The organism is Nocardioides sp. CFH 31398, from assembly GCF_022436705.1.
In the GTDB taxonomy this organism is placed as follows: Bacteria; Actinomycetota; Actinomycetes; order Propionibacteriales; family Nocardioidaceae; genus Nocardioides.
This window is the reverse complement of the sequence record NZ_JAKUHT010000013.1, coordinates 1-57128: the sequence shown is the minus strand read 5'-3', so window position 1 is coordinate 57128 and position 57128 is coordinate 1. Positions and strand designations below refer to the sequence as shown.

54 protein-coding genes and 1 pseudogene (1 of these 55 running past the window's edge) are annotated in these 57128 nt (G+C 73.3%); 10 read left to right on the top strand and 45 right to left on the bottom strand.

Annotation, left to right across the window (positions count from 1 at the left end):
- Positions 1-249 carry the end of a hypothetical protein gene (locus MJ876_RS12890; RefSeq protein WP_240236704.1) on the top strand. 558 nt of this gene lie to the left of the window's left edge, so only the last 249 of its 807 coding nucleotides appear in the window; its start codon lies beyond the left edge, outside the window; it ends in the stop codon at positions 247-249.
- Between the two features lie 180 nt (positions 250-429).
- Here the strand turns inward: MJ876_RS12890 and MJ876_RS12885 are convergent, their stop codons facing one another.
- The 5 genes and pseudogenes from MJ876_RS12885 to MJ876_RS12870 all read right to left on the bottom strand — a co-directional run.
- The gene (locus MJ876_RS12885) at positions 430-981 is read right to left on the bottom strand and encodes a hypothetical protein (protein ID WP_240236703.1); all 552 of its coding nucleotides are present in this window, start codon (positions 979-981) and stop codon (positions 430-432) included.
- Positions 982-1224: 243 nt separating this feature from the next.
- The gene (locus MJ876_RS22430; protein ID WP_374202476.1) at positions 1225-1650 is read right to left on the bottom strand and encodes a winged helix-turn-helix domain-containing protein; all 426 of its coding nucleotides are present in this window, start codon (positions 1648-1650) and stop codon (positions 1225-1227) included.
- Positions 1651-1720: 70 nt separating this feature from the next.
- On the bottom strand, positions 1721-3364 hold the full coding sequence (gene pgm / locus MJ876_RS12880; RefSeq protein WP_240236702.1) for a phosphoglucomutase (alpha-D-glucose-1,6-bisphosphate-dependent): 1644 nt from the start codon (positions 3362-3364) through the stop codon (positions 1721-1723).
- A gap of 148 nt (positions 3365-3512) precedes the next feature.
- On the bottom strand, positions 3513-4769 hold the full coding sequence (gene glgC / locus MJ876_RS12875) for a glucose-1-phosphate adenylyltransferase (protein ID WP_240236701.1): 1257 nt from the start codon (positions 4767-4769) through the stop codon (positions 3513-3515).
- Between the two features lie 162 nt (positions 4770-4931).
- A pseudogene (locus tag MJ876_RS12870) lies at positions 4932-5420 on the bottom strand (carbamoyl-phosphate synthase domain-containing protein); the annotation flags it as partial.
- Positions 5421-5531: 111 nt separating this feature from the next.
- Between MJ876_RS12870 and MJ876_RS12865 the strand changes: the two are divergent.
- A complete protein-coding gene (locus MJ876_RS12865; RefSeq protein WP_240236700.1) occupies positions 5532-6443 on the top strand; it encodes a hypothetical protein in 912 nt (303 codons plus the stop codon).
- 30 nt (positions 6444-6473) lie between these two features.
- Here MJ876_RS12865 and MJ876_RS12860 read toward each other — a convergent pair whose 3' ends face one another.
- Positions 6474-7463 carry a sulfotransferase gene (locus MJ876_RS12860; RefSeq protein WP_240236699.1) on the bottom strand — a complete coding sequence of 330 codons (990 nt, stop codon included), beginning with the start codon at positions 7461-7463 and terminating at the stop codon, positions 6474-6476.
- Between the two features lie 107 nt (positions 7464-7570).
- On the opposite strand from MJ876_RS12860, the gene MJ876_RS12855 reads away from it, so the two are divergent.
- Positions 7571-8593 (top strand): metallophosphoesterase, encoded by a 1023-nt coding sequence (locus MJ876_RS12855; protein WP_240236698.1) that lies wholly within the window; start codon positions 7571-7573, stop codon positions 8591-8593.
- Positions 8594-8628: 35 nt separating this feature from the next.
- Here MJ876_RS12855 and MJ876_RS12850 read toward each other — a convergent pair whose 3' ends face one another.
- From MJ876_RS12850 to MJ876_RS12830, 5 genes are all read right to left on the bottom strand, one after another.
- Positions 8629-9939, bottom strand: a complete 1311-nt coding sequence (locus tag MJ876_RS12850) for a dihydroorotase (RefSeq protein ID WP_240236697.1) — start codon at positions 9937-9939, stop codon at positions 8629-8631.
- On the bottom strand, positions 9936-10868 hold the full coding sequence (locus MJ876_RS12845) for an aspartate carbamoyltransferase catalytic subunit (protein ID WP_240236696.1): 933 nt from the start codon (positions 10866-10868) through the stop codon (positions 9936-9938). The genes MJ876_RS12850 and MJ876_RS12845 overlap by 4 nt, the downstream gene beginning before the upstream one ends.
- A complete protein-coding gene (gene pyrR / locus MJ876_RS12840) occupies positions 10865-11419 on the bottom strand; it encodes a bifunctional pyr operon transcriptional regulator/uracil phosphoribosyltransferase PyrR (RefSeq protein ID WP_374202475.1) in 555 nt (184 codons plus the stop codon). The genes MJ876_RS12845 and pyrR overlap by 4 nt, the downstream gene beginning before the upstream one ends.
- A gap of 76 nt (positions 11420-11495) precedes the next feature.
- Positions 11496-12323, bottom strand: a complete 828-nt coding sequence (locus MJ876_RS12835; RefSeq protein ID WP_240236695.1) for a DUF1206 domain-containing protein — start codon at positions 12321-12323, stop codon at positions 11496-11498.
- A 7-nt stretch (positions 12324-12330) separates the two neighbouring features.
- The gene (locus MJ876_RS12830; protein ID WP_240236694.1) at positions 12331-13740 is read right to left on the bottom strand and encodes an NAD(P)/FAD-dependent oxidoreductase; all 1410 of its coding nucleotides are present in this window, start codon (positions 13738-13740) and stop codon (positions 12331-12333) included.
- 53 nt (positions 13741-13793) lie between these two features.
- Between MJ876_RS12830 and MJ876_RS12825 the strand changes: the two genes are divergently transcribed.
- Positions 13794-14594: a tryptophan 2,3-dioxygenase gene (locus MJ876_RS12825; RefSeq protein WP_240236693.1), complete on the top strand. Its 801-nt coding sequence runs from the start codon at positions 13794-13796 to the stop codon at positions 14592-14594.
- A gap of 105 nt (positions 14595-14699) precedes the next feature.
- On the opposite strand, the gene MJ876_RS12820 is transcribed toward MJ876_RS12825, so the two are convergent.
- From MJ876_RS12820 to MJ876_RS12700, 25 genes are all read right to left on the bottom strand, one after another.
- Complete coding sequence (locus MJ876_RS12820; protein WP_240236692.1) at positions 14700-16217, bottom strand: hypothetical protein; 1518 nt, start codon at positions 16215-16217, stop codon at positions 14700-14702.
- Positions 16218-16272: 55 nt separating this feature from the next.
- Positions 16273-16761: a transcription antitermination factor NusB gene (gene nusB, locus MJ876_RS12815; protein WP_240236691.1), complete on the bottom strand. Its 489-nt coding sequence runs from the start codon at positions 16759-16761 to the stop codon at positions 16273-16275.
- Positions 16762-16764: 3 nt separating this feature from the next.
- A complete protein-coding gene (gene efp, locus MJ876_RS12810) occupies positions 16765-17328 on the bottom strand; it encodes an elongation factor P (RefSeq protein WP_240236690.1) in 564 nt (187 codons plus the stop codon).
- Between the two features lie 44 nt (positions 17329-17372).
- The gene (locus MJ876_RS12805) at positions 17373-17546 is read right to left on the bottom strand and encodes a CsbD family protein (protein ID WP_240236689.1); all 174 of its coding nucleotides are present in this window, start codon (positions 17544-17546) and stop codon (positions 17373-17375) included.
- Positions 17547-17625: 79 nt separating this feature from the next.
- Positions 17626-18051, bottom strand: a complete 426-nt coding sequence (locus MJ876_RS12800) for a type II 3-dehydroquinate dehydratase (protein ID WP_240236688.1) — start codon at positions 18049-18051, stop codon at positions 17626-17628.
- Complete coding sequence (gene aroB, locus MJ876_RS12795; protein WP_240236687.1) at positions 18048-19199, bottom strand: 3-dehydroquinate synthase; 1152 nt, start codon at positions 19197-19199, stop codon at positions 18048-18050. The genes MJ876_RS12800 and aroB overlap by 4 nt, the downstream gene beginning before the upstream one ends.
- Positions 19196-19708, bottom strand: a complete 513-nt coding sequence (locus MJ876_RS12790; protein WP_374202472.1) for a shikimate kinase — start codon at positions 19706-19708, stop codon at positions 19196-19198. The genes aroB and MJ876_RS12790 overlap by 4 nt, the downstream gene beginning before the upstream one ends.
- Positions 19705-20901 (bottom strand): chorismate synthase, encoded by a 1197-nt coding sequence (gene aroC / locus MJ876_RS12785; RefSeq protein WP_240236686.1) that lies wholly within the window; start codon positions 20899-20901, stop codon positions 19705-19707. Before aroC ends, MJ876_RS12790 begins: the two co-directional genes overlap by 4 nt.
- A 13-nt stretch (positions 20902-20914) precedes the next feature.
- Complete coding sequence (locus MJ876_RS22260) at positions 20915-21643, bottom strand: A24 family peptidase (protein ID WP_240236685.1); 729 nt, start codon at positions 21641-21643, stop codon at positions 20915-20917.
- 1 nt (position 21644) lies between these two features.
- A complete protein-coding gene (locus tag MJ876_RS12775; protein WP_240236684.1) occupies positions 21645-22514 on the bottom strand; it encodes a shikimate dehydrogenase in 870 nt (289 codons plus the stop codon).
- A 7-nt stretch (positions 22515-22521) separates the two neighbouring features.
- A complete protein-coding gene (gene mltG / locus MJ876_RS12770; protein ID WP_240236683.1) occupies positions 22522-23901 on the bottom strand; it encodes an endolytic transglycosylase MltG in 1380 nt (459 codons plus the stop codon).
- Positions 23898-24431 carry a Holliday junction resolvase RuvX gene (gene ruvX, locus MJ876_RS12765; protein ID WP_240236682.1) on the bottom strand — a complete coding sequence of 178 codons (534 nt, stop codon included), beginning with the start codon at positions 24429-24431 and terminating at the stop codon, positions 23898-23900. The genes mltG and ruvX overlap by 4 nt, the downstream gene beginning before the upstream one ends.
- Positions 24432-24433: 2 nt before the next feature.
- A complete protein-coding gene (alaS, locus tag MJ876_RS12760; protein ID WP_240236681.1) occupies positions 24434-27148 on the bottom strand; it encodes an alanine--tRNA ligase in 2715 nt (904 codons plus the stop codon).
- A complete protein-coding gene (locus tag MJ876_RS12755; protein WP_240236680.1) occupies positions 27148-27423 on the bottom strand; it encodes a DUF6167 family protein in 276 nt (91 codons plus the stop codon). The genes alaS and MJ876_RS12755 overlap by 1 nt, the downstream gene beginning before the upstream one ends.
- The gene (locus MJ876_RS12750; protein ID WP_240236679.1) at positions 27423-27935 is read right to left on the bottom strand and encodes a hypothetical protein; all 513 of its coding nucleotides are present in this window, start codon (positions 27933-27935) and stop codon (positions 27423-27425) included. Before MJ876_RS12750 ends, MJ876_RS12755 begins: the two co-directional genes overlap by 1 nt.
- Before the next feature lie 232 nt (positions 27936-28167).
- Positions 28168-29148 (bottom strand): hypothetical protein, encoded by a 981-nt coding sequence (locus MJ876_RS12745; RefSeq protein ID WP_240236678.1) that lies wholly within the window; start codon positions 29146-29148, stop codon positions 28168-28170.
- Between the two features lie 446 nt (positions 29149-29594).
- On the bottom strand, positions 29595-30881 hold the full coding sequence (locus tag MJ876_RS12740) for a replication-associated recombination protein A (RefSeq protein ID WP_308192601.1): 1287 nt from the start codon (positions 30879-30881) through the stop codon (positions 29595-29597).
- Between the two features lie 116 nt (positions 30882-30997).
- A complete protein-coding gene (locus MJ876_RS12735; protein WP_240236677.1) occupies positions 30998-32218 on the bottom strand; it encodes a dipeptide ABC transporter ATP-binding protein in 1221 nt (406 codons plus the stop codon).
- Positions 32218-33357 carry an ABC transporter ATP-binding protein gene (locus tag MJ876_RS12730; RefSeq protein ID WP_374202471.1) on the bottom strand — a complete coding sequence of 380 codons (1140 nt, stop codon included), beginning with the start codon at positions 33355-33357 and terminating at the stop codon, positions 32218-32220. Before MJ876_RS12730 ends, MJ876_RS12735 begins: the two co-directional genes overlap by 1 nt.
- On the bottom strand, positions 33354-34364 hold the full coding sequence (locus tag MJ876_RS22255) for an ABC transporter permease (RefSeq protein WP_240236676.1): 1011 nt from the start codon (positions 34362-34364) through the stop codon (positions 33354-33356). The genes MJ876_RS12730 and MJ876_RS22255 overlap by 4 nt, the downstream gene beginning before the upstream one ends.
- A gap of 137 nt (positions 34365-34501) precedes the next feature.
- The gene (locus MJ876_RS12720) at positions 34502-36277 is read right to left on the bottom strand and encodes an ABC transporter substrate-binding protein (RefSeq protein WP_240236675.1); all 1776 of its coding nucleotides are present in this window, start codon (positions 36275-36277) and stop codon (positions 34502-34504) included.
- A 95-nt stretch (positions 36278-36372) separates the two neighbouring features.
- Positions 36373-37380: an ABC transporter permease gene (locus MJ876_RS12715; protein ID WP_240236674.1), complete on the bottom strand. Its 1008-nt coding sequence runs from the start codon at positions 37378-37380 to the stop codon at positions 36373-36375.
- A 121-nt stretch (positions 37381-37501) separates the two neighbouring features.
- Entirely contained in the window at positions 37502-39310 is a 1809-nt protein-coding gene (gene aspS, locus MJ876_RS12710) for an aspartate--tRNA ligase (protein WP_240236673.1), read from the bottom strand.
- The gene (hisS, locus tag MJ876_RS12705; protein WP_240236672.1) at positions 39307-40680 is read right to left on the bottom strand and encodes a histidine--tRNA ligase; all 1374 of its coding nucleotides are present in this window, start codon (positions 40678-40680) and stop codon (positions 39307-39309) included. Before hisS ends, aspS begins: the two co-directional genes overlap by 4 nt.
- Positions 40681-40684: 4 nt before the next feature.
- A complete protein-coding gene (locus MJ876_RS12700; protein WP_240236671.1) occupies positions 40685-41407 on the bottom strand; it encodes an MBL fold metallo-hydrolase in 723 nt (240 codons plus the stop codon).
- Between the two features lie 73 nt (positions 41408-41480).
- On the opposite strand from MJ876_RS12700, the gene MJ876_RS12695 reads away from it, so the two are divergent.
- The 6 genes from MJ876_RS12695 to opgC are packed head-to-tail and all read left to right on the top strand — an operon-like array spanning position 41481 to position 49173.
- Entirely contained in the window at positions 41481-42707 is a 1227-nt protein-coding gene (locus MJ876_RS12695) for a DUF349 domain-containing protein (RefSeq protein WP_240236670.1), read from the top strand.
- Complete coding sequence (locus tag MJ876_RS12690) at positions 42704-43921, top strand: PP2C family protein-serine/threonine phosphatase (protein WP_240236669.1); 1218 nt, start codon at positions 42704-42706, stop codon at positions 43919-43921. The genes MJ876_RS12695 and MJ876_RS12690 overlap by 4 nt, the downstream gene beginning before the upstream one ends.
- 17 nt (positions 43922-43938) lie before the next feature.
- A complete protein-coding gene (locus tag MJ876_RS12685) occupies positions 43939-45939 on the top strand; it encodes a glycosyltransferase family 2 protein (protein WP_240236668.1) in 2001 nt (666 codons plus the stop codon).
- Positions 45936-46265 (top strand): STAS domain-containing protein, encoded by a 330-nt coding sequence (locus MJ876_RS12680; RefSeq protein ID WP_240236667.1) that lies wholly within the window; start codon positions 45936-45938, stop codon positions 46263-46265. The genes MJ876_RS12685 and MJ876_RS12680 overlap by 4 nt, the downstream gene beginning before the upstream one ends.
- A complete protein-coding gene (locus tag MJ876_RS12675; protein ID WP_240236666.1) occupies positions 46265-46687 on the top strand; it encodes an ATP-binding protein in 423 nt (140 codons plus the stop codon). The genes MJ876_RS12680 and MJ876_RS12675 overlap by 1 nt, the downstream gene beginning before the upstream one ends.
- Positions 46684-49173, top strand: a complete 2490-nt coding sequence (gene opgC, locus MJ876_RS22250; RefSeq protein ID WP_240236665.1) for an OpgC domain-containing protein — start codon at positions 46684-46686, stop codon at positions 49171-49173. The genes MJ876_RS12675 and opgC overlap by 4 nt, the downstream gene beginning before the upstream one ends.
- Before the next feature lie 89 nt (positions 49174-49262).
- On the opposite strand, the gene MJ876_RS12665 is transcribed toward opgC, so the two are convergent.
- From MJ876_RS12665 to MJ876_RS12625, 9 genes are all read right to left on the bottom strand, one after another.
- The gene (locus tag MJ876_RS12665; protein WP_374202470.1) at positions 49263-51620 is read right to left on the bottom strand and encodes a bifunctional (p)ppGpp synthetase/guanosine-3',5'-bis(diphosphate) 3'-pyrophosphohydrolase; all 2358 of its coding nucleotides are present in this window, start codon (positions 51618-51620) and stop codon (positions 49263-49265) included.
- A 31-nt stretch (positions 51621-51651) separates the two neighbouring features.
- Entirely contained in the window at positions 51652-52191 is a 540-nt protein-coding gene (locus MJ876_RS12660) for an adenine phosphoribosyltransferase (RefSeq protein WP_374202474.1), read from the bottom strand.
- A gap of 12 nt (positions 52192-52203) precedes the next feature.
- A complete protein-coding gene (yajC, locus tag MJ876_RS12655; RefSeq protein WP_240236664.1) occupies positions 52204-52536 on the bottom strand; it encodes a preprotein translocase subunit YajC in 333 nt (110 codons plus the stop codon).
- A gap of 205 nt (positions 52537-52741) precedes the next feature.
- The gene (gene ruvB, locus MJ876_RS12650; protein WP_374202473.1) at positions 52742-53770 is read right to left on the bottom strand and encodes a Holliday junction branch migration DNA helicase RuvB; all 1029 of its coding nucleotides are present in this window, start codon (positions 53768-53770) and stop codon (positions 52742-52744) included.
- A gap of 61 nt (positions 53771-53831) precedes the next feature.
- Positions 53832-54440, bottom strand: coding sequence for a Holliday junction branch migration protein RuvA (gene ruvA / locus MJ876_RS12645; protein WP_240236663.1), 609 nt, complete (start codon positions 54438-54440; stop codon positions 53832-53834).
- The gene (gene ruvC, locus MJ876_RS12640) at positions 54437-54958 is read right to left on the bottom strand and encodes a crossover junction endodeoxyribonuclease RuvC (protein ID WP_240236662.1); all 522 of its coding nucleotides are present in this window, start codon (positions 54956-54958) and stop codon (positions 54437-54439) included. Before ruvC ends, ruvA begins: the two co-directional genes overlap by 4 nt.
- A 95-nt stretch (positions 54959-55053) precedes the next feature.
- On the bottom strand, positions 55054-55818 hold the full coding sequence (locus MJ876_RS12635; protein ID WP_240236661.1) for a YebC/PmpR family DNA-binding transcriptional regulator: 765 nt from the start codon (positions 55816-55818) through the stop codon (positions 55054-55056).
- Between the two features lie 106 nt (positions 55819-55924).
- A complete protein-coding gene (locus MJ876_RS12630) occupies positions 55925-56443 on the bottom strand; it encodes a hypothetical protein (protein WP_240236660.1) in 519 nt (172 codons plus the stop codon).
- A partial coding sequence (locus MJ876_RS12625) for a TasA family protein (RefSeq protein WP_240236659.1) occupies positions 56443-57128 on the bottom strand: 686 nt, incomplete at its 5' end. The genes MJ876_RS12630 and MJ876_RS12625, both read right to left, overlap by 1 nt.

Here is a 57128-nt window from a genome sequence, read left to right as displayed (position 1 = left end):
AACCTGGTGATGCGGTCGCTCGCGGGCGATGAGACGTGGCCGTGGATGGGCATCCAAGGAGGGCTGAAGGGTCAGCGACTCGCCCATGCTGTCTCGGACGGATCGTGGGGCACCCGTGTCTTCCAGTGTCGGCACGACCCGTTGCCCAACAATCCAAACTGGTTCCCCGTGACCGACTTTATCGGCAAGCTGCGGGACGCGGGCGAGGACGTCCAGTCGCTTGGTCCCACGCCCGCGGACGAGGGCTGAGCACTCTGGACGGCGGCCAGCGCGGTCGAATGGGAGGTCCCGTCGGGTTGTCGGAGCTCCTGCAGAACAGGGTCCTCGCCGCACTCGCTGCCGAGTCGCCCGCCGGCCAAATCACCGAGCAGAGCAGGCGACTGGCCCAGAGGGCCCGTGCGGGCGGATGCGGGGCCCCACCGCGGCCCCTCAGCCAAATAGAAGACTCGTGAGCTCTGACATCGTCGCAACACGGGAGAACTTGCCAAGGGCGATCTCGCGGTGCAACGGCTTCTCTTTCTTCAATCCGGTCGAGTCCCCCTTTGTATGCTTTGCCAACCTCTCTCCTAAGTCGGGAATCCTCTGGTGAGCCCCACCGCCGAACCATCGGTATTCGAGGTCGAGACGGGTCGCACCAACCGGTTGCTTCCACTCCAGAACAATGACGCATGCTGCTGGCTGGTTGTAGAGCAGAGTGCTGAGCTTGTACTTCGCAGTCTTGCTGTCCGCTCGCTTCGTCTTGAGCTGGACGTGTCGAGTCACTCCGCCCGATTGAAGTACCAGGTCATAACCGAAAGCGTCGACGGGCGAATGCAAAACATCAACGACCTGGGCCCGTGCGAACCACATCTCTTGAAGGAGTTCGCTCAGGAAAAGACTCTCGAGCATCAGCTCGAAGGCCACGGAGTTGGCGATGTTGCTCAGCTCGGGAGCGACAACGGGGCTTGAATCGTCGGGGTTGATCTGCGACAGATTGCTCATGACCCACAAGATGAAGTCTTCGCGCCTACGTGCTGGCAGTCTGACCGGCGGATCACGCTTATGAGCCCGGTAAGAGCTGGGTCTAGCGAGCGTTCAGGCGGTCGGACGCGACGACCGGCCTGGCTGAGAAGGTCGGCATCTTGCGCCGCCCGACGGCGGCGTGACCGCGGGACATCTTGCGGCCCCAACGAACGCGCCGCGGGCCATCGCATGCGGCAGTCGACGTTGATGGGACTAGGCGAGTCAACTCCTGCCCTTCGCGGAAAGCTCCCAGACTCCTCTCTCGCGACTCGGCATGATGAGCCCCTCGTCCACCATCTTTTTACGCTCCCACCTCACCGCATTTCTCCATCTGACCTCATTGTTGTCAACGAGTCCGTAGTCCCCATCGGTGAATGCATCTTGCATCCGTGATTCGAGCTCAGAAGTGAGCTCTTCCACGCTGAGTCGACCGCCACGCTCCCTGAGGATGTCAAGGATGACTGGACGAAACTCGCTTTGCGGGGTGAGTCGGCTAGTCCTGACCCCCTGAGGTCGTCGCCCAGATCGACGATTCGCAGAGCTGTTGCTCTTCGCCCTTGCCACAACGGCCGGAGATGCAGGAACAGACCGTCCGTGCCCGCACTGAGCCAGGGGAAGATCACAATGGTCGCAATGGCTTCCGCTCATGGTCTCCAAAATCCTTGATCCTAGACCGGCACTGCCATCGTCTAATCCTCAGAACCATGTCGAGGCAGAATCAGCCGCTGAGGGCCGCCGAGACGACCTCGCGCGCCTCGGCCTGGACCTCGGCGAGGTGGTCGGGCCCGCGGAAGGACTCGGCGTAAATCTTGTAGACGTCCTCGGTGCCGCTGGGGCGGGCGGCGAACCACGCCGACTCGGTGGTCACCTTGAGTCCGCCGATCGCCGCGCCGTTGCCGGGGGCTTCGGTCAGCTTGCCGGTGATCTCCTCCCCCGCCAGCGACGTCGCGGCCACGTCGTCCGGGGAGAGCGCGGCGAGCTTCGCCTTCTGCGCCCGGTCGGCGGGCGCGTCGACCCGGGCGTACGCCGGCTCGCCGTGCTGGGCGACCAGCTCGGCGTAGTGCTCGCTTGGCGACTTGCCGGTCGCGGCCTGGATCTCCGAGGCCAGCAGGCACAGCAGCAGGCCGTCCTTATCGGTGGTCCACGTCGAGCCGTCGCGGCGGAGGAACGACGCACCGGCCGACTCCTCGCCGCCGAACCCGAACGAGCCGTCGATCAGCCCCGGCACGAACCACTTGAACCCCACCGGGGTCTCCACCAGCGGCGCCCCCACCTGCGCGGCGACCCGGTCGATCATCGACGACGACACCAGCGTCTTGCCGATCTGCGCGCCGGCGGGCCAGTCGGGGCGGGCGCCGCCGAACAGGTAGCCGATCGCGACCGCCAGGAAGTGATTCGGGTTCAGCAGCCCCGCGTCGGGGGTGACGATGCCGTGGCGGTCGGCGTCCGCGTCGTTGCCGGTCGCGATGTCGAAGTCGTGGCGCCGCTCGATCAGCGAGGCCATCGCCGACGGCGAGGAGCAGTCCATGCGGATCTTCTCGTCCCAGTCCAGCGTCATGAACCGCCACGTCGGGTCCACCAGCGGGTTCACCACCGTCAGGTCCAGGCCGTGCCGCTCGGCGATCTCGCCCCAGTAGTGCACGCTCGCGCCGCCGAGCGGGTCCGCACCGATGCGCACGCCCGCGTCGCGGACCTTCGCCAGGTCGACCACCGACGGCAGCGCGTCGACGTACGCGCCGAGGAAGTCGTAGCGGTGCACCTGGCCGCGGGCCTTCTCCAGCGGCGTACGACGGACCTCGGCGAGCCCGCCGCGGATCAGCTCGTTCGCGCGGGCGGCGATGGTCTTGGTGGCGTCGGAGTCCGCGGGGCCGCCGTGGGGCGGGTTGTACTTGAACCCGCCGTCCGCGGGCGGGTTGTGCGACGGCGTCACCACGATGCCGTCGGCCAGCCCGGAGCCCGTCGTCCGGCCGCCGTTGGCGTCGATGATCGCCAGCGACACCGACGGGGTCGGGGTGTAGCCGTCGCGGTCGTCGACCATCACCGTCACGTCGTTGGCGACCAGCACCTCGACCGCGCTCACCCACGCCGGCGTCGACAGCGCGTGAGTGTCCGCGCCGAGGAACAACGGGCCGTCGTACCCCTGGCTGCGTCGGTAGTCCACGATCGCTTGGGTGGTGGCGAGGATGTGCGCCTCGTTGAACGACGTCCTCAGCGACGACCCGCGGTGGCCGCTCGTGCCGAACGCGACCTGCTCGTCCGGGTTCTCCGGGTCGGGCTGGCGGGTGTAGTACGCCGTGACCAGCGCCGGGACGTCGACGAGGTCCTGCGGCTGGGCGACGGTGCCGGCGCGGGATGCGGTCATGGGGGGTCTCCTGGTCCTGGGTCCGTCAGGTCGTCGTGCGGGGTCACCGGGTTTCGAGGCGCCTCGCTGGCGCTCGGCACACCTCAACCGGCGGTGACAGGGATGGCGCTCGGGGTCTCGACAAGCTTGACCGTCGGTGGTGGCGGGGTCACTCGATGACCTGGTCCTTGGCGAGGACGGTGAGGCCGTCCTCGACGGTGAAGCCGCGGGCGCGGTCGGCCTCGGGGTCGACGCCGATCTGGGCGCCGGGAGGGACGACGACGTTCTTGTCGAGGATCGCGTTCTTGATCACCGCGCCCTCCCCCACGTGGACGCCGTTGAGCAGGACGGCGCCGTCGATCTTCGCCTCGGAGTCGACGCGCACCGACGGCGAGAGCACCGAGTCGCGCACGGAGCCGCCGGTGACGAGCACGCCCGGGGAGAGGATCGAGTTGAACGTCGTGGTCGGCGCCATCCCCGGGCCCTCGGTCAGCTTCGCCGGGGGCAGCGGGCCGTAGTCGGTGTAGATCGGCCACTCGTGGTTGTAGAGGTTGAACACCGGCAGGTGGGCGACGAGGTCCATGTGGGCGGCGTAGTAGGAGCCCATCGTCCCCACGTCGCGCCAGTAGCCGCGGTCGCGGTCGTTCGCACCGGGGACGTCGTTGTCCTTGAAGTCGTAGACGCCGGCGGCGTTCTGCTCGACGAACGCCGGGATGATGTCGCCGCCCATGTCGTGCTTGGAGTCGTCGTCGGCGTCCCGGACGACGGCCTCCCGCAGCGCGTCGGCGTCGAAGACGTAGTTGCCCATCGACGCCAGCACCTCGTGGGGGGCGTCGGGCAGGCCGACCGGGTCCGTCGGCTTCTCGAGGAACGCACGGATGCGGGACGGCGAGGACGGGTCGACGTCGATGACGCCGAACTGGTCGGCGATGCCGATCGGCTGGCGGATCGCGGCGACCGTCGCGGCGGCCCCGGACTCGATGTGCGCGTCGACCATCTGCGAGAAGTCCATGCGGTAGACGTGGTCGGCGCCGACCACGACGACGATGTCGGGCTTCTCGTCGTTCAGCAGGTTCAGGGACTGGTAGATCGCGTCGGCGGAGCCGAGGTACCAGCGCTTGCCCACGCGCTGCTGGGCCGGCACGGGCGTGACGTAGTTGCCGAGCAGCGTCGACATCCGCCAGGTCGTGGTGACGTGGCGGTCGAGGCTGTGGGACTTGTACTGCGTCAGCACGACGACCTGCAGGTAGCCGGAGTTCACGACGTTGCTGAGCGCGAAGTCGATGAGGCGGTAGATGCCGCCGAACGGCACCGCCGGCTTCGCTCTGTCGGCGGTGAGCGGCATCAGCCGCTTGCCCTCTCCCCCGGCCAGGACGATCGCCAGGACCTTCTTGCGGCTGCGGCTGCGTACCGGGGCGGTGGTCATGGCTTCACGCTAGTGGTGAGCGTCGTCACGGGCGAGAGAAGCCTCTTCGGGCTCGACCCCCGCTGGGGGGGGGGGGGGGGGGGCCCGGGGGGGGGGGGGGGGGGCCCACAGCGGGCCGCCGGGGGGGGGGGGGCCCTCGGGGGGGTCGCCTTAGTGGGCGGGGGTGGACCCCCCCCCCGCCAGCTCGGCGCCGGCCATCGGCGCCGACGCCTGCACGCGCTCCAGGAGCGCGGCGGCGTCGGTGGTCGTCGAGGAGATGCCCACGCGCATGGCGCCGCGCTCGCGCAGGTGGCGGGTGAGCGCCCGGGTGTCGACCCCGGAGATGCCCACCACCCCCTGCTCGCGCAGGGCGTCGTCGAGCGAGGCGTTCGCACGCCAGGACGACGGGCGGCGCGCGGGATCGCGGACGACGTACCCCGCGACCCAGATGCGACGCGACTCCGGGTCCTCGTCGTTGACGCCGGTGTTGCCCACGTGCGGGGCCGTCATGACGACGACCTGCCGGTGGTAGCTCGGGTCGGTGAGCGTCTCCTGGTAGCCGGTCATGCCGGTCGAGAACACGGCCTCGCCGAAGGTCTCCCCCTCGGCGCCGTAGGACTCCCCGGTGAACGTGCGTCCGTCCTCGAGCACGAGGATCGCAGGCGAGACCACGCCGTACCTCCTTCTCCGCCTCACGGGACGGCCAGTTAAAGGATGTCGGTCGGCGCGACCCTACCAGCGCGGCGACCCACCCATTCCTGACCGTTTCACTACACTTCGGCCATGACCGTCCTCGACCTGGGCCTGCCCTTCCTCGACGAGCCGCGCGTGGTCGTCCCCGCGCCCGACGCGGGCCCCGGCAACTGGAGCGGGGCCGCGTCCGCCGTCCTCGTCGACGGCGTGACCTACCTCACCTACCGCGTCCGCCGCCCGCTCACGGAGGGCCGCGGGGTCGCGGTCGTCGTCGCGGCGTCGCCGGACGGCGTCGCCTTCGAGACCGTGTGCGAGGTCGAGCGGGACGAGTTCGGGGCGGAGTCCTTCGAGCGTCCCGTCGTGCTGCGGCGTCCGGACGGCGGCTGGCGCCTCTACCTGTCGTGCGCCACCCCCGGCTCGAAGCACTGGTGGGTGGAGGCCCTCGACGCCGACACCGTCGAGGAGCTGCCCCGGGGGCGCCGCACCGTGACCCTGCCCGGTGACGAGACCGTCGGCGTCAAGGACCCCGTCGTCGCGGTGGACGACGCCGGCGGCTGGCACCTCTGGTCGTGCGACCACCCCCTCACCGACACCGGGGAGGAGGACCGCATGTCGACGTCGTACCACTCGAGCTCCGACGGCCTGGCCTGGACGCGGCACGGCACCGTCCTCTCCCCGCGGTCCGGCATGTGGGACGCGCGGGGTGCCCGGGTCACCGCGGTGGTGTCGCTCGACCCCCTCGTCGTCCTGTACGACGGGCGCCCCCGCAAGGAGGACAACTGGCACGAGCGCTGCGGGGTCGCGACCGGGGAGCCCGGTGCCGGCCCGGCCTCGGCGCTGACGAGCCGGACGACGCAGCCGCTGGCCTCCCAGGACTCCGACGGCGCCTGGCGGTACGCGGCGACGGTCCGGCTGCCCGACGGCCGCCTGCGCTGCTACGCGGAGATCGCACGCCCGGACGGCGCGCACGACCTGGTGACGGGGATCCTCACCGGCTGGTGAGGCCCCGGCGCGGGGCGGACCCGGCCGGGCTCAGCCGGCCTGGCCGACCCGCTGCTGCTCCTCCGCCTGGCGGGTGGCGAACGACCCGCCGTCGCGGTGCAGCAGCCACTCGGAGAAGTCCTGCCCGGTCAGCTCGGTCAGCAGCGCGATGTCCTCGCGGTGCGGCTCGAGGAGGAGCGAGCGCTGCTCGGGCGTGAGGCTGGGGCGACCGCCCTCGCCGCTGCGCTGGAGCTGACGGACCAGCGGGCTGCTGGCCCTGCGCCACGCCTGCGGCGGTGCGAACTGGCCCGCCCACGCCCCGGCGCGGATGACGGGGCCCAGGAGCCTCGTGCGCAGACCGTCCTCGACGAAGGGTCGCGAGTTGTCGGCAGGGATGGTCTCGATCTCGACGGGCGGGACGCCGAGGAAGTCGAAGACCCGTCGCAGGGTCGGTCCGGGCGAGGCGACCAGCTCCTTGTAGCGGAGCAGGAGCACCTGGTCCGCGGGGACGTGGTCGTACAGGTCCGCCAGCTGCCGGCCGTACATGCCCAGCGACGAGTAGTGCCAGAACGGCGCCCAGCCCTGGTCGATGCGCCACTGCTCGCGCTTCACGGCCTCGACGACGTCGCACCGGGGCTCGAGCCCGTCCATCCACAGGTGCATCCAGTTGGAGTACGCCCGGTCGACCGGGTCCCGGAGCACGGCGACGAGCTTCGCGTCGGGGTTGTCCGCGGCGATGCGGCGCCGCGCGTCGCGGTTGTACAGGTAGAACGGCGTGCTCTCACCGCGCAGCGCGCCCTCGGGGGCGCCGTCGAACAGGGCGAGGTAGCGCTCGCGCTGCCAGACCCACTCCTGGTTGCTGTGGGCGTCGCCCGGGCCCTTGTACGCCGGCGGCGGCGAGTCGCCGCACATGTAGTACTTCGGCTCCTTCGGGCGGGACAGGAACAGCCCGGGGTGCTGCTCCAGCGCCTTGTGCAGCGCGCTCGTGCCCGCCTTCGGGGCGCCGATCAGGAAGAAGTCAGGGCCGCGGCGTCGTGCCATGACCAAAGTGTAGTCATCTGATCGACTTGGTGGCCATGGCTGCACCGGACCGCGCCGGCGCCGAGACCCCCTCCCGCGGCGTCGATGGCCGCTGAGACAGTGGGGTCATGGCCCTCCCCCGCCTCGCGGCCGTCCTGGCCGTCCCCACCCTCGCCCTCGGCCTCCTGCTCGGCTCCGCCACGCCCGGAGTCGCCGCCGACCCCGAGGACGACCCGCGCTTCACCCTCGCCGTCATCCCCGACACCCAGGACGAGGTGGTCCGCGCCGACGACGGCCGCTTCGCCCAGCGCACCCGCTGGCTGGCCGACCGTGCCGCCGCCGACGACCTGCGCTTCGTGCTGCACACCGGTGACGTGGCGAACTGGGGCTGGGCGGCGCCCGAGCAGCTGTCGCGGGCCAAGGCGGCCATGCAGGTGCTGGGCGCCGCGGGCGTCCCGTGGCAGCTCGCGCTCGGCAACCACGACAGCCGCCGGCACGGGTGGGACGGGCAGGGTGGCTACGGCCGGTTGCCCTACGTGCAGAACCCCGAGTGCACGCAGCGGTTCGCCGCCGCGTGCACCGACGCCGCGCTGCTCCGACGGACCGACGAGACCGACGAGGCGTTCGCGCGGGGCTTCGCCGGGCGCTTCGAGGCGGACTCGATCGCCAACGCCTACCGGCGCTTCGACGCCGGCGGGCTGCGGTGGATGGTGCTGAGCCTCGAGCCGTGGCCCCGCGCCGAGGTGGTGGCCTGGGCCAACCGCGTCGTCGCCCAGCACCCGCGACGCAACGTCGTCATCGCCACCCACAGCTACCTCGCGGACGACGGCTCCATCGCCACGTCCGCCGAGTACGGCGACACCAGCCCGCAGCAGCTGTGGCAGCAGCTGGTCTCGCAGCACGCCAACATCAAACTCGTCTTCTCGGGCCACACCGGCGCCGCGGCGTACCGCACGGACACCGGGGTGCACGGCAACCGGGTCGCGTCGTTCCTCGGCGCCTTCCACTCCCCCGACGCCAACCCGGTCCGGCTCGTCACCGTCGACCCGGAGGCCGGTGCCGTCTTCTCCCGCTTCCGCGTCCCGTCCACCGGCGGGCACCTGTCGCAGTACGACGCCTACGTCAACGGGCTGGACTTCGTGCGCCCCTGACCCGACCGGGGTCGTCCCCGACCGTCGGGCCGCGGTCAGACCGCGTGGGTGACCCGGCCCCGCAGCACGGTCGCCCGCACCCGACCGACGAGCTCGCGCCCGTGCCAGGGGTTGTTGCGCGACAGCGAGTACGTCGCGTCCCGGTCGACCCTGACCCGCGCCGACGGGTCGACGAGCACGACGTTCGCCGGCTCCCCCACGGCCAGCGGACGGCCCTGGCCGGCCAGGCCGGCGATGCGGGCCGGGTTGGCGGACATCACCCGGGCGACGTCGTCCCACCCGAACGGGCCTCCCTCGGCACCGGCCACCATCACGGTCGACACGACCGCCAGGGCCGTCTCGAGCCCGACCATGCCGAACGCGGCGTCGGTGAACGCGTGCTCCTTGTCGTGCCGCGCGTGGGGGGCATGGTCGGTGGCGACGGCGTCGATGGTCCCGTCGGCCAGGGCGGCCCGCAGGGCGGCGACGTCCTCGGCGGGGCGCAGCGGCGGGTTGACCTTGTACGTCGGGTCGTAGCCGGCGAGCTCGTCGGTGGTGAGCAGCAGGTGGTGGGGGGTGACCTCGGCGGTGACCGGCAGCCCCTGCGCCTTGGCCCAGCGGAGCACCTCGACCGTGCCGGCGGTCGAGACGTGGCACACGTGCACCCGCGAGCCGGTGTGGCGGGCGAGCATGACGTCCCGGGCGACGATCGTCTCCTCGGCGACGCCGGGCCAGCCGGGCAGCCCGAGCCGCCCCGAGGTCTCGCCCTCGTGGCAGCAGGCGTCGGGCCCGGCGAGGGTGGGGTCCTGGGCGTGCTGGGCGACCACGCCGCCGAACGCCTTGACGTACTCCAGGGCCCGTCGCATCACCCGGGCGTCGGCGACGCAGCGCCCGTCGTCCGAGAACACCCGGACGGCGGCCCGCGACCGCGCCATCAGCCCCAGCTCGGCGAGCTGCTGGCCCTCCAGGCCATGGGTCACGGCCCCGACCGGCTGGACGTCGACGAGCCCCGCGGCGCGCCCGAGGTCGAGCACGCGCTCCGCGGCCTCGGCGGTGTCGGTGACCGGCGAGGTGTTGGCCATCGCCAGGACGGCGGTGTAGCCCCCCGCCGCCGCGGCCCGCGAGCCGGTGGCGACCGTCTCGGCGTCCTCGCGGCCGGGCTCGCGCAGGTGGGTGTGGAGGTCCACCAGCCCGGGCAGGGCGACCAGGCCGTCGGCGTCGAGCACCTCGGCGTCCCCGGGCGCACCGGCGTCGACGCCGGACCCGGTCGCACGCACGAGCCGCTCGGCCAGCAGCAGGTCGCCGCGGGTGCCGTCCGGCAGCGTCGCACCGCGCACCAGGAGCGGCCGGTCGGTCGTCTCACTCACGCGGGTTCCTCCCCAGCGAGCAGGTGGTAGAGCACGGACATGCGGACGGCGACGCCGGCCGAGACCTGGTCGAGGACCATTGACTGGGCGGCGTCCGCGGCGTCCGCGGCGATCTCGAGGCCCCGGTTCATGGGGCCGGGGTGCAGCACGGGCACCTCGTCGCCGAGCAGGGCGAGGCGGTCACGGGTCAGGCCGTAGCCGACGGTGTACTCCCGCGCGGTCGGGAAGAACCCGCCGCTCATGCGCTCGCGCTGGACCCGCAGCATCATCACCGCGTCCGCGTGGGGCAGCGCGGCGTCCAGGTCCCAGGAGGTGGCGAACCCGTCCTGCTTCGCCCAGGCCTCGACGCCCGACGGCATCAGGGTGGGCGGCGCGACGACGGTGACGCGGGCGCCGAGCCGGGTCAGCAACCGGACGTTGCTGCGGAACACCCGGCTGTGGGTGAGGTCGCCGACCAGGACGACGTGCCGGTCCGCCAGGTCACCGAGGCGGCGGGTCAGCGTGTAGGCGTCGAGCAGCGCCTGGGTCGGGTGCTCGTGGGTGCCGTCGCCGGCGTTCACGACCGACGCGTCCACCCACTCGCTGATCCGCTGCGCGGCGCCGCTCGCCCCGTGGCGGACGACGAGCGCGTCGACCCCCATCGCCGCGATCGTGAGCACGGTGTCGCGCAGGCTCTCGCCCTTCGACGCGGAGGACCCCTTGCCCGTGATGTTGATGGTGTCCGCCGAGAGCCACTTGCCCGCGATCTCGAAGCTGGATCGCGTCCGGGTGGAGTCCTCGAAGAACAGGTTGATGACGGTGCGGCCCCGCAGGGCGGGCAGCTTCTTCACCGCCCGCCGCTGGACGTCGTGCATCTCCGCGGCGGTGGCGAACAGCACGGCGACGTCGTCGGTGGTCAGGTCGTCCACGCTCAGCAGGTGTCGCCTCATCCGATCAGCACCTCGTCGCGGCCGTCGGTCTCCTCGAGCCGGCAGCCGACCCGCTCGGCGAGGGCGCTCGGGAGGTTCTTGCCGACGTGGTCGGCGCGGATCGGCAGCTCGCGGTGGCCGCGGTCGACGAGCACCGCGAGCCGGACGGCGGCCGGCCGGCCGAGGTCGGCGAGCGCGTCGAGGGCCGCGCGGACCGTGCGCCCCGAGAACAGGACGTCGTCCACGAGCACGACGACCTTGCCGTCGACGCCGCCGGGGGGCACCTCGGTGTGGTGCACGCCGCGGGTGGGCTGGCGGCGCAGGTCGTCGCGGTAGAGGGTCACGTCGAGGGACCCGGTGGCGACCGGGGCGCCCTCCACCGCCTCGATCCGCTGCGCGATGCGACGCGCGAGCGGGACGCCGCGCGTGGGCAGCCCGAGCAGCACCAGGTCGGTGGCGCCGCGGTTGCGCTCGAGGATCTCGTGCGCGATCCGGGTCAGCGCCCGGGACACGTCGCGGGCGTCCATGACGGCGCGGCCGTGCTCGTCGAGCTCGGTGGGGACTCCGACCACTCCGGCCACCCCGACCTCCTTCCCCGCCTCACGGGACGGTGACTTAAAGGACGTCTGTGCGCGGGTGACCCTACCCCTACCGCGAGAGGTGCCGGGCCCGCGCGAAGCAGAACAGGCCGAAGCACCCGATGCCGAGCGCCACCGCGAGGAGCAGCCACGGGCCGTACGGCAGGTCCAGGAGGCTGGCCAGGCCGTCGTCCAGGCCGCCCGACTGCCCGGACTCGTGGGTCGCGGCGGCGACCGCGAACAGGACCCCGACCAGGCCGATCGCGATGCCCTTGCCGATGTAGCCGACCTTGCCGACCAGCAGGTACGCGCGGCCGGCGTCCCCGGTGCGTCCCTCGGTCGCCAGCTTCTCGGCGTGCTTGCCGGAGACGCCCTTGCGCACGTGGTCCGCCGCGACCGCCAGGATCACCAGCGCGACCAGGCCGACCAGGAGCTGACCGCCGGGCAGGTTCATGATCCGGGCGGTGAGGGCCTCCTCGCCGCCCCCGCCGCCGTTGCTGCGCAGCGGCCCCGTCGCCGTGGTCGCCGCGGTGATGCCGAGGACGACCCAGCCGGACGCCTTGCCCACGTCCGTCGCCCGGTGCCGCCACAGCTCGGCGCCGTCCTCGCCGCGGTGGCCGGCGACGAGCTCGATGGCGCTCCACACGACCAGCAGCAGCATCCCGAACGCGATGAGCCACAGCGCCGCGCGGCCGAAGAGCTGCTCGGCCACCGCCTCCATGGCGCCCGAGCCGCTGGGCGCCTCGGAGCGGTCACCGAGGGCGAGCTGCACCGCGAGGGCGGCGATCACGAGGTGGACGACGCCGTACAGCACGAGCCCGAGGCGGGCGGCGCGGTCGACCCAGTCGGAGTTCCGCGCCTGCCGGGCCGTGGCCCGGGCGTCGGCGGCGGCGGTCACGGGCGCCTCACCCGAGCTCGTCGAGGGCGGACTCGACGGCCCGGTGGAAGGTCGGGTAGGCGTAGATCATCGAGCGCAGCGTCGCGGTCGGGACCCGGGCGTGGACGGCGAGCGCCAGCAGGCCCAGGATCTCCCCGCCGGACGGCCCGGCGGCCGTGGCCCCGACGAGGACCCCGGCGTCGGCGTCCTCGACGACCTTGATCACTCCCCTGGCCCCCGGGCCGTGGGTGAACCCGCGGGACGACGCCTCCAGCGGCGTCACCCCGACCCGGACGGTGAGCCCGGCGTCACGGGCGGCCTGCTCGGTCATCCCGACGCCGCCGACCTCGGGGTCGGTGAAGGTCGCGTGCGGCACGGCGTGGTACTCGGCCGGGTGGTGCTCCGCGCCGGTGACGTCGGCCAGGGCGACCGCGGCCTGGTACATCGACACGTGCGTGTACGCACCCTTGCCGGTGATGTCGCCGATGGCCCACAGCCGCTCCCCGGCCCGCATCCGCTCGTCCGTCTCCAGGGTGCGCGCGGACGGGTCGAGGCCGATGGTCTCGAGGCCCAGGTCGTCGAGGTTGGGGGTGCGCCCGGCGGCGACGAGCAGCTGGTCGGCGACGAGCTCCTCGCCGTCGTCCAGGGACAGGGTGAAGGTGCCGTCGGCGTAGGACGCCCGCGTCACCTCGGCGCCGGTCATCACGCGGATGCCCTCGGCGACGAAGACCTCCTCCAGCAGCCGGCCGGCCTCGGGCTCGTCGCCGGCGAGCAGGCGGTCGCCGTGCTGCACGACCGTGACCCGGCTGCCGAAGCGGGCGAAGGTCTGGGCGAGCTCGCACCCGATCGGGCCACCACCGAGGACGACCAGGCTGCCGGGCACGTGGTCGGCGCGGACTGCGTCCCGGTTGGTCCAGTACGGCGTGTCCGCGAGGCCCTCCACGGGCGGCGCGGCGGGGCGGGTGCCGACGTTGAGCACGACGCCACGGCGCGCCTCGAACGTCGGGCCGGCGGAGCCGTCGGGGAGCTCGACCGCGACCGTCCCGGTGCCGGTCAGGCGCCCGATGCCGTGGTACACGGTCGCGCCGGCGTCGGTGAGGCGGTCGACGGCGACGGTGTCGTCCCAGTCGGCTGTCGCCTCGTCGCGGACGCGGGCGTGCACGGGCGCCCAGGACGGGCTGACGCTCACCTCGCCCGCGAGCTCCGACACCCGGCCGGCCTCGGCGAGGGCGTCGGCCGCGCGCAGCATCATCTTGGAGGGGATGCAGCCGTAGTAGGGGCACTCGCCGCCGACGAGGTGACGGTCGACCACGACGACCTCGAGACCGGTCGCGGCGGCCCCGGAGGCGAGCGACTCGCCGCCCGGGCCCGCGCCCAGGACCACGAGGTCCACCTGCGTCGCTGCGCCGTCGTCGGCGCCGTCCTGGGGGCTGCTCATCGGGTCTCCTCGCTCATGGTCGCCAGCATGCCGGTTCTGGTTGGGTGGTGCCCGTGGACCCCGGCACCGATTCGTTCGTCTCGTTCGGCGAGCAGGGGGCGCAGCTGACCTACGGCAGCTACCTGCGCCTGCCCGACCTGCTCGACGCCCAGCACCTCGAGTCGGACCCGCCGGCGCACGACGAGCTGCTGTTCATCACGATCCACCAGGTCTACGAGCTGTGGTTCCAGCAGCTGCTGCACGAGCTGGAGGCGGTCCGGGCCGCGATGACGTCCGGCGAGCTGTGGCGCGCCCAGCACCTGCTCGGGCGGGTGCACGTCATCGAGCGCGTGCTGGTCGAGCAGGTCGACGTCCTCGAGACGATGACGCCGCAGGACTTCGCGACCTTCCGCCAGCGCCTGGCCCCGGCGAGCGGGTTCCAGTCCGTGCAGTTCCGCGAGCTGGAGTTCCTCTCGGGCGCGCAGGACCCGGGCTACCTGCGCCGCTTCCGCGGGCTCACCGCCGAGGAGGAGTCGCGGCTCGAGCGGCGGCTGTCGGAGCCGACGCTGTGGGACGCGTTCCTGGACGTCCTGCGCGCCGCCGACCTGCCCACCGACGACGACGAAGCGGTGCTGTCCTCGATCCGCTCCCTGGCGCACGACCGCAACCGGTACGGCGCCGCCTGGGCGCTGTCGGAGGCCCTGCTCCAGCACGACGAGCTCGCGGCCGGCTGGCGCGCCCGCCACGTCGTGATGGTCGAGCGGATGATCGGCGCCAAGTCCGGCACGGGCGGCTCCAGCGGCGCGGCCTACCTGCGCGGCCGCCTCGACCTCCGCTACTACCCGCTCCTGTGGGAGGTCCGCAGCACCCTGTGAGGCCTGCCGTCCCGAGGGGTCCCTGGCCAGGCCGTGGCCGACCTGGCTCCCGTCGACAGGCTCAGGACACCGCCTCGACCACCGGACGGGTCAGGCGGCTCGCGGTCACAGGGCCGAGGCCATGCCCGCGCAGGCGCGGAGCCAGGAGTCGCGGGTGCTCCGCGACAGCTGGGCGTAGGGGATCTCCGAGCCGGAGACCAGCGACGGGTCGTAGGGCACCCGGTAGACCTCGCGGGTGCGCTGCTCGTAGACCTGCATGAGGTCGTGGGCCAGCGTGGCGTCGACGCTGGGGCTGGGGTCGGACAGCACCGTGATCGTGCGGTGCTTGAGGTCCTGGTAGCCGGCGTCCTGCAGGGCGTCGAGCATCCACAGGCCGCTGTAGCCGGTGTCCTCACGGACCGTGCTGGTCACGACGAGCAGGTCGGCGGCCTCGGCGGCGGCGAGCCAGTTCTCGGCGCGCATGTTGTTGCCGGTGTCGACGAGGATGACCCGGTAGAACCGTTCGAGCAGCTGGTGGACGGCGGTGAAGTCCTTCGCACGGATCGTGCCCGTCACGTCCGGCCGCTCGTCGGAGGCGAGGACGTCGAAGTGCGCGTCGCCCTGCGCCCGCACGAACGCCCCGAGGTCACCGATGCGCGACTGGTAGACGTCGCTGAACTTCTCGAGGTCCTCCAGCAGCTCGCGGGTGGTGTTGCGGTGCGTGCTGCGCATCGCGCGGATCCCCAGCGTGCCGCGGGTCTCGTTGTTGTCCCACGCGACCACCGTGCCGCCGCGGACGGTGCCGAACGTGTAGCCGGCGGCCAGCACCCCCGTCGTCTTGGCCGCGCCGCCCTTCGGGTTCAGGAAGGCGATGGTGCGCGGGCCGTCGAAGTCCTTCTGGATGACCCGGCGGTAGTCCTCGTGGACCATCTCCGCCGGACCCATCTGGGGCGAGACCAGGCCGCCCGACCAGCGACGCACCCGGCCGCGCCAGCCCCACGTGGCGGGGCCGTACTCCACGACGTCCGCGCGCCGGTCGAGGAAGTCGGTGGCCGTCATGAAGCGACGCGGCTCACCCTCCGGACCCTGCTGGGGGCCTGGCGCCTCCGGCAGGGGGCCGGGCTGCTGCTGCCAGCCGGGCGGCGGGCCCTGCCGACGTCCCGGCTGCTGGGCCGGCTGCTGGGCCGGCTGCTGGGCCTGTTGCTGGGCCTGTTGCTGGGCCGGCTGGCCCCATCCCTGCGGCGAGGCGGGACCCGGGCTCCAGCCCGGTGATGTCTGCTGCTGCTGCTGCGGCTGCTGCGGCCACGCGGGCGGGGCCTGCTGGGCCGAGGGTGCGGCGGCGATGCGGGTCTGCTCCGCGCCGCCGCCCTCGACCGGGCGGGCGGGGCCGGGGGCGTTCGGGTCGGGCACCGGACCCGGGCGCGCCTCCTCCGCGGGTCGACCGGGGCTCGGGGAGCCCCCGACCATCGGGTCGGTGAGGGGGTCGCCCGTCACCGGCCGGCCGGACGGCGTCGGCTCCGCCTCGAGCCGGGCGCCGTAGTCGGCGAGCTCCTCGGTCGTGTACAGCCGCTCGCTGGTGTCGGGCTCGTGGGCGGGGTCGTGCCGACCCTCACCCTGCTCGCTCCCGCCCTGCTCCTGCGACATGCTGGTCCCCCTCGTCTCGCGGCCTCACGCACCGTCTGCCCGCTGGGCCCGAACGTTAGTCCTCCGACGGCCCGTCCTCGTCGACATCCGGGAGGTCCGGCCCCGGCGTCGCGTCGGTCCCGGTGTCCCCGACCGCCTCCAGCTCGTCGGCGACGGAGGCGAGGACCCCGTTGACGAAGGGCGGCGACTCGTCGGTGGAGAGGTCGCGCACCAGCGCGACCGCCTCCGACAGGGCGACCGGGCTCGGGACGTCGTCCACGGCGAGGAGCTCGTACACCGCGAGGCGCAGCACGTTGCGGTCCACGGCGGGCATGCGGGCCAGCGTCCAGCCGCGGCTGTGACGGGTCAGCAGCTCGTCGATCCGGTCGCGCTGCTCGACGACGCCCCGCACGAGGGTCTCGCTGTACGGGTTCGTCGGCGCGTTGCCGTCGGTGACGAAGGCCTCCAGGGTCACCAGGGGAGGCTCGCCGCGCAGCTCCGCGGCGTAGAGCACGTCGAGGGCCCGCTTGCGCGCCTTGGAGCGCGCGGTGGTCCGGGTCGCCATCGGCTAGGAGCTCACCCGTCCGAGGTAGGAGGAGTCGCGGGTGTCGACCTTGACGCGCTCACCCGCGGAGATGAAGAGCGGCACGTTGATGGAGTGGCCGGTCTCCAGCGTGGCGGGCTTGGTGCCGCCGGTGGACCGGTCACCCTGCAGGCCGGGCTCGGTGTAGGTGATCTCGAGCTCGACGGAAGCGGGCAGCTCGATGTAGAGCACGCGACCGTCGTTCGTGGCGACGATGGCCTCGCCGTTCTCGAGCAGGAAGTTCTTCGCGTCGCCGACGATCTCCGGCGACACCTCGAGCTGCTCGTAGGTGCCGGTGTCCATGAAGACGTACGACGTGCCGTCGTTGTAGAGGTACTGCATGGTGCGCTTGTCGACGTTCGCGACCTCGACCTTGACGTCCGCGTTGAAGGTGCGGTCCACCGTCTTGCCGGACTCGATGTTGCGGATCTTGGACCGCACCACCGCGCCGCCCTTGCCGGGCTTGTGGTGCTGGAACCACATGACCTGCCAGAGCTGACCGTCGAGCCGCAGGACCATGCCGTTCTTGAGGTCGTTCGTCGTCGCCATGCCCAGCAGTCTAGGAGCGGCGGGGCATGGCGACCGACCCGGGCTCAGCGCTTGAAGGCGTCCTTGACCTTCTCGCCGGCGTCCTTGAGGTTCGCCTTCGACTGGTCGTTCCGGCCCTGGCGCTCCAGGGCGTCGTCACCGGTCGCCCTGCCGACGGCCTCCTTCGCCTTGCCGGCCAGCTTGTCCTTCGTGTTCTCGGCCTTCTGCTCGTCGCCCACGCGCGTCTCCCGATCGGTCGCAGCCTCTGCCCGCGGGGCCCCGCGGGTCCCACGACGGTAGCGGCGGGCGGGCGCCGCGTCAGCCCGCGAGGAAGGCGAGCGCGTCGCGGTAGCCGTCGACGCCGCGGCCGGCGATGACGGTGGCGGCGTGCGGCGTGACGAGCGAGGTGTGCCGGAACTCCTCCGGGCGCTGCTTCGGTTCGGAGATGTGCACCTCGACCAGCGGGGCCTCGAGCTGGGCGCAGGCGTCGTAAAGGGCGTAGGAGTAGTGCGTCCAGGCCGCGGCGTTGAGGACGACGGGCACGGCGTCGTCCGCGGCGGCGTTGAGCCAGTCGATCATCTGGCCCTCGTGGTTGGTCTGGCGCACCTCGACCTCCTGGCCCCGCTCGCGGCCCCAGGCGACGCAGCGTGCGGCGAGCTCGTCGTGGGTGGTCGAGCCGTAGATCTCGGGCTGGCGACGGCCCAGGCGCCCGAGGTTGGGTCCGTTCAGCACGAGCACCTTCATCGGGGTCCTCCCAGCGCGGCGTACGCCTCGGCCAGCACGGCCGGGTCGGGGTCGGTGAGGATGCGGGGCGAGCCGACGTCGTCCAGCACCACCAGGCGCAGGCTCGCGCCGCGCGCCTTCTTGTCGACGCGCATGACGGCGAGCAGGTCGTCGAACGACGCCGCGTCGTACGTGGTCGGCAGGCCCAGCCCGGCGAGCACGGCCGCGTGGCGGTCGGCGACGTCGTCGGCGAGCAGCCCGCTGCGGCGGGCGACCTCGGCGACGAACACCGAGCCGATCGCGACGGCCTCGCCGTGACGGACCGTGTAGTCGGAGGTCCGCTCGACCGCGTGGGCGAGGGTGTGGCCGTAGTTGAGGGCCTCGCGCCCGGGGTGCCCGCCGGCGCCGCCGGTCTCCCTGAGGTCGCCGGCGACCACGTGGGCCTTGACCCGCACCGCGCGCAGGACGAGCTCCGCCAGCACGTCGCCGGACGGGTCCAGCGCCGCACCGGGGTCGGCCTCGGCGATCTCGAGGATGCCGGGGTCGGCCACGAAGCCGCACTTGACGACCTCGGCCATGCCGGCGACCAGCTCGGGTCGGGGCAGCGTCGTGAGCAGGTCGAGGTCGCACACGACGGCGGCGGGCTCGTGGAAGGCGCCGACGAGGTTCTTGCCGGCGCCGGTGTTCACGCCGGTCTTGCCGCCGACGGCCGCGTCGACCATCGCGAGCAGGGTGGTGGGCACGTGGACGACGGCGACCCCGCGCAGCCAGCAGGCGGCGACGAAGCCCCCGAGGTCGGTCGTCGCTCCCCCGCCGAGGGTGAGGACGGCGTCGCTGCGGGTGAAGCCGGCCTCCCCGAGCCGCTCCCAGCAGCGCTCGGCGGTGGCGACGGTCTTGGCGACCTCCCCGTCGGGGACGGCCAGCGGCAGCACCGTCACGTCGTCCAGGGCGTCGGTCACGGCGTCGCTGAGCGCCGCGGCACGGTCGGCCAGCGGCTCGGGATGGACCAGGGCCACCCGCCGTACACCGGGCAGCAGGTCGGCGAGCAGGCGCGGGACCTCGGCGAGCAGCCCGCGGCCCACGAGGACGTCGTACGGCGCGGCGGTCGCGACGCGCACCGCCTCCACCCCGGCCCCGGACCCGGCCCCGGCCCCGGGAGCCTGGGTCACGCCCGTACCTCGACGGCGTCGCGGACGGCCTCGGCCACGGCGGCGGAGTCGAGGTCGTCGGTGTCGACGACGACGCTCGCCACCGCGGTGTAGACGGGCGCGCGCTCGTCGAGGATCGCCTTGAGGCGTCCGCGGACGTTGCCGAGCAGCAGCGGCCGGGCGGAGCCCAGGCCGACCCTCGACACGGCCTGCGTCAGTCCGACGCGGAGGAAGACGACGGTGTGGCCGGCCAGCCGCTCGCGGGTCTCGGAGTCCATGACGGCGCCGCCGCCGAGGGCGAGGACGCCGTCGTGCTCGGCGAGCGCCGTCGCCACGGCCTCCCGCTCGAGGGCCCGGAACCGGGCCTCGCCCTCCTCGACGAACACGTCGGCGACGCTGCGGCCCGCCGTGGTCTCGACGTCGGCGTCGGTGTCGCGGAACCCGACGCCCCAGGCCTCGGCGAGCAGCGGGCCGACGGTGCTCTTGCCGGCGCCCATGGGGCCGATGAGCACGACGCGGGGTCCGCTCACGGCTGCTGCCACTTCGCCGCGATCGCCTCGAGGTAGGTCCGCGCGTTGCGGCGGGTCTCCCCGAGGGAGTCGCCGCCGAACTTCTCCAGCGCGGCGTCGGCGACGACGAGGGCGACCATCGCCTCGGCCACGACGCCCGCGGCGGGCACCGCGCACACGTCCGAGCGCTGGTGGTGCGCCACGGCCTCCTCGCCGGTGGCGACGTCGACGGTGCGCAGGGCCCGCGGGACGGTCGCGATGGGCTTCATGGCCGCGCGGACGCGCAGCGCCTCCCCGGTGGTCATGCCGCCCTCGGTGCCGCCGGCACGGCCGGTCACCCGCGAGAACGAGCCGGCCTCGTCGCCGTGGACGATCTCGTCGTGGGCCAGCGAGCCGGGGGTCGCGGCGAGCGCGAAGCCGTCGCCGACCTCGACGCCCTTGATGGCCTGGATCCCCATGAGCGCCCCCGCGAGGCGGGAGTCGAGCCGGCGGTCCCAGTGCACGTGCGAGCCGAGACCGGGCGGCAGCCCGTGGACGACGACCTCGACGACGCCGCCCAGGGTGTCGCCGTCCTTGTGGGCCTCGTCGACACGGGCGACCATCGCGGCGGACGCCTCGGGGTCCAGGCAGCGCACCGGGTCGGCGTCCAGGCGCTCGACGTCGTCGGGCACCGGGACCACGCCCGCGGGCGCGGCGACGCCGCCGAGCTCCACGACGTGCGAGACCACGTGGGCGCCGAGGGCGTGCTCGAGGAACGAGGCGGCCACGGTGCCGAGGGCGACGCGGGCGGCGGTCTCCCGGGCGGAGGCGCGCTCGAGGACGGGCCGGGCCTCGTCGAAGTCGTACTTCTGCATGCCGACCAGGTCGGCGTGGCCGGGCCGGGGCCGGGTGAGCGGGGCGTTGCGGGCCAGGGAGGCGAGCTCCTCGGCGTCGACCGGGTCGGCCGACATCACGCGCTCCCACTTCGGCCACTCGGTGTTGCCGACGCCGATGGCGACGGGTCCGCCCTGGGTCAGCCCGTGGCGGACGCCGCCGACCAGGGTGACCTCGTCGGCCTCGAACTTCATCCGGGCCCCGCGGCCGTAGCCGAGCCGGCGGCGGGCCAGGGCCGAGGCGACGTCGGCGGTGGTGACGGGGACCCCGGAGGGCAGTCCCTCGAGGATGGCGACCAGGGACGGGCCGTGGGACTCCCCCGCGGTGAGCCAGCGCAGCATGGGGGCGAGTCTGTCACGGGCCGCTGACGGCCCAGGACCCCGCTGCCGGGCCGAGCAGGACGCCGACCACGACGCCCAGCAGGAGGAACGGCCCCAGGGGGTAGGCGCGGCTGCGCCGGCGGTCGAGCAGCCGCAGCAGCAGGCCGCCGACGCCGCCCAGGAGCAGGCCGGACCACAGCCCGAGCAGGAGCGGGGCCCAGCCGAGGTGGCCGAGCACGATCCCGATCAGCCCGGCCAGCCGCACGTCGCCGTACCCCAGCGAGGCCGGCGAGAGCAGCCACAGCAGGAGGAAGAACCCGCCGCCGACGGCCCAGCCGAGGGCGGAGCCGACGACGCCGTCCCAGTCGCCGGAGACCGGGCGGCCCAGCAGCGCGAGGGGGACGACGACGGCGTACGTCGGGAAGACGAGCCGGTTGGGCAGCATCCGCGTGCGCAGGTCGACGTACGCGAGGACGACGCCGGGCGGGACGAGCACGAGCAGCAGCACCAGCGCCCAGGTGGCGCCCGTCGCGGCGGCCAGGGCGGCGCCGAGGATCCCGGCGACCACCGCGGCGCCGGCGCGGAGGCCGCGGGCCGCGCCGATCGCGGCGTACGTCGGCCTGGGGGCCTCGTCGTCGCGGCGGGCGGGCGGCTCCGTCGGCTCGGGCAGCCGGGCGACGCCGGCCGCGACCGGCAGCGTGGCCAGGGCGCAGAGGAGCGCGCAGGCGACGACGAGCACGGGGCCGTCGGCGAGCGGGGCCACGTCAGGCCCGGGTGGCCAGCGCGGCCAGGCCCGCGTCGCGCATCGCGCCCAGCGGCGCCGCGTGGCCCGTGAACAGGGCGAGCTGCAGCGCGGCCTGGTGGACGAGGAGGTCGAACCCGCTCACGAGGACGGCACCGGTGGCCTCGGCGGCGCGGGCCAGCGGGGTCGGCCAGGGGTCGTAGAGGGCCTCGAAGACCGCACCGGACGCCCCGGCCGCCACGACGCAGGCGGCGACCAGCTCCTCGGACTGCGCGGCGGCGGGCACCGTGGACACGACGAGGTCACCGGTCACCGTCGACGGCTCGAGCAGGTCGATCTCCACCCTCGGTGCTGCGGGGTGCGCCCGCACCGCCGCGGCCGCCTCCTCCGCGCGGCCGGGCTCGCGCACGCAGAACCGCACCACCTCGGCCCCCAGGTCGGCGGCGGCGAGGGCGAGCGACGCCGCCGTCGCTCCCCCGCCCAGCACCGCCACCCGGCGGGGCAGGACGTCGCGCTCGGCCAGCGCCGCGACCGCCCCCGGCACGTCGGTGTTGTGCCCGTGCACCGGTCCGACGACCCCGCCGGACCCGGGGTCGAGCACGAGGGTGTTGACGCCGCCGGCGCGCGCCGCGGCGTCGTCGAGGCTGCCGCGCCGCTCCGCGAGGGCGTGGGCCTCCCGCTTGAGCGGCATCGTCACCGACAGCCCCCGCCACCCCTCGCCCGAGCCGAGGAGCTCGTCGACGAACCCCGCGAGGCCACCCGCCGGCACCCGGTGCGCGGTGTAGCGGCCCGCGAGCCCGAGGGCGTCGTACGCCGCGGCGTGCAGCACCGGGGACAGCGAGTGCGCGACGGGGTCGCCCACCACGCCGCAGCGGATCAGGGCAGCGGGCACCAGACCCTCAGCACGCGTCCGAGGTCGTGCAGTACTCGTTGAGCTCCGCGACGTTCTGCTCGTGCTCGGCGAACGTCTCAGCGAACTTCGTCTCGCCGGTCGCCAGGTCGACGGTCACGTAGTAGAACCAGTCGCCGTCCGCGGGGTTCGCCGCCGCCTCGATGGCGGCGTCTCCGGGCGCCTCGATCGGCGTCGGCGGCAGGCCCGGGTAGCGGTAGGTGTTGTACGGCGAGTCGATCTGCCGGTCCTCCTCGGTGGTGCGGGCACCGAGGTCCTCGCCGGAGGCGTAGTTGACCGTCGCGTCGAGCTGCAGCAACCCGTCGGTCTCGTCGCCCTCCAGGCGGTTGTAGATGACGCGAGCGACGCGGGCGCGGTCCTCGGGCCGGCTGGCCTCCGCCTCCACGAGGCTGGCCACGGTCATGACCTCCTCCGGCGTGTAGCCCAGCTCCTGCGCGCGGCCGACGAGGTTCGCCGCGTCGGCGGACTGCTGCCACCGGGCGACCATGGCCCGCAGCATGCTGCGCGGGGACTGGTCCTCGCCGAAGTCGTACGTCGCGGGGAACAGGTAGCCCTCGACCTCGCCGCCGGCGAACGACGGCAGCCCCAGCGCGTCGGGGTTCTCCAGCGCCTGCTCGAAGCGGCGGACGGGGACGCCGGTGCCGTCGCTGAGGACGTCCACGATCTCCTCGACCCGCAGCCCCTCCGGGACGGTGACGCCGTTGCCGCTCACGAGGTTGTCGGGGTCCACGAGGACCTCGAGGGCCTCCTGCGCGCTCATCTCGCGGCGCAGCTCGTAGAAGCCGACCTGGATGCCGGTCGAGCGGTCGTCGGTGGACGCCGCGTCGGTGAAGGCCTCGGCGGACGCCACGACGTCCTCGGCGACGAGGCCCTGGGCGATGTCGGTGGCGTTGTCGCCCTGCTGGACCTCGAACTGCACCCGTCCCGTCCCGGGGCCGGGGTAGTCGTCCGGGCCGTCGCCGAAGCGCGACTCCAGGGCGCCGATGCCGCGCGAGACGGCCAGGTAGAGGCCGCCGACCACGAGGGCGAGGACGACGACGGCCACGAGGCAGCCGACGCCGGAGGTGCGCTTGCGCTTGGCGCGGCGGCTGCCGGGGCGGCGGGTGGCGACGAGCACCTCGCCGCCGGCCGTAGCCACCAGCGGGTCGCCCCGGTCGTCGACGACCGGCTCGCCCTGCTCGTCGTAGATCGGCTCGACGGGACCGTCGTAGGTGACCTCGCCGTGCTCGTCGAACAGGTGCCCGTCGTACGGCTGGTCGTCGTACGCGCCGCCATCGTGGGGCGGGCCGCCGGGCTCGGAGGCGTGAGGATCGGGTCCCAGGGCGTCGTCGTCGACGCCGTGGGGGCGGGGATTCCCCGGTTCGCTCATGCCTCTCCTCCTCCGGACGGGGTGTCTCCCGTCGCGGGGTGTGTCTGCGGCTGGTCCTGTGACGGTGTGGTGGGTCGGCCTCCCGAGACGACCTCGCCGGGCGCAGCCCCCGTGCTGCGCTCGGTGTCCAGGGCGTGCTGCAGGATCAGCACCGCGGCGGCCTGGTCGACCACGTCGCGCCGGGCGCGGCCGTGCCGACCCTGCTCCCGCAGCATAGATTCTGCCGACACGGTGGTCAGGCGTTCATCACACAGCCTGACGGGGACCGGGGCAACCTGACGCGCCAGGCGACGCGCGAACCGTCGCGACTCCGCGGCGGCGGGGCCCTCGCCCCCGTTCAGCGAGCGGGGCAGCCCGACGACGACCTCGACGGCCTCGTGCTCGCGCACGAGGGCCGCGAGGCGGCGCAGGTCGTCCTTGCCGCGACGGACCGTCTCGACGGGGACCGCGAGCACACCGGCGGGGTCGCTGCGGGCGACCCCGATCCTGGCCTTCCCGGGGTCGACGCCGAGGCGCGTGCCGGATCGCACCCTCAGACCCCGCCGACCTGCCGGGACACCTCGGGGGCCACGACCGCGACGGCGTCGTCCGCGCGGGAGACGTCGCTGCCGCCGCCCTGCGCGACGTCCGGCTTGCCGCCACCGCGGCCGCCGACGACCTCGCCGACCGCGCGGACGAGCGCGCCGGCGTCCGCGCCGAGGGCGCGGGCGGCGTCGTTGGTCGCAGCGACGAAGGCGACCTTGCCGCCGTCGACGCCGAGGACCACGACGACGCCGGGCTCGTCCGCGGGCAGGCGACCACGCACGTCCAGCGCGAGCTGGCGCACGTCACCGCCGCCGAGCCCGTCGGCGCGGTGCGCGACGACCTTGACGGGGCCGACCTGCCGGGCGCCGTCGGCGAGCGAGCCGGCGGCGGCGAGCACCTGCGCCGCACGCACCCTCTCGAGCTCCTTCTCGGCGCCCCGCAGGCGCTCGACCATCTCGGACACGCGGCCCACGAGGTCGTCGGGGCGGGCCTTCAGCATCGAGGTCAGCTCGGTGACGACGTCGCGCTCGCGGGCCAGGTAGGCGAACCCCTCGACGCCGGTGAAGGCCTCGATGCGGCGGTTGCCGGAGCCGACGGACGACTCCCCGGTGACGACGATGGTGCCGATCTGCGAGGAGTGGTCGACGTGGGTGCCGCCGCACAGCTCGCGCGACCACGGGCCGCCGATGTCGACGACCCGGACCTGCTGGTCGTCGTACGTCTCGCCGAAGAGGGCCAGCGCGCCCGCCTCGCGGGCCTCGGCGAGCGTCATGTAGCGCCAGTCGACGGGCAGGTCGGCGCGCAGCGCCTGCTGGGAGACGGTCTCGATGTCGCGGACCTGCTCGGGGCTCAGGGACGACGTCCACCCGAAGTCGAGGCGCAGGTAGCCGGGCCGGTTGTACGAGCCGGACTGCAGCGCCGTGGGGCCGAGCACCTCGCGCAGCGCGGCGTGGACGACGTGGGTCCCGGAGTGCGCCTGGCGGGCGCCGGTGCGCCACTCGCGGTCGACGGTGGCGAGCACGCCCGCGGAGGGGTCGAGCTCGCCCTCGACGACGCGGACCTGGTGGACGACGAGGCCACGCACGGGGCGCTGGACGTCGACCACCTCGAGGCGGGCGCCGCCGCTGACGATGGTGCCGGCGTCGGCGACCTGGCCGCCGGACTCGGCGTAGAACGGCGTGCGGTCGAGCACGAGCTCGCCGACCTCGCCCTCGGAGAGCGCCGGGACCTCGTGGCCCCCGCGCAGGAGCGCGACGGGCCGCGACTCGGTCTCGAGCGTCGAGTAGGCGAGCCACTCGGTGGGGCCGTGGGTGTCGAGGACGGTGCGGTACACGCCGGTGTCGGCGTGGGCGCCCTTCTTGGCGCGGGCGTCGGCCCGGGCACGGTCCCGCTGCTCGGTCATGAGGCGGCGGAAGCCGTCCTCGTCGACCCGCAGGCCCTGCTCGGCGGCCATCTCGAGGGTGAGGTCGATCGGGAAGCCGTAGGTGTCGTGCAGCGCGAACGCCCGGTCGCCCGGGAGCACGGTCTCGCCGCGGGAGGCGACCTCCCCGGCCGCGAGGTCGAAGATCTGCGTGCCGGAGCGCAGCGTGGTGCGGAACGCGTCCTCCTCGGCGTACGCGACCTGCGCGATGCGGTCCCAGCCGGTGACCAGCTCGGTGTACGTCTCACCCATCTTGTCGCGGCTGACGGGCATCAGCTCGGGCAGCGCGCGGTCCTCGTAGCCCAGCAGGCGCATCGAGCGGACGGCGCGTCGCAGCAGGCGCCGCAGCACGTAGCCGCGGCCCTCGTTGCCCGGCGTGACGCCGTCGTTGATGAGCATCATCGACGAGCGCACGTGGTCGGCGACCACCCGGAAGCGGACGTCGTCGCCGTGGTCGGCGCCGTACCGGCGGCCGGTCAGCTCCTGCGCCCGGGCGATGACGGGGAACATGACGTCGATCTCGTACATGTTCTCGACGCCCTGCATCAGGTAGGCCACCCGCTCCAGGCCCATGCCGGTGTCGATGTTGCGCTGCGGCAGCGACCCGGCGACGTCGAAGTCGGACTTCGAGCGGACGGCGGACAGCTCGTCCTGCATGAAGACGAGATTCCAGAACTCGAGGTAGCGGTCCTCGAGGCGGGGGTCCATGTCGGTGCCCATCGACGCCCAGTCGGCGTCGGGGCCGTACGCCGGGCCGCGGTCGTACAGGATCTCCGAGCAGGGGCCGCCCGGGCCGGGCACGCCCATCGACCAGTAGTTCTCCTTGTTGCCCAGGCGCACGATGCGGTGGTCGGGCACGCCGACCTCGTCGCGCCACACCGCCAGCGCCTCCTCGTCGCCGTCCAGGATCGACGGGTAGAGGCGGCCCTCGTCGAAGCCGAAGCCGCCGTCGGCGACGGACTTCGTCACGAGGTCCCAGGCGAGCCGCGCGGCGCCGGACTTGAAGTAGTCGCCGAAGGAGAAGTTGCCGCACATCTCGAAGAACGTGCCGTGGCGGGTGGTCTTGCCGACCTCCTCGATGTCCGGCGTGCGGATGCACTTCTGCACGGTCGTCGCCCGGTCGAACGGGGGCGTCTGCTGGCCGAGGAAGTACGGCTTGAAGGGCACCATGCCGGCGTTGACGAACAGCAGCGTCGGGTCGTCGGCCAGCAACGAGGCCGACGGGACCACCGTGTGCGGACCCACCGTGGTGTCCCGCTCGAAGTGGGAGGTGAACCGGCGGCGGATCTCCGCGGTGTCCATCAGTCCTGGTCCTCTCTCGACGTCGGCTCCGGCACCGGGCCCGACTCCAGCGCGCGGTACCCGGGCTCGGGCACCCCGTAGCGCTCACGCAGCTCCACCTCGCGCTCGACGGCGCCGGCGCGGACCTCCTCGGCCATGATCCGCGCGCCCAGCGCGACGGCACCGATGCGGTCGCGCAGGCCGTCGGCCGTGAGGGACTCGGCCAGCCGGCGCGCACGGGCCATCGCGTAGACCCCCGCACCGGCCCCCGCGACGAACCACAGGGTCCTGGGCATCAGGCGGCCTCCCGCTCCTCGGCCTGCATCCGGCGCAGCGCGGCCTTCATGTCGCTGCGGCGCTGCTTGCGCGCGCGCCGCACCTCGCGCCGCATCTCGAAGCGGACCCGGTTGCGGGTCTCCGCGTTGAGCGCGCGTCGTACGCCGTGGGTGAGGGAGGCGAGCCGGATGACGGACTCGCGCAGCACCATGTCGGTGAACACCGGCGCCGGCAGCGCGCGGCCCTCGACGGCGGCCGCGCCGACCGAATGGTCGGGGTCCCCGTCGTCCGGGAGTCCGAGCGGCACGCTCGGGGTGACGGCGGCCGGTGCCGCCGGCCTCGCGGACCCCGTCGGGGTCACCCGCCCGCGGCCGGCCTCGAGCTCGTCGAGACGCCGCCGCAGCTCGGCACCCTCGGCCCGCGCGGCCTCGAGGTCCCGCCGCGCGGCCCGCCGCGTCCGGGACGCCAGCAGCAGGGCCCCGAGCCCCGCCACGAGGGCGGTCCCGGCGCACACCAGCAGCGCGACGTCCATGACGCCGCACCCTACCCGCGCGCCGAGTCGGCCCGAACGCACCGCCCCACGACGCCGAGTCGTCCCGAACGCACGCCCCCACGACACCGAGTCGTCCCCAACGCACGCCCCCACGACGCCGAGTCGTCCCGAACGCACGCCCCCACGACACCGAGTCGTCCCCAACGCACGCCCCCAGGACGCCGAGTCGTCCCCAACGCACGCCCCCACGACACCGAGTCGTCCCGGACCGTCAGCGGGTGAAGTGAATCCGGCGGCCCGCGCGCCGCCTCGCCTCACGGACTCCGGCGCGCAGCAGGAGCTCCGCGTCCTGGTGAGGACCGACCAGGTTCTCGTTGCGCACGACGACGATCGTCCAGTCCTGGGTGCTCTCCAGGTCCGCACGGCGGTCCAGGTCGTTCGCCACCTGCCGCTCGGAGGAGTGGAATGCGACGCCGTCGTACTCGGCCGCGAAGCGCAGGACCTCGTCCCCGAGGTCGAGCCGGGCCAGGAACCGTCCGTCGTCGTGCACCTCGAGCTGAGGCACGAGTCCCTCGATCCCTGCCTGCAGGCAGCGCAGTCGCAGGACAGACTCGGGTGGGGACTCCGCCCGGCCGTCCGCCAGCGGAGCGATCTCGCGCAGCGTCCTCACCCACCGCTGCCCGGCGAAGCGCGGCACGCTGGCCAGGATCTCGGCCGGCGAGAGGCCGCCGAGCCGGACCATGGCGTCCATACCGGCGATCGCCCGGTCCGGGTTGCGCACCCGACCGAGGTCGAGGGCAGTCCGCAGCCGGGTCGTGACGGGGAGGCCCATGACCTCGGTGACGTCGTACGGCGCGAGTGCCCTCTCGCCACCAGCCGCGAGATCGCCCTTGACCCGCCCACGGTCGCTGAGCCGAGCGACGGAGACGGGTGAGAGGTGCAGGTGTTCGTTCGGCGCGAGGACCATGTCCGCTCCGTGGAGGTATCCCGCGTGTCGATCGACGATGTAGCTGTCCGGCGGCAGCACCAGCGCGAGTGCCTGTGACCGGAGCAGCGGCGAGTCCCCCGCCTGCGCGGCCAGGTAGACCCGGCGCACCGGTCGTCGGAGCAGGCCCAGCGCACACAGCCGGGTCAGGTCGGGTGACCTGACGCCCTCGGCGCGCGCTTGGTCGAGGGTGAAGGGTCGGTCGAGTGGCAGCGGGAAGGCAGGGCCGAGGAAGCGCCCGTCGGTCGTGAGCGGGATGGTCTTCATGTGCCGGGTCTGCCCGGACCCATCCGCTTCAGCCCACTGATCTCTCCGCCCTGTGCAGGAGCGATGCCCGTCTGCGGCTGTGGATGACTCGCGGCTTGCGCAGACGTGGCCCCAGCGGGTGACACACGGTGCGGGCGTTGGGGCCGACTCGGCGCCCCTACGGGGGTCCGTTTGGGCCGACTCGGCGCCCCTACGGGGTGCGTTCGGGCCGACTCGGCGCCCCTACGGGGTGCGTTTGGGCCGACTCGGCGCCCCTACGGGGTGCGTTCGGGCCGACTCGGCGCCCCTACGGGGTGCGTTCGGGCCGACTCGGCGCCCCTACGGGGTGCGTTCGGGCCGACTCGGCGCCCCTACGGGGTGCGTTCGGGCCGACTCGGCGTCCCTACGGGGTGCGTTCGGGCCGACTCGGCGCCCCTACGGGGTGCGTTCGGGCCGACTCGGCGTCCCTACGGGGTGCGTTCGGGCCGACTCGCGCTTCGTGTGCCGCGGATGAGGCGGCGGACGCGCTCCCAGCGCTCCTTGACGGCGCCCTCGGCGCCGAGGGCGGTCGGCTGGTAGTAGGTGGCGTCGGCGACGACGTCGGGGGCGTACTGCTGCTGGGCGATGCCGTACGGCGCGTCGTGGCTGTAGACGTACGACGAGCCGTGGCCCAGCTTCTTCGCGCCCGAGTAGTGGGCGTCGCGCAGGTGGGAGGGGACGGGGCCGACCTTGCCGGCACGCACGTCGGCGCTGGCCGCGCCGATGGCGGTGGTGACCGCGTTCGACTTCGGAGCGACGGCGAGGGCGATGGTCGCCTGGGCCAGGGTCAGCCGGCCCTCGGGCATCCCGATGAGCGCGACCGCCTGGGCCGCGGCGACCGCGGTGGTGAGCGCCGTCGGGTCGGCGAGGCCGATGTCCTCGCTGGCCAGGATGATCAGGCGGCGGGCGATGAAGCGGGGGTCCTCCCCCGCCTCCATCATCCGCGCCAGGTAGTGCAGCGCGGCGTCGGCGTCGGAGCCGCGGACCGACTTGATGAAGGCGCTCGTGACGTCGTAGTGCTGGTCGCCCTGGCGGTCGTAGCGGACGGCGGCGACGTCGACCGCGGCCTCGGCGGTGTCGAGGTCGATCACGTCGAGGCCCCGCGCGGACGCCGCCCGCGCCGCGGCCTCGAGGTAGGTCAGCGCGCGCCGGGCGTCGCCCCCCGCGAGGCGGACGAGGTGGCCGCGGGCGTCGTCCGCGAGATCGACCGTGCCACCCAGGCCGCGCTCGTCGCCCAGCGCGGAGTCGAGGACCCCGCCCACGTCGTCGTCGGTGAGCGACTCCAGCCGCAGCAGCAGGCTGCGGGAGAGCAGGGGGGAGATGACGGAGAAGAACGGGTTCTCCGTGGTCGCCGCGACGAGGGTGACCCAGCGGTTCTCCACGCCGGGCAGCAGGGCGTCCTGCTGCGCCTTGCTGAACCGGTGCACCTCGTCGACGAACAGCACCGTCTCGGTGCCGGTCGCGACCAGGTCGCGCCGCGCGGCGTCGATGGCGGCGCGGACCTCCTTGACGCCCGCGGCCACCGCGGAGATCTCCACGAACCGCCGGTCGGTCTGCCGCGACAGGATCGAGGCGATCGTGGTCTTGCCCGTGCCCGGAGGTCCCCACAGCAGCAGCGACATCGACGCGTCGCCCTCGACGAGCTGGTGCAGCGGCGACCCGGCGTCCCGCAGCTGGGACTGCCCGGCGAGCTCGTCGAGGGTGCGCGGGCGCATCCGGACGGCGAGGGGCGCCGAGGCATGGTCGCTGGCGCCGAGGGACCCGGCGGAGCCCGACGTCCCGGAGGGCCCCGTGGAGGGAGCCCCCGGGACGTCGAAGAGACCGTCGCCGCTCAGCCGGCGTCCTGCGTCGTGGACCTGGAGGTCGCCCCGGCCATCTGGCGCTTGTCGAGGTCGAACCAGGTGTCGGCGAAGCCGGGCGGGTTGCCCAGGTCCGTCGGCGAGCCGCCCGGGTCGGGGCTGCCCTGGTCGTCCACGCCGAGCAGGCGCGCGGTCACGGGCTCCTCCGGGTGCTTGCCGAGCTCGCCCGGGAAGTGGCACGCGACCTTATGGCGGCGCCCGATCTGCATGAGCGGGGGCTCGACGCGCGCGCAGATCTCCTTCGCCAGCGGGCACCGCGTGCGGAAGCGGCACCCGGACGGCGGGTTGATGGGGCTCGGCACGTCGCCCTCGATGCGGATGCGCTCGCGGCGCCCGCCGACGGCGGCCTGACGGACGTCGGGCACCGCTGACAGCAGCGCCTGGGTGTACGGGTGGTGCGGCCGGTTGTAGAGCGTCTCCCGGTCCGCGATCTCGACGATCTTGCCGAGGTACATCACCGCCACCTCGGGGCAGAAGTGACGCACCACAGCGAGGTCGTGCGCGATGAAGAGGAACGCGATCCCGAACTCCTTCTGGAGGTCGTCCAGCAGGTTCACGACCTGCGCCTGGATCGACACGTCCAGCGCCGAGACCGGCTCGTCGGCGACGAGCAGCTTCGGCTGCAGGGCGAGCGCACGGGCGATGCCGATGCGCTGGCGCTGGCCGCCGGAGAACTCGTTCGGGTAGCGGTTGTAGTGCTCGGGGTTGAGCCCGACGACCTCGAGCAGCTCCTGGACCCGCGACAGCACCTTGTTCTTCGGCACCATGTCGTGGGTCACCAGCGGGCTCGAGACGATCGCCCCGACCGTGTGACGCGGGTTCAGCGAGCTGAACGGGTCCTGGAAGATCATCTGGACGTCGCGCCGCATCGGCTTCATCTGCCGCGGGCTCAGCTTCGCCAGGTCGGTCCCCTCGAACCGGATCGCCCCGGACGTCGGGTCGTGCAGCCGCGTGATCAGCCGGCCGGTCGTCGACTTGCCGCAGCCCGACTCCCCCACCAGGCCGAGCGCACCGCCGGCGGGGACCTGGAACGAGACGCCGTCGACGGCCTGGACGTGGCCGACGGTGCGGCGCACCAGCCCCGAGGACTTCACGGGGAAGTACATCTTCAGGTCCTCGACCTCGAGGACCGGCTCGCCGCCGCTGCGGTGGCGGGTGAGCGTGGCGTCGGCGTCCTTCTGGACCGAGACCATCACGCCTCCTTGTTCGTGGGGGCGGCCGCGGGGGCCGCGGGAGCACCGTCGGCGAGGTCGGGCGCGATCTCGGGCAGGATCTCGGTCGCGTAGATCCGCTCCGGGTCGGCGAGGTGGCACCGCTTCAGGTGGCCGGGCCCGCGACCGCCGGGGCTCAGGTCCGGGATGGTCGTGGTGCACAGGTCGCCGGGGACCTTGTCCCGGTGGACGCAGCGCGGGTGGAACGAGCAGCCCGACGGCGGGTCCAGCAGGCTCGGCGGGTTGCCGGGGATCGGCAGCAGCCGGGCGTCCACGTCGCCCGACACGTCGGGCACGCTCGACAGGAGCCCCCAGGTGTAGGGCATCTCCGGGTGCGTCAGCAGCTCGCGGGTGGCGCCGTACTCGACCGCGCGCCCGGCGTACATGACGAGCACCTCGTCGGCCATCTCCGCGATGACGCCGAGGTCGTGGGTGATGATGATGATCGCGGAGTCGAACTCGCGCTGCAGGTCGCCCAGCAGGTCCAGGATCTGCGCCTGCACGGTCACGTCGAGCGCCGTGGTCGGCTCGTCCGCGATCAGCAGCGACGGGTCGTTGATCAGGCCCATCGCGATCATGGCCCGCTGGCGCATGCCGCCGGAGAACTGGTGCGGGAAGTCGTCGACGCGCCGGTCGGGCTGCGGGATGCCGACGAGGTCGAGCATCTCGATCGCCTTGCGGCGGGCGTCGCGCGCGCTGGCCTTCGGGTGGTGCGCGGCGTACGCCTCGGACAGCTGCTTGCCGACCCGGTAGAACGGGTGCAGCGAGGCCAGCGCGTCCTGGAAGATCATCGCCGCGCTGTTGCCGCGGATGCGGCGCAGCTTGGCCTCGGACAGGCCGATGACCTCCTGGCCGTCGACGCGGATCGAGCCCTCGATGCGGGTGCGCCGGGGGTCGTGCAGCCCGAGGACCGCCATCGACGACACCGACTTGCCCGAGCCGGACTCGCCCACGATGCCCAGGGTCTTGCCCCGCGCGACGCCGTAGGAGAGGTCGGTGACCGCGTTGACGAGGCCGTCGGCGGTGGGGAACTTGACCGTGAGGTGCTCGACCTCGAGCAGGCGCTCCCCCGCCGCGGCGGCGCCGGCGGCGCCGGTGGTGACTCCGGTGTCGGTGCTCACGAGATCCTCACTCGGGGGTCGAGCACCCCGTAGAGGATGTCGACCACGATGTTCGCCACGATCACCACGATGGCACCGAAGAGCACGGTGGTCTGCACCACCGGGAAGTCCTCGATCTGGATGGCCTCCAGGCCCCAGCGACCGATGCCGTTGATGCCGAAGATGATCTCCGTGAAGATCGTACCGGCCAGCAGGAACGCGAAGTCGATGCCGAAGATCGTCACGATCGGCACGAGCGCGGAGCGCAGGCCGTGCTTGAACGTCACGGTCCGCGAGCTCAGGCCCTTGGCCCGGGCGGTGCGGATGTAGTCCTCCGACAGGGCGTCGATCATCGCGCCCCGGGAGAAGCGGGTGTACTGCGTCGAGTTGTAGAAGCCGAGCGCGAGCCACGGCAGCAGCAGGCCGCTCAGCCACGCCACGGGGTTCTCCGTCAGCGGGGTGTAGCCCGCCTCGGGGAACACCTCGTTGATGACGTTGAGGTAGAGGTACACGAGCAGTGCGAACAGCACGTACGGGATCGAGCTCATCAGCAGGGTCGCGCTGACCAGCGCCTTGTCGGCGACGGTCCCGCGACGGCGGGCGGCGAGGACGCCGCTGGTCACGCCGACGAGCAGGATGATGACGGCCGCGCCGACCGCGAGGCTGATCGTGGCCGGCAGGCGGCGCACGAGCTCGTCGAACGCGGGCACGAAGGTCCGGTAGGACAGCCCGAGGCACGGGGCGGAGCACTCGACGAACGTGTTCGCGCCGAGCTGGATGTCGCGGCCGGTGAAGATGCCGGCGACGTACTTCCCGAGCTCGGAGAGCATCGGGTTGTTGTAGCCGAAGTTCTCCTCCAGCTGGGCGCGGAAGTCCGCGGTGCAGCGGTTGTTCGTCCGCTGCTCGCACAGGCCCTGGACGGGGCTGCGCGGGCCGTACCAGAACAGCAGGAAGATGCTGACGACCAGCGTGCTCAGCACGAGGAGGCCGGCCAGCAGGCGCTTCACGATGAACGCGAACTTGCCCACCGTGGGCCGCGGGGGGGGCGGCGGGCCCACCGTCCCCCGCCGCCGCCCGCCCGCCCGACGGGCGTCGTGCCCGGCCGGCTCAGGGCCGACCGGACACGACGGGGTTGGTGCGAGGTGGTGCTGCTAGCTCAGGCCGGTCACTCCGGGACGACGTACATGTCGCGCCAGTTCGGGAAGCCCTGGGCGGCGTCGTTCTGGAAGTTGCCCACCCGCTCGCCGTAGGCGAACAGGTTGTTGAGGTAGCCGAGCGTCAGGGTCGGGAAGTAGTCCTGACGGATGGTGCGGTCGAGGTCGGCCCACGCGGCGGGCTGCTCCTCCACCGGCAGGGACGAGATCTCGCCGATGCGGTCGTCGACCTCCTGCTCGGAGAAGTTGCCGGTGTTGTACTCCTGGCCGCTCTCGAACAGCGCCGGGATGAACGTCGAGGCCGACGGCCAGTCCGAGCACCAGGCGACGCCGCGGACGTTCAGCTCCTGGTAGATGTTGTTGTCCGGGTCGGTCCACACGTCGTACGGCGAGCCGCCGTAGCCGAACGCCTGGGTGGCGAAGCCCGCGTCCTCGAGGGCGGTCTCGATCTGCTCCTTGGCCGCACGGCCCTCCGGGGTGGAGTTGGTGAAGGAGAAGCGGATCTCGTACTCGCCGGGCTCGTAGCCGGCCTCGGCGAGCAGCTCGCGCGCACGCTCCGGGTCGGTCTCGATGGTCTCGCCCGGGATCGCCTCGTAGTCCTCGCGGCCGGCCATGCCCGGGGGCAGGATCGGCTCGCCGAAGGTACGGGTCAGGCCGGGGATCTCACCGGCGGCCGCGGCGGCGTCCTCGTAGGGGTACGCGAAGGCGAGGGCCTGGCGGACCTCGATCTCGTCGATCTTCTCGTAGTCCGGGTTCCAGAACGAGGTGCAGGCCTGCGAGGCCGGCACGACGCGGTCACCGAGGTTCTCGGTGGCCTGCTGGTACGACGAGCCCTGGAGCGCGGTGAGGACCGTGGTCTCGGAGTCGGCGGTGTTGTTCAGCATGACCTGGTCGCTGGCCGTGGTGTCCTGGCCGAACTCGAACACGTACTCGTCCGGGTACTGGTGGCGCGACGCGTCGGTGTTGGGGTCCCACTCGTCGTTGCGCTCGAGGCGGAGGATCTCCCCGGCGCGGAACTCGGCGACCTTGTAGGGGCCGGTGGCCAGCGGCGCGTTGCCGTAGCCGGGAGCCTCGCCCTCGGGGCCCGAGGGCACCGGGCCCATGGCCATGAAGGAGCCCCAGTAGTCCATCTCCGGGAAGGGCTGGGACATCTCGATGGTGATGTCGCTGCCGTCGACCGTGATGGCCGGGAAGTCCTCGCCGTCCTCGTACGGGCCGGCGTAGTCCTTGCCGCCGGCGAAGTACGTCTTCGAGTACTTCGTGCCGGGGCCCTGCAGGTCGGCCGACTCCGACAGCGAGCGCTTCATGCCGAAGGCGACGTCCTCGGCGGTGACGGGATCACCGTTCTCCCAGCGGATGCCGTCCTTGATCGTGAACGTCCACTCGGTGAAGTCGTCGTTCGGGGTGCCGAGGTCGGTGGCGAGGTCGGGGACCAGCACCATCTCGTCGGTCTCGTAGTCGTACTTGAAGGTCGTGAGCGACCGGAAGACGAGGTTCTGCAGGATCGAGTTGTCGGTGACCGACCACCCGGCCGTGGGGTCCAGGGTCGTCGGGCCCTCGTCGGGCAGCGGGAGGAGCACGTTCAGCGTGCCACCCTCCTCGGCGCCCTCGATGGGCTCCGCGGGGCCCTGTGCCTCGGGGTCCTTGAGCTCGCCCGCGGCGCCGCCCTCCTGGAACCCCTCGCCGGCCTGAGGCTGGTCGCCTCCACCGCCGCCGCCGCCGCATGCCGCCAGCGTGAACAACGCTGCCGCTCCTGCGACCGCAGCCATGGACTTGCTGCGCTTCATGTCCAGCCTTCCTTGTCGTGATGGTCGGTCGCGGTGTGGATGCCGCGTCCGCGTTCCCGAGAACGCTTCTGGCGCCTCGAAGATCGGAGCAGGCGTCAGCGCCTGGTCTTGGGGTCGAGGGCGTCGCGGATCGCGTCGCCCAGGAGGTTGAGGGCGATGACCAGGAGGACGATCCCGATCACCGGCTGCCACAGGTACTGCGGGTAGACGTCGAACCACTGCACGGCACCCGCGACGGTCTGGCCCCACGAGGGCCGGTCGACGACGCCGATGCCGAGGTACGACAGCCCGGCCTCCGCGGCGACGTACGCCGGCAGGGCCAGGGAGAAGGCGACCACGATGGGGGCCACCAGGTTGGGGAGGATCTCCTTGCGGAGGATCCGGTGGGTGGGGACGCCGATCGCGCGGGCGGCCTGCACGAACTCGCGCTCGCGCAGCGACAGCACCTCGCCGCGGATCAGGCGGGCCATCGTCATCCAGCCGAAGAGCGTCAGCACCGCGATGACGGAGTAGAACTGGATCTCCCCCAGCCGCTGGGGGTCGGTGCCGAACCGGTCGGACAGGATCGGCGCCAGCGCGAGCGCGGCCAGCAGGAACGGGATGGTCAGGAACAGGTCCGTGACGAACATCAGGACCCGGTCGACCACGCCGCCCAGGTAGCCGGCCAGCAGGCCGACGATCACGCCGACCACGGTCGACAGCACCGCCGCGGACGCCGCGATGATCATCGACGTCCTCGCGCCGTACAGCCACACGGCGAGGTTGTCGGTGCCCACGCGGGGCGCGACGCCGAAGGGGTGCTCGGGGTCGAAGCCCCCGAAGGGCGGGCCCTCCAGCGGCAGCTGGCTGATCAGGTTGATCCGCTCCGAGGCGAGCGGGGTCTCCAGCGAGACGCCGAACAGGTTCGCGATGGCTCCCGCGAACACGGCGATCACCGCGAAGACGAGGACCACGAGCAGCGACGCCATGGCCAGCCAGTCGCGACGCAGCCGGTCGAAGGCGATGCGGGTCGGCGACTTGCCGGCGATGGCCTTCGGCGCCGACTGGGGGGCCCCGGGGGGCTCCGTCGACTGCGTCTGCACCTCCGCCTGCGGCAGGGTCATGCTCACCTCGTGTTCGTCACCCGAATGACCGTGCGCCCCGGTGGCGCGTGGTGAGCCTAGACCGGCGCGGATCGAGACAGGATCACTGCGGAATAACGATTGCGTCTCGCGCCGGTCCTTGCTAGGAGCCCGCTGAGGACCCCGCCGCGGCGTCGGGCTGAGGTGCCTTCGGCTTCGCGTCGACACCCGCCTCGCGCCGCTGCTCGGGGCTGATGGGCGCCGGCGCGGCGGTCAGCGGGTCGTAGCCGCCGCCGGACTTCGGGAACGCGATGACCTCGCGGATCGAGTCCGCCCCGGCCAGCAGCGCGACGATCCGGTCCCACCCGAAGGCGATGCCGCCGTGCGGCGGGGCGCCGTAGGCGAAGGCGTCGAGCAGGAAGCCGAACTTCTCGGTCGCCTCCTCCTCGGAGAGCCCCATCACCGCGAAGACGCGCTTCTGGACGTCCTCACGGTGGATACGGATCGACCCGCCGCCGATCTCGTTGCCGTTGCAGACGATGTCGTAGGCCCACGCCGGTGCCTCGCCGGGGTCGACGTCGAAGGTCTCGAGGTCCTGCGGGCTGGTGAAGGCGTGGTGGACGGCGGTCCAGGCGCCCGAGCCGACCGCGACGTCGCCCGCGGCCTGGGCGTCGGACGCCGGCTCGAACAGCGGCGCGTCGACGACCCACACGAAGCTCCAGGCGTCGGTGTCGATGAGGCCGAGGCGGTGGCCGATCTCCAGGCGCGCGGCGCCGAGCAGCGCCCGCGAGGTCTTGGGCGGGCCGGCGGCGAAGAAGACGCAGTCCCCCGGCTGGGCGCCTACGTGGGCGGCCAGCCCGGCCTTCTCGGTGTCGCTGATGTTCTTGCTGACCGGGCCGGTCAGCTCGCCGTCGGGCTGCACCAGGACGTAGGCCAGGCCCTTGGCGCCGCGCTGCTTGGCCCACTCCTGCCACGCGTCGAGCGTGCGGCGCGGCTGGTCCGCCCCGCCGGGCATGACGACCGCCCCGACGTACGGCGCCTGGAAGACGCGGAACGGGGTGTCGGCGAAGAACGCGGTGCAGTCGACGAGCTCCTGGCCCATCCGCAGGTCGGGCTTGTCGGTGCCGAACCGGGCCATGGCCTCGGCGTACGGCATCCGCGGGATCGGCGTGGTGATCTCGTGGCCGACCAGGCGCCACAGGGCGGCGAGGATCTCCTCCGACAGGGCGATCACGTCGTCCTGGTCGACGAAGCTCATCTCGACGTCGAGCTGGGTGAACTCGGGCTGGCGGTCGGCGCGGAAGTCCTCGTCGCGGTAGCAGCGCGCGATCTGGTAGTACCGCTCGAGGCCGCCGACCATCAGCAGCTGCTTGAACAGCTGGGGGCTCTGCGGCAGCGCGTACCAGGACCCCGGCCGCAGGCGGGCGGGCACGAGGAAGTCGCGGGCGCCCTCCGGCGTGGAGCGGGTGAGGGTGGGCGTCTCGACCTCGACGAAGTCGTGGGAGGCCAGCACCCCGCGGGCGGCGGCGTTGACCTTGCTGCGCAGGCGCAGCGCGTGGGCGGGCCCGGCGCGACGCAGGTCGAGGTAGCGGTGGCGCAGGCGCGCCTCCTCCCCCACCTCGCCGCCGGCGTGGCCGGAGGCGTCGTCCACGGGGAACGGCAGCGGGGCGCTGGCGCTGAGCACCTCGAGGTCGGTGGCGACCACCTCGATGTCGCCGGTGGCCAGGGCGGGGTTCTCGTTGCCCTCCTTGCGGGCGACGACCTCCCCGGTCACCTTCACGCAGTACTCGCTGCGCAGGCTGCCGGCGACCTCCTCGTCGCGGACGACGACCTGCACCACGCCGGACGCCTCCCGCAGGTCGAGGAAGGCGACGCCGCCGTGGTCGCGGCGGCGGGCGACCCAGCCGGCGAGGGTGACGGTCTGGCCGACGTGCTCGGCGCGGAGGGCTCCGGCGTCGTGGGTGCGGATCACTGCTGCTCCTTCGCCTGCACGCGGGGGCGCAGGTCCTCGGTGGGTGGGGTCCAGGTGTCGGGGTCGGCCGTGACCTGCTCGCCGCTGCGGATGTCCTTGACCTCGTGCTCCGTCGTCTCCCCGTCCGTGCCGGCGGGCGCGGGGAACCAGACGTACGGGATGCCGCGCCGCTCGGCGTAGCGGATCTGCTTGCCGAACCGCTGCGGCGTCGCCGCCACCTCGCAGGGGACGTCGCGGGCCCGCAGCCGGTCGGCCACGGCGTCGGCGTGGGCCCGGGACGCCTCGTCGGGCAGCGCGACCAGCACGGCGCTCGGCACGGCCCGGTCCGCCGCGAGACCCGTGCGGGCGAGCAGGGGGACGACGACGCGGCTGACGCCGAACGAGATGCCGACACCCGGGTACGTCGTCCTGCCGTCGGTCGCGAGGGCGTCGTAGCGCCCGCCCGAGCAGATCGAGCCCAGCGACTCCCAGCCGCGCAGGCGGGTCTCGAAGACGGTGCCGGTGTAGTAGTCGAGCCCGCGGGCCACCGAGAGGTCGGCGACGACCGAGACCCGGTCGTCGACCAGCCCCGCGCAGGCGCCGAGCACGCCGACCAGCTCGGCGAGGCCCTCCTCGAGCAGGGGGTCGGTGACCCCCAGGGCGCGGACGTCGGCCTCGAGCGCGGCGGCGTCCGTGGCGCGGACGGCCGCGAGCGCGAGCACCCGCTCGGCCGTGGCGTCGTCCAGGCCGACGGGCCCCACGAGCTCGCCGCGGACGGACTCGACGGGCAGCTTGTCGAGCTTGTCGACCTGGCGCATCACCTCGTCGACGAGCTCGCCGCCGGTGATCCCGAGGCCCGCGTAGTAGCCGGCGATGACCTTGCGGTTGTTGACCTGCAGCGTGAACCCGGGCAGAAAGTCCAGGCGACGGAGCGCGTCGACCATGACGCGCGCGACCTCGGCGTCGTGGTGGGTCCCGAGCTCGCCGCGCCCGACGATGTCGATGTCGGCCTGGGTGAACTCGCGGAACCGGCCCTCCTGGGGCCGCTCCCCGCGCCACACCTTCTGCACCTGGTAGCGGCGGAAGGGGAACTCGAGGTGCCCCGCGTGCTCCAGCACGTAGCGCGCGAAGGGGACGGTGAGGTCGAAGTGCAGGCCGAGGCCGGCGTGGCCGTCCGCGGAGGTCTCGTGGAGGCGCCGCAGCAGGTAGACCTCCTTCGCGGTGTCGCCCTTGCGCAGCAGCACGTCGAGCGGCTCGACGGCGCGGGTCTCGACGCCGGCGAAGCCGTGCAGCTCGAAGACGTGGCGCAGGGTGTCCAGCACCTGCTGCTCCACGGCGCGCTGCGCGGGCAGCAGCTCGGGGAACCCGCTGAGCGGGGTGGGCTTGCTCATCGACTCACAGACCTCGGGTGACTCGTCCGGCGTCGTCCCCGCGCTGGAGGTCGAGCAGGTAGGGGTTGGTGGCGCGCTCGCGGCCGATCGACGTCTGCTCGCCGTGACCGGGGAGCACGACCACGTCGTCGTCCAGCGGCAGCACCTTGTCGGCCAGGGTGCGCAGCATCGTGGCGTGGTCGCCGCCCGGCAGGTCCGTGCGGCCGATGGAGCCGGCGAACAGCACGTCACCCGCGAACAGCACCTCGCTGACGCCCTGCTCGGGGTGGGGGGTGCGGAAGGTCACCGACCCACGGGTGTGGCCGGGCATGTGGTCGACGGTGAAGGTGATCCCGGCGAGCTCCAGGGTGGTGGTGTCGTCGAGCAGGCGGACGTCGTCCGGCTCGACCCACGTGTGCTCCCTGCCCCCGAGCAGCTGCGGCATCATCTGCCGCGTGTCGGCGCTCATCCCCGCGAGCGGGTCGGTGAGCAGGTGCCGGTCCTCGCCGTGGATCCAGGCGGTCGCGTCGTACGCCCCGGCGACGGGGGTCACGCACCAGACGTGGTCCAGGTGGCCGTGCGTCGCGAGGACGGCGACGGGCTTGAGGCCCCGCTCGCGGACCACCTGGGCCACCCCGTCGGCGGCGTCCTTGCCGGGGTCGACGACGACGCACTCGCTGCGGTCGCCGGTGGCCACGACGTAGCAGTTCGTGCCCCAGGGTCCGGCGGGGAAGCCTGCGATCAGCACCCGCCGCACACTACCGATGCGGTGTGCGGACGGAGCCGACGCCCACGGGCCCGGCTCTCGATACGATGATGCGGTGACCAGCCACGAGTGGGGCCGGGTGGACGACGAGGGCACGGTCTTCGTCAGGACGGCGGACGGCGAGCGCGCCGTCGGCTCCTACCCGGCCGGCACACCCCAGGAGGCCCTGGCGTTCTTCACCGAGCGCTACGACGGACTCGCCTTCGAGGTCGAGCTGACCGAGCAGCGGGTCCGGGGCGGTGTGGTGGGGCCGGACGAGGCCGCCGCCGCCGTCGCCCGGGTGCGCGGCCAGGTCGACGGCGCGAACGCGGTCGGCGACCTCGACGGCCTGCTGCGCCGCCTCGACGCGCTCGGCGAGGTGATCGCCACCCAGCGCGAGGCGAAGCGCGCCGAGAAGGCCAGGGCCCAGACCGAGGCGCGCACCGGCAAGGAGGAGATCGTCGCCGCCGCCGAGCAGATCGCCGCCGGCAACGACTGGCGCCACGGCGCCAACCGCCTGCGCGAGCTGCTGGAGCGGTGGAAGGCGCTGCCGCGGCTGGACCGGCCGACCGACGACGCCCTGTGGAAGCGGTTCTCCGGCGCCCGCACGGCGTACACGAAGGCCCGGAAGGCCCACTTCGCCGAGCAGGACACCAAGCGGGAGGGCGCCAGGGTCGTCAAGGAGCGCCTGGCCGCCGAGGCCGAGTCGCTGGCCGGCTCGACCGACTGGGGCCCGACGTCCGGCCGCTACCGCGACCTCATGCGGGACTGGAAGGCCGCCGGCCCGGCGCCCCGCGACGTCGACGAGGCGCTGTGGCGGCGCTTCCGCGGCGCACAGGACCAGTTCTTCGGCGCCCGCGACGCCGCCAACCGCGCCCAGGACGAGGAGTTCGCGGCGAACGCCGAGGTCAAGGAGGCCCTGCTGGTCGAGGCCGAGGCGCTGGTGCCGGTGACCGACCTCGACGCCGCGAAGCGCGCCTTCCGCGACCTGGCGGACCGCTGGGACGAGGCCGGCAAGGTGCCCCGGGACCGGATGAAGGAGCTCGAGGGGCGCTTCCGCGCCGTCGAGTCCGCCATCCGGGGGGCCGAGGACTCGCAGTGGTCGCGGTCCGACCCCGAGAAGTCGGCCCGGGCCGGTGACCTCGTCGCGAAGCTGGAGGCGGCCATCACCGGCCTCGAGGCCGAGCAGGAGCAGGCCCGGGCGGCCGGGGACGAGAAGAAGGCCGAGCGCCTCGAGTCCGACCTGGCCTCGCGCAGGATGTTCCTCGACGCTGCCAGGCGGGCGTCCGCGGACTTCTCGTGACGCCCGAGGCGGGAGCCGAGCCGGAGCGGCGCAGCCGCGGGCTCGACGCCCTGGACCTGCTGGACACCCCGGCCGAGGAGCGCTTCGACCGGTTCACCCGGCTCGCGCTGGTGCTCTTCGACGTCCCGATCGCCTCGATCACGCTCGTCGACGGCGAGCGGACGTTCTTCAAGTCGCTGACCCGGATCCCCCAGGTGCCGCAGCCACCGGCGAGCGACGACTTCTCCCTCGCGTGCGTGAAGTCCGGGGAGCTGCTGGTCGTGCCCGACGCCCGCGAGGACCCGACGTACGCCGGGGCGCCCACGGTCGTCGGCGCGCCGCGGGTCCGGTTCTGGGCCGGTCACCCCGTGCACGACGCCCACGGCACCGCGATCGGCACCCTGGCGCTGGCCGACCGCCGGCTGCGGCCCTGGGAGGACCGCGACGCCCAGCTGCTGCGGGAGCTGGCCCGCTGGGTGGACACCGAGCTCCAGACGGAGGGCGAGGCGCAGCGCGCGACCGCCGTCCAGGAGGCGCTGCTGCCGCCGCCGCTCGTGCTCGACGGGTACGACGCCGCGGCCGTCTGCCTGCCCACCTCCGTCGTCTCCGGCGACTTCTACGACCACGCGGGCTTCGGCGACGCCGGGCACCTCCTCGCGCTCGCCGACGTCATGGGCAAGGGCACCGGGGCGGCCATCCTCACCGCCACCGTGCGCGCCTCGCTGCGCGCCGAGGCGACGGCGTACGCGCAGGGCCGCGGGGGGCGGCACGAGGACGGTGCCGACCTCGGCACGGTGGTCTCCGCGGTCAACGCGCTGCTGGTCAGCGACCTGGCGGCCTCCGACGCCTTCGTCACCGGGTTCGTCGCCTGGGCGCACCCGGGTCGGGGCGAGGTGCGCTGGGTGGACGCCGGCCACGGCCTCGCCCTGGTCTGCCGCGCCGACGGGGCGGTGGAGCAGCTGCGGGGCGGGGACCTGCCCCTCGGCATCACCGCGGACTGGACCTGGACCGAGTCCTCCGTCGGGCTCGAGCCGGGCGACTGGTTCGTGCTGACCAGCGACGGCCTGCTCGACCTGCTGGGCGGGACGATGGACTCCCTCGGCGAGATCGCCCGTCTCGCGCTCGCCGCCGAGCACCCCCGGGCGCTCGTCGAGCGGGTCGCCGAGCTCGCGGAGACCGACCCCGCACGGGACGACGTCACCGTTCTGGCGATTCGGCGAACAAGTCCCTTGTAACTACCTAGGGTTCAGGGGTGTCTCGGGACAGTCCCCCCTCCCCCGCACCCCAGTGGCTCATCCGGGTCGCGGTGCTGCTCACCGTCGTGCTCGGCGTCAACTACGTCGTCTGGCGCTGGCTGTTCTCGGTCAACTGGAACGCCTGGTGGATCGCGGTCCCGCTGGTCGTGGCCGAGACGTACAGCATCATCGACGCCCTGCTGTTCGGGACGACCGTGTGGAAGGTGAAGCGCCGGGGCGAGGCGCCCCCACCTCCCCCGGACGCGACCGTCGACGTCTTCGTCACGACCTACAACGAGCCGCTCGACCTCGTGCAGCGCACCGCGCTGGCCGCCCGCGACATCCACCACCCGCACCGCACCTGGATCCTCGACGACGGCTCCCGCACCGAGCTCCACGACTGGGCCGAGGCGCACGGCATCGGCTGGATCCGCCGCAGCGAGGACTGGGTGGACCGGCCACGGCACGCCAAGGCGGGCAACATCAACAACGCCCTCATGCAGACCGAGGGCGAGTTCCTGCTCATCCTGGACGCCGACCAGGTGCCGGCCCCCGAGATCCTCGACAAGACCCTCGGCTGGTTCACCGACCCCGAGGTCGCGCTGGTGCAGACCCCGCAGTACTTCGTCAACGTCCCGAGGTCCGACCCGCTCGGCAGCCAGGCGCCGCTCTTCTACGGCCCGATCCAGCAGGGCAAGGACGGCTGGAACGCCGCGTTCTTCTGCGGCTCCAACGCCGTCCTGCGCCGCGAGGCGCTCATGCAGCTCGGCGTCTCCCGGTACGCCCAGGAGGTCGAGACCGCCGTGCGCCGGGCGCTCAAGACCTCCGACGCGGTGCTGGCCAACGCACGCGACGACCTCGACCCCGACGACCACCGTCTGCGCGCCGCGATCGACGAGGTGGCGGCGGAGGTCCGCCACGCCCGCGCGGAGCTCGACGCGGGCGCCGCGCTCGCCGACGTCACCTACGGCTTCCAGCAGCGCATCGACGCCGTGACCGACCGGCTCGTCGCCGAGGACCTCACCGCCCTCCGCGCCGACCTGGAGGTCATCGCCGGCCTCGAGGGCGCCATCGCGGAGGAGTCGAGCCCGCTGGCCGTCCTCGACGAGGTCGCCCTCGACCGGGTCACACGACGGGAGTGGTCCCCCCTCGGGGCCCTGGAGACGGTCAAGGCCCTGATCAGCGCCGTCGACATGAGCCGCGACGACGAGGCCCAGCCCGTCATGCCGCTGGCGACCATCTCGGTCACCGAGGACATGGCCACCGCGATGCGGATGCACGCGATGGGCTGGCGCTCGGTCTACCACCACGAGGTCCTGGCCCACGGCCTCGCGCCCGAGGACCTCGGCTCCATGCTCACCCAGCGGCTGCGCTGGGCCCAGGGCACGATGCAGGTGATGTTCCGGGAGAACCCCCTGTTCGTGAAGGGGCTCAGCGTCCCGCAGCGCCTCATGTACTTCTCCACCATGTGGAGCTACCTCTCGGGCTTCGCGGCCGTCGTCTACGTGACCGCGCCGGTGGTCTACCTGTGCTTCGGCGTGCTGCCGGTGCAGTCGCTGTCGAGCGAGTTCTTCGCCCGCCTGATCCCGTTCCTCGTGGTCAACCAGCTGATGTTCCTCGTCGTCGGCAAGGGCGTGCCGACCTGGCGCGGGCAGCAGTACTCGCTGGTGCTCTTCCCCACCTGGATCAAGTCGGTGACCTCCGCCTTCGGCAACGTGTTCCTCGGCCGGCACCTCGACTTCTCGGTCACGCCCAAGGAGCGTCCCGTCACCGACGGGCCGCAGTGGCACCTGGTCAAGCCGCAGCTCATCGTCATCGGCGCCCTCGTGGTCGCCGTCGCCCTCGGCATGGTCCGCCTCGCCGTCGGGCAGGCCGACCCCCTCGGGGTGTGGGCCAACGTGGCGTGGGTCCTCTTCGACCTCCTCATCTTCAGCGTCGTCATCCAGGCCGTGCTCTACCGCGGTCCCGACCCAGAACCGGATCCCCAGGAACACCCCCAGGAAGGGAGCACGCCGTGAGCGACTTCGAGGTCACCGTCACCGACGAGGGCGTCGGTGTCGTCCGCCCGCTCGACCGCCTGACGATGGTCTCGGCCAAGCGGTTCTCCGGACACGTCGCCGACCTCATCGGCGGCGGCACGTCGCGGATCGTCGTCGACCTGTCCCGGACCGGCTTCGTCGACTCCTCCGGCCTCGGCGCGCTGATCGCCGGGCTCAAGTCCGCCCGGCAGGCGGGCGGCGACCTCCGTCTCGCCGCTCCCTCCGAGCAGGTCACCACGATCCTGTCGCTGACGAACCTCGACAAGGTCCTGCGCCCGCGGGACAGCGTGGAGAGCGCGTTCTGATGGACGCCGAGCTGGTGCGCTCGGTGCGGCTGCCGGGCCGGGTCGAGAGCGTCGACGCCGTCGGGCGCGAGCTCGCCGACGTGTGGCGCGACGCGCCGGACGTCTCCCCGACCGACCGCACCCGGGTCGAGACGGCGCTGGTCGAGGTCGTCGGCAACGTCGTCGAGCACGCCCTCGCGGGCCGGCGCGGCGGCGAGGTCGTCGTGCAGCTCCGCGTCACGGGCCGGGAGGTCGTCGCCGAGGTCGCGGACGACGGCACCGAGCTGACGGTCGACCCGGGCGCGGCGACGATGCCCGGCGCGGACGCCGTCAGCGGGCGCGGGCTCGCGATGGCGGTCGCCGTCACCGACGAGCTGCACTACCGCCGCGACGGCGACACCAACCGCTGGCGGCTGCGCTGGGAGCGGGGTGACGGGTCGTGACCACGCTCCTGCGTCGCCTCGCCGCCCTGCCGGGCGCCGTCCTGGTCCTCCTCGCGCTCCTCCCCGCCGGCCCGGCCTCCGCGGCGGCGGCCGACCCGGTCCCGGCGCCGTCGGGCGGGCCGTACTTCGGCCCTCAGCTCGACTGGACCGACGACTCGGCGGCGCAGTACGCCGACCGGCTCGGCGCCCGCCCCTCCGCGTACGCCCAGCTGGCCGCCTACCCGCTGTCCGGCGCCGACGTCACCGTCGTCGAGCAGTTCGCGCAGCAGGCCGCCCAGCAGGGCGCGCTCGCCGAGCTGACCCTGGAGCCGTCGGTCGCGCTGGAGGAGCTCACCGCGGACGACGCCGAGGCCCTCGTCGACGTCCTCGTCGACGTGCACGACCAGTACGACACGACGGTCCTCCTGCGCTTCGCACCGGAGATGAACGCCTCCTGGACGCCGTGGGGCCAGGAGCCGTCGGCGTACGTCGACGCCTTCCGCGAGCTGGCCGACGTCGTCCACGCCGGCGCGCCGGACGCCGTCATGGTGTGGGCGCCGTCGTACGGCTCGGGCTACCCGTTCACCGGCAGCTCCGGTCGCATCGAGGGCCTCGGCTCCCGCGACCTGGCGCGCCTCGACACCACGGGCGACGGGCTCGTGGACGCCGCCGACGACCCGTACGGCCCGTACTTCCCGGGCGAGGACGCGGTCGACTGGGTCGGCCTCAGCGTCTACCACTACGGCGTGCGCCTCGACGACGGCGAGACCGACGACGAGACCGAGGGCATCGACGAGGAGACCAACACGGTCCCCGAGCCCGGCGCGTACGCCGCCCGGCTGGAGGAGGCCGCCGGCTACGGCGACGACCGCACCCGCGAGAGCTTCTACGACCGGTTCTCCGCGGCGTACGACCTGCCGATGTCGGTCCGCACGGGCGCGTTCTACGACCCCGAGGCCTCGGGCGACGACGGCCCCGAGGAGATCAAGCGCTCCTGGTGGCGCCAGGTGATCGACCCCGACACGGCCGCGGCGTACCCGAACATCGAGCTGATCACCTGGCTCGAGGTGCGGCGGGCCGAGGCCGAGACCGGCGACACCGTCGTCGACTGGCGGGTCACCCACACCCGGGCGCTCGCCGGGGCGCTGCGCACCGACCTGCGCGCCGCCGGGGTCGACCTCGGCCCGGTCACCCGCGTCATCGACCAGGAGGCGTCGAACGAGGCGACCAACCAGTACCTCACCGACCGCATCGACGCCGGCGACCAGATGGGGTGGATCACCGCGCTCGTCGTCGCGGCGTTCCTCGCGTTCGTGCTGTCCGGGCTCCTCGGACGGCTGGTGCCGTCCTGGCGCTACCCGACGCCCGACGACCCGCGCGACCAGCGCCTCGACCTGCTGCGCGGCTGGATCATCTGTGCCGTCGTCATCACCCACATCGAGGTCGCAGGCCCGTACAGCTACGTCGCCCTCAACGCCATCGGCGCGATCACCGGCGCCGAGCTGTTCGTGCTGCTGTCCGGGATCGTGCTGGGGATGGTCTACCCCGTCGCGGTGCGCCGGCAGGGTGAGTACGTCGCCGCGGTCCAGGCCCTGCGCCGCGCCCGCAAGCAGTACGTGACCGCCCTGGTCGTCGTCGTCCTGGTCTTCCTGATCTCGCTCGTGCCGTTCGTCGACGCCTCGGTCATCACCACGTTCACCGACCGCGGCACCGGCTCCGCCGGGCCCGAGGCCGCCGGGCAGGTCTACGACCTGTACGTCAACGCGCCGCGGCTCTTCGACTACCCGCCGCCGTGGTACGCCGTCCGGCAGCTGCTGCTGCTCGAGATGGGGCCGTGGGTCTTCAACATCATGGGCCTGTTCGTGGTCCTGTCGTTGCTGGTGCCGGCCCTGATGTGGGCGATCCAGCGGGGCTTCTGGTGGGCGGTGCTGCTCGGGAGCGCCGCGCTCTACGGGCTGGACCACTGGGTCGGTCTCGACCTGCTCCCCTCGCAGTTCGACGACGTCTTCCCCCTCGCGGTGTGGCAGGTGCCGTTCTGCGTCGGGCTGGTCGTCGGCAAGTACCGCCGCGAGATCACCCGCGCGCTGACCTCCCGGGTCGGCAAGGTCGCGGTGGGCGTCGCCCTCGGTGCGTACGCCGCCACCCTCGGCCTGCTGTGGCTGCAGCACGGCTCGGCGTACGACTGGCTCTACCCGAACCTCTACCAGCGCACCGAGCTCCAGGGCGGCCGCCTGATCGACCTGGTCCTGGTCATCGTCGTCGCCTACGCGATCCTGACCTGCGTGTGGAAGCCGATCGCCGCGGCGTTCGGCTGGTTCCTCGTCCCGCTCGGCCGGGTCAGCCTCTACGTGTTCATCGTCCACGTGTTCTTCGTGCTCGCCGTCGGCAACGTCCCCGGCCTCGACCGCACCAGCTGGTGGCAGGGCCTGGTCGTCCACACCGTCGTCCTGGCGGTCATCTGGGTGATGGTGCGGACGAAGTTCCTGGCCAAGGTGATCCCGGCCTAGGAGGCGGGAGGTGGTCGAGCAGCGGAGCCGTGGTTCCTGAGCCTGTCGAAGGGCGCCCGCGGCTCCGCGTCGAGACCTCGGCGACCGACCTACTGGGTCACGCGGTAGGCGTCGAAGACGCCGGGCACGGTGCGGACCGCGCGGAGGACCGAGTCGAGGTGCTTCGCGTCGGCCATCTCGAAGGTGAAGCGGCTCTTGGCCACGCGGTCGCGGGTGGTCGACAGCGACGCGGACAGGATGTTCACGTGGACGTCGGACAGCGCCATGGTGATGTCCGAGAGCAGGCGGGCCCGGTCGAGGGCCTCCACCTGGATGTTGACCAGGAACATCGACTGCGCCGTCGGCGCCCACTCGACGGCGAGCAGCCGCTCGGGGTGGGACTGCAGCTCCCGGGCGTTGGTGCAGTCGCCGCGGTGGACCGAGACCCCGCCGCCCTTCGTGACGAAGCCGAGGATGGGGTCCGGCGGCACCGGGGTGCAGCACTTCGCCAGCTTCACCCACACGTCGGGGGCGCCGGCGACGATCACGCCGGGGTCGCCCGCGGCGGCGGCCTTGGAGCGCCCGCGGCGCCCCGTGATGGTGACGGCCTCGGCGAGGTCCTCGGCCGCGCCGGCGTCGCCCCCGTGGAGCTCGATGACGCGGCGTACGACGGCCTGCGCGGAGAGGTTGGCCTCGCCGACGGCGGCGTAGAGCGACGTGACGTCGGAGAGGTGGAAGTGCGTCGCCGCCTCGGTCAGCGTCTCGTGGGACATGAGGCGCTTGAGGGGCAGGCCCTCCTTGCGCATGAGCCGCGCGATCTGGTCCTTGCCGCGCTCGATGGCCTCGTCGCGGCGCTCCTTCGTGAACCACTGCCGGATCTTCGACCGGGCGCGGGGTGACTTGACGAAGCCGAGCCAGTCGCGCGACGGGCCGGCGTTCGCGGCCTTCGACGTGAAGACCTCGACGTTGTCGCCGTTCTCCAGCTGCGACTCCAGCGGGACCAGCCGCCCGTTCACGCGGGCGCCGATCGTGTGGTGGCCGACCTCGGTGTGGACGGCGTACGCGAAGTCGACGGGGGTCGCGCCGGCCGGGAGGGCGATGACGTCGCCGCGGGGGGTGAAGACGTAGACCTCGGACTGGTTGACCTCGAAGCGCAGGGACTCCAGGAACTCGCCCGGGTCCTCGACGTCGCTCTGCCAGTCGAGGAGCTGCTTGACCCAGGTCATGTCGTCCAGGTCGCCGCGACGCTCGGTGTCGGCACCTGAGCGGCCGTCCTCCTTGTACTTCCAGTGCGCCGCGACGCCGTACTCCGCCCGGCGGTGCATGCCGTAGGTGCGGATCTGCAGCTCGACGGGCTTGCCCTGGGGGCCGATCACCGTGGTGTGCAGCGACTGGTACATGTTGAACTTCGGGAGCGCGACGAAGTCCTTGAACCGGCCGACGACGGGGTTCCAGCGGTGGTGCAGGACGCCGAGCACGGCGTAGCAGTCGCGGTCCTGCTCGACGAGGACGCGGATGCCGACCAGGTCGTAGATGTCGGAGAACTCGCGGCCGCCGACGATCATCTTCTGGTAGATCGAGTAGTAGTGCTTGGGCCGGCCGGTGACGGTGGCCTTGATGCCCGCGGCCTTGAGGTCGGCCTCGACCTCGCTGATGACCTGGGCGAGGAACGAGTCGCGGGACGGCGCCCGCTCGGCCACCAGGCGCACGATCTCGTCGTAGATCTTGGGGTGGAGCGTCGCGAACGCGAGGTCCTCGAGCTCCCACTTCAGGGTGTTCATGCCCAGCCTGTGCGCGAGGGGGGCGTAGATGTCGAGCGTCTCGCGGGCCTTCCGCTCCTGCGTCTCCGGCTTGACGTAGCGCAGCGTCCGCATGTTGTGGAGCCGGTCGGCGAGCTTGATGACCAGCACCCGGATGTCGCGGGCCATCGCGACGATCATCTTGCGCAGCGTCTCGGCCTGGGCCGAGTCGCCGTACTTGACCTTGTCGAGCTTGGTGACGCCGTCCACGAGCTGCGCGACCTCGTCGCCGAAGTCGGCGCGCAGCTGGGCGAGGGTGTACTCGGTGTCCTCGACGGTGTCGTGCAGGAGCGAGGCGACGAGCGTCGGCTCGGTCATGCCGATCTCGGCGAGGATGGTGGTCACCGCGAGCGGGTGGGTGATGTACGGGTCCCCGCTCTTGCGCGACTGGTGCGAGTGCAGGCGCTCCGCGGTGGTGTACGCGCGCTCGAGCAGGGCGAGGTCCGCCTTGGGGTGGTGCGTGCGGACCGCCTTGAACAGCGGCCCCAGCACCGGGTTGTCACCGGAGCTGCTGCGCGTGCCGATCCGCGCCAGGCGTGCGCGCATCCCGCGGGCGGAGGTGACCGGCTCGGGTGCGGGACGGGGCTCGGGCGGCGGCGCCGCCGGGCTCGTCTCGACCCGGGGCTCGGTGGCGGTCCCGGAGGGAGCGCGCCCGGTGTCGTCGGTCACGCCTCCAGTGTAGGGCCGTGCCCGACGCGACTCAGACCGCGAGCAGGCTCGTCAGCGGGATGTCGCCCAGCGACTCGCGACCGGGCAGGAACGTGAGCTCCATGAGCATCGCGACGGACGTCGTCCGCGCGCCGCAGCGCTCGACGAGCTCGCGCGTGGCGGCCAGCGTGCCCCCGGTGGCGAGGACGTCGTCCACGAGCAGCACGCGGTCGCCCTCCCCCAGCGCGTCGGTGTGGATCTCGAGGGTGGCCTCGCCGTACTCCAGCGAGTAGGAGACGGAGTAAGTCTCGCGCGGCAGCTTGCCCGCCTTGCGGACCGGCACCAGCGGCACCCCGAGGGCCAGCGCGACGGGCGCGGCGAGCAGGAAGCCGCGGGCCTCCATGCCGACGACCGCGTCGACGGTGGTCGTGCCGTCGGCGTCGCGGCCGGCGGCCGCGAGTGCCTCGACGACGTCGCCCAGACCGGCCGGGTCGGCCAGCAGCGGGGTGATGTCCTTGAACACCACGCCCTCGGTCGGGAAGTCCGGGACGTCGACCACCAGCCGCTCCATGGCGGAGCGGGCGCGCTCCAGGGCGTCGCTCACTCAGAGCTCCTTGCGGGTGTCGTCGGTCGTGTCGACGGCCGGGTCCGCGGCGGTGTCGCCGAGCGGGGTCCTCTCCGGGACGACCGTGGCGATCGCGGCGCGCGCGACCGTGACGACGACGCCGTCGGCGATGGAGACGTCGACGCGCTCGGGATCGTCGACGGCCACGAGGGTCCCGAAGATGCCGGAGGTGAGCATGACCTCGGAGCCCACCCCCAGCGCCGCCTGCATCTCACGCTGCTGCTTGGCGCGCTTGGACTGCGGCCGGATCACCAGCAGGTAGAAGATCGCGACGATCGCGATGATCGGAAGGAGGGCGGACAGCTGCTCCACGAGGAGACCTTTCACGGGTGGGTGGGACCGACCCGAGTCTAGGAGGAGGCTGTCACCGCCCCGTCCGAGGTGGTCGGTTCCGCCGGTGAGCCACGAGATCGCCTCGCGGGCCCGGGAGCACCGGCCCGGGTCGACGCGGCCTCGGGCCCCGCGCACGACCTGGTCCCCGCCGGCTCGACCGGCCGTGTGCCGGCGACCGGGAGCGTCAGCCCTCGAAGAGCGTGCTGTCGCCGCCGGTGACCGGCGGCGGGGTGAGGCCGAGGTGGGCCCAGGCCGCAGGGGTGGCGACGCGGCCGCGCGGGGTGCGCGCGAGGAGGCCCTGCCGGACCAGGAACGGCTCGGCGACCTCCTCCACCGTCTCGCGCTCCTCCCCCACGGCGACGGCGAGGGTCGAGACGCCCACGGGGCCCCCGCCGAAGCGGCGGCAGAGGACGTCGAGGACGCCGCGGTCGAGACGGTCGAGCCCCGACTCGTCGACCTCGTAGAGGTCGAGCGCCGCGCGGGCCGCCTCGGGCGTGACGACACCGTCCGCTCGGACCTGCGCCCAGTCACGCACGCGGCGCAGCAGGCGGTTGGCGATGCGCGGCGTGCCGCGCGAGCGCGACGCGATCTCGGCGGTGCCCTCACCGGTCACGTCGACCCCGAGCAGGTCGGCCGAGCGACGGACGATGAGGTCGAGCTCGGCGGGCTCGTAGAACTCGAGGTGGGCGGTGAACCCGAACCGGTCCCGCAGCGGCCCCGGCAGCAGCCCCGCCCGGGTCGTCGCGCCGACCAGGGTGAACGGGGGGATCTCGAGCGGGATCGCGGTCGCGCCGGGGCCCTTGCCGATGACGACGTCGACGCGGAAGTCCTCCATCGCGACGTAGAGCATCTCCTCCGCCGGCCGGGCGGTGCGGTGGATCTCGTCGACGAAGAGGACGTCGCCCTCGTTCATCCCGGACAGGATCGCCGCGAGGTCGCCGGCGTGGGTCAGCGCCGGGCCGCTGGTGATGCGGAGCGGCGCCCCCATCTCGGCCGCGATGATCATGGCCAGCGTGGTCTTGCCCAGGCCGGGCGGCCCCGAGAGCAGCACGTGGTCCGGGGCCCTCCCGCGCCGACGGGCGGCCTCGAGGACCAGGCCGAGCTGCTCACGGACCCGGTGCTGGCCCACGACCTCGTCGAGCGAGCGGGGCCGCAGGGCGGCCTCGACCGCGCGCTCGTCGCCGTCCGCGTCGGCGGCGACCAGCGACCTCAGGTGGGTCGCCTCGACGGCCTCGTAGTCGTCCAGGCCGTGCTCCGGGCCAGCATCCACGACGTCAGGCCTTGCTCAGCGCGCGCAGCGCGGCTCGCAGCAGCGCCCCGACGTCGGGCACCGGGCCGGCCTGGTCGGCAACCGTCTCGACCGCCCGGTCCGCCTCCTTGGCCGACCAGCCGAGGCCGACGAGACCCTGGTGGACCTGGCCGCGCCAGGCGTCGGCGGAGCCCGCGGCCGGGCCGGCCGGGGTCGTGGTGGCGGCACCGACGGGCGGACCGATCCGGTCCTTGAGCTCGAGGATGATCCGCTGGGCGCCCTTCTGCCCGATGCCCGGCACCGCCGTGAGGCGCTTGGTGTCCTCCGCGGCGATCGCCCGGCGCAGCTCGTCGGGGCCGAGGACGGCGAGCATCGCCTGGGCGACCTTCGGACCCACGCCGGAGGCGGTCTGCGCCAGCTCGAAGCAGTCGCGCTCGTCGTCGCTCGCGAAGCCGAACAGGGTCAGGGAGTCCTCCCGGACGACGAGCGAGGCCGCGAGCGTGGCCTCCTGCCCGGTCCGCAGCCCCGCCAGGGTGCCCGGCGTGCAGGCGAGGTGGAGGCCGATGCCGCCGACCTCGACGACCGCGCCGGTCAGGGTCACGGCCAGGACGGGGCCGCGGACGCTGCTGATCATCGTGCTCCTCCCGAGCGGGCCAGCGCGGCGTCCAGCCGCGCCTGGGCGCCGCCGCGCCAGATGTGGGTGATCGCGAGCGCGACGGCGTCCGCCGCGTCCGCGGGCTTCGGGGCGGCGGGCAGCCGCAGGATGCGGGCGACCATCAGGCCGACCTGGGCCTTGTCGGCGCGGCCGTTGCCGGAGACGGCGGCCTTGACCTCGCTGGGGGTGTGTGTCGCGACGGCGATCCCCCGCCGCGCGGCCGCGACCAGCGCGAGGCCGCTGGCCTGCGCGGTGCCCATCACGGTCGAGACGTCGGAGCGCGCGAAGACCCGCTCGACCGCGACGGCGTCGGGGCGGAACTCCTCGATCCACTCCGCCAGCCCGGCCTCGATGGTCACGAGCCGGGTCGCGATCGGCACCCCCGCGGAGGTCCTGATGACGTTGGCGTCGACGAGCCGCAGCGGCCGGCCCACGTCACCCTCGACGACGCCGACCCCGCACCGGGTCAGCCCGGGGTCGATCCCGAGCACGCGCATGGGCCACCTCTCGCCGTACGAACACCTGTTCGCACACGCTAGCGGCCGGCACCGACGTCGCCCACGCGACACGCCCCGGCGGGACGGCCGGGGGCTCAGGCGTCGACGGTCGCCATGACCTCGTCGGAGACGTCGAAGTTCGCGTAGACGTTCTGGACGTCGTCCAGGTCCTCGAGGGCCTCGACGAGGCGGAACACCTTGGGCGCCACCTCGGCGTCGAGCTCGACCTGCGAGTCCGGGACGAAGGAGGCCTCGGCGGAGTCGTAGTCGAAGCCGGCCGCCTGCAGCGCGGTCCGCACGCCGAGCAGGTCGGTGGCCTCCGAGATGACCTCGAACGACTCCCCCAGGTCGTTGATGTCGTCCGCGCCGGCCTCCAGCGTGGCCTCGAGGACGTCGTCCTCGGCGAGGGTGCGCCCCTCCTGCTGCTGAGGGACGACGACCACGCCCTTGCGGTGGAAGAGGAAGGACACCGAGCCCGGGTCGGCGAGCGTGCCGCCGTTGCGGGTCATCGCGGTGCGGACCTCCATGGCGGCCCGGTTCTTGTTGTCCGTCAGGCACTCGACCAGCAGCGCGACGCCGCCAGGGCCGTAGCCCTCGTACATGATCGTCTGGTAGTCGGCCCCGCCCGCCTCGGCGCCGGAGCCGCGCTGCACGGCGCGCTCGATGTTGTCCTTCGTGACCGACGACTTCTTCGCCTTCTGGATGGCGTCGTACAGCGTGGGGTTGCCCGCGGGGTCGCCGCCGCCCATCCGGGCCGCGACCTCGATGTTCTTCACGAGCTTGGTGTTCATCTTGCTGCGCCGCGCGTCGATGACGGCCTTCTTGTGCTTCGTGGTCGCCCACTTGGAGTGGCCTGACATCGCTCGTCCCTTCGTCGTCGCTGCGCACGGTCAGGGGCCGCCCGACCCCTCCGCGAGGATCGATCCTACCGACCTGCCGCTGGTCGCCCGGCGGGCACGGGAGCGCTCAGGTGCCGGTGCCGCAGGTGAAGTTGGCGATGAGCAGGCCGCCGTTGCGGAAGTTGCGGAGCCGCGCGGGGCTCGACTCGCGCGCGGAGTCCGTCAGCCGGGTCGTCACCCGGGCCTGGTAGGCCGTGTCCTGCAGGAGCGTGAGCCCGCCCCCGTCGAAGGTGAGCGTCGCCGTCGTCGGCCCGACGTTCATGAGGAAGTCCGGACCCAGCTTGGTCGCGGGGGTGACGTCGACCCGGTAGACGCGCAGGACGTACTGCACGCCCCCGCGCGGCGGCTCCGCGACGCGATCGGTCGTGAAGGTGACGCTCGCGCCCGGGTTGAGCGTCGGTCCCGACTCGACGCAGGACACCGGGTTCGCCGCCGGGGGCACGAAGACGGTCGACGCGCCGACCTCGCCGGTGGTCGAGGCCGCGGCGTCGGTGTAGACCGCCGCGGTGCCCGCGACGTGGCCGGGGAGGAGCAGCAGCAGTCCGGCGAGCAGCGTGGCGGCCACCGCGGGGCGACGCCGGACCATCAGGTCACCTGGGTCAAGGTCGCGCGCAGCAGCAGCGTGCCGGTCTTGCCCTGGTTGCCGTTGCCGGCGTTGACCGAGATCCCGATGCGCACGCAGACCGACTCCTGCGCCCCCGCGGCGAGGGACCGCGCGGAGGTCGTCAGCGAGAACGCGGAGGTGCTGGTGAGCAGCTGCTCCGGGCCGAGGGCCGCGCCCGAGCAGGTGTCCTGCACCGGGTAGGTCGTGTCCTCGACCGGGCTCCCCGTGTAGGCCTGCACCACGACGGCGTCGTCGAGGTAGGTCCAGGTGCCGCCCCGCAGCGCCTCCAGCCGGTACGTGCCCGGGGGGTCGCCGACGTTGCGGAGCGTGAGGCTGTACGCCTCGTACTCCCCCGGGGTCCGGTTCGCGAACGCGATCGACGACTTGGTGTAGCCGGCGCCCTGGCCGACCGCCTGGTCGTCCACGCGCAGGTCCATCGTGCCGGCGCTCACCGAGCCCGTCCCGACGTCGGCGCGGTCGTTCCAGAACGCGTACGTCCCCCCACCCCCGACCCCGACGCCGAGCGCGGCGACGAGGGCGAGCGCCAGGGCAGCGCGGTGGCGGGTCCGGCGCGGCAGGGAGGCCGGGGTCGCGCGGTGGCGGCTCACGTCGGGACCTCCGCCGGCGCGGGCTCCGCGGTGGGCCGCCCGGCGGGGGCGGTGCCGTC

Coding starts and splice junctions, on each gene's coding strand:
- MJ876_RS12885 (WP_240236703.1), bottom strand. CDS start 981: ATGAGCAATCTGTCGCAGATCAACCCCGACGATTCAAGCCCCGTTGTC.
- MJ876_RS22430 (WP_374202476.1), bottom strand. CDS start 1,650: ATGAGCGGAAGCCATTGCGACCATTGTGATCTTCCCCTGGCTCAGTGC.
- pgm (WP_240236702.1), bottom strand. CDS start 3,364: ATGACCGCATCCCGCGCCGGCACCGTCGCCCAGCCGCAGGACCTCGTC.
- glgC (WP_240236701.1), bottom strand. CDS start 4,769: ATGACCACCGCCCCGGTACGCAGCCGCAGCCGCAAGAAGGTCCTGGCG.
- MJ876_RS12865 (WP_240236700.1), top strand. CDS start 5,532: ATGACCGTCCTCGACCTGGGCCTGCCCTTCCTCGACGAGCCGCGCGTG.
- MJ876_RS12860 (WP_240236699.1), bottom strand. CDS start 7,463: ATGGCACGACGCCGCGGCCCTGACTTCTTCCTGATCGGCGCCCCGAAG.
- MJ876_RS12855 (WP_240236698.1), top strand. CDS start 7,571: ATGGCCCTCCCCCGCCTCGCGGCCGTCCTGGCCGTCCCCACCCTCGCC.
- MJ876_RS12845 (WP_240236696.1), bottom strand. CDS start 10,868: ATGAGGCGACACCTGCTGAGCGTGGACGACCTGACCACCGACGACGTC.
- MJ876_RS12830 (WP_240236694.1), bottom strand. CDS start 13,740: ATGAGCAGCCCCCAGGACGGCGCCGACGACGGCGCAGCGACGCAGGTG.
- MJ876_RS12820 (WP_240236692.1), bottom strand. CDS start 16,217: ATGTCGCAGGAGCAGGGCGGGAGCGAGCAGGGTGAGGGTCGGCACGAC.
- nusB (WP_240236691.1), bottom strand. CDS start 16,761: ATGGCGACCCGGACCACCGCGCGCTCCAAGGCGCGCAAGCGGGCCCTC.
- efp (WP_240236690.1), bottom strand. CDS start 17,328: ATGGCGACGACGAACGACCTCAAGAACGGCATGGTCCTGCGGCTCGAC.
- MJ876_RS12800 (WP_240236688.1), bottom strand. CDS start 18,051: ATGAAGGTGCTCGTGCTGAACGGACCCAACCTCGGGCGCCTGGGCCGT.
- aroC (WP_240236686.1), bottom strand. CDS start 20,901: ATGCTGCGCTGGCTCACCGCGGGGGAGTCCCACGGCCCGTCCCTGGTC.
- mltG (WP_240236683.1), bottom strand. CDS start 23,901: ATGAGCGAACCGGGGAATCCCCGCCCCCACGGCGTCGACGACGACGCC.
- alaS (WP_240236681.1), bottom strand. CDS start 27,148: ATGGACACCGCGGAGATCCGCCGCCGGTTCACCTCCCACTTCGAGCGG.
- MJ876_RS12755 (WP_240236680.1), bottom strand. CDS start 27,423: ATGCCCAGGACCCTGTGGTTCGTCGCGGGGGCCGGTGCGGGGGTCTAC.
- MJ876_RS12750 (WP_240236679.1), bottom strand. CDS start 27,935: ATGGACGTCGCGCTGCTGGTGTGCGCCGGGACCGCCCTCGTGGCGGGG.
- MJ876_RS12745 (WP_240236678.1), bottom strand. CDS start 29,148: ATGAAGACCATCCCGCTCACGACCGACGGGCGCTTCCTCGGCCCTGCC.
- MJ876_RS12740 (WP_308192601.1), bottom strand. CDS start 30,881: ATGCGCCCGCGCACCCTCGACGAGCTCGCCGGGCAGTCCCAGCTGCGG.
- MJ876_RS12735 (WP_240236677.1), bottom strand. CDS start 32,218: ATGGTCTCGGTCCAGAAGGACGCCGACGCCACGCTCACCCGCCACCGC.
- MJ876_RS12720 (WP_240236675.1), bottom strand. CDS start 36,277: ATGAAGCGCAGCAAGTCCATGGCTGCGGTCGCAGGAGCGGCAGCGTTG.
- MJ876_RS12715 (WP_240236674.1), bottom strand. CDS start 37,380: ATGACCCTGCCGCAGGCGGAGGTGCAGACGCAGTCGACGGAGCCCCCC.
- hisS (WP_240236672.1), bottom strand. CDS start 40,680: ATGAGCAAGCCCACCCCGCTCAGCGGGTTCCCCGAGCTGCTGCCCGCG.
- MJ876_RS12675 (WP_240236666.1), top strand. CDS start 46,265: ATGGACGCCGAGCTGGTGCGCTCGGTGCGGCTGCCGGGCCGGGTCGAG.
- ruvA (WP_240236663.1), bottom strand. CDS start 54,440: ATGATCAGCAGCGTCCGCGGCCCCGTCCTGGCCGTGACCCTGACCGGC.
- ruvC (WP_240236662.1), bottom strand. CDS start 54,958: ATGCGCGTGCTCGGGATCGACCCCGGGCTGACCCGGTGCGGGGTCGGC.
- MJ876_RS12635 (WP_240236661.1), bottom strand. CDS start 55,818: ATGTCAGGCCACTCCAAGTGGGCGACCACGAAGCACAAGAAGGCCGTC.
- MJ876_RS12630 (WP_240236660.1), bottom strand. CDS start 56,443: ATGGTCCGGCGTCGCCCCGCGGTGGCCGCCACGCTGCTCGCCGGACTG.